Origin of the sequence: Pseudomonas sp. PHC1 (assembly GCF_046487845.1) — a bacterium.
Taxonomy (GTDB): domain Bacteria; phylum Pseudomonadota; class Gammaproteobacteria; order Pseudomonadales; family Pseudomonadaceae; genus Aquipseudomonas; species Aquipseudomonas sputi.
This window is the reverse complement of record NZ_JBJXHJ010000002.1, coordinates 449538-505712: the sequence shown is the minus strand read 5'-3', so window position 1 is coordinate 505712 and position 56175 is coordinate 449538. Positions and strand designations below refer to the sequence as shown.

The following is a 56175-nucleotide window of genomic DNA, read 5'->3' as shown; positions in this document are numbered from 1 at the left end:
ATCTTGAAGATTCCGCCGCCGAGACCGACCTCAACGTGGTGATGACCAGCACCGGTGGCTTCATCGAAGTGCAGGGCACCGCCGAAGGCGCGCCGTTCCAGCCTGAAGAGCTGAACGCGATGCTGGAGCTGGCGAAGAAAGGCATGAACGAAATCTTCGAACTGCAAAAGGCTGCACTGGCCGACTGAGCAGGTTCGTAACCCGCAAGGAGGACGCGATGAGTGATGAGCAAGAGCTGCTGCCCAAGCCGAGCCAGGAGGTTCGCCAATGGGCGATGTTTTGTCACTTGTCCGCCTTGCTGGGGATCTGGATTCCGTTCGGTACGCTGATCGGGCCGCTGGTCCTGTGGCAGATGAAGCGCGAGACCGATCCGTTCATCGACGCTCAGGGTAAGGAAGCGTTGAATTTCCAGATCACCGTGGCGATCGCTTCGATGATCTGCTTCGTGCTGATGCTGTTGCTTATCGGGTTCGTGCTGTTTGGCCTGCTGGCCATTGCGGCGCTGGTGCTGACGATCATCGGTGGGGTGAAAGCCAACGAAGGTTTCCCGTACCGCTATCCGTTCACCTGGCGGTTGATCAAATAACGAACGATCGCCCACAAAAAAACCGACAGTGATGTCGGTTTTTTTGTGTCTGCGAAAGGCCGCTTAGATGGTCAGCGTCCAGTCGTAGTCGACGATCAGCGGCGCGTGCTGCGAGAACCGAGGCTGACGTGGCAGGCGTGCGCTGCGCACGAAGCGCCGCAGCCCTGGAGTCAGGATCTGGTAGTCGAAGCGCCAGCCCAGATTCAGCATCTCGGCCTGTTCGTTGTCCGGCCACCAGCTGTACTGGTCGCCTTCACGGCTGACTTCGCGCAGGGCGTCTACGTAGCCCATGTTGCCGACAATCTCGTCCATCCAGGCGCGTTCCGGCGCCAGGAAACCCGGGGATTGCTGGCTGTCGCGCCAGTTCTTGATGTCGAGCTTCTGCTGCGCGACGTACAGCGAGCCACAATAAATGTACTCGCGACGTTTGCGCCGCTGTTTGTCCAGGTACTTGCCGAAGTCGTCCATGAGCTTGAACTTCTGGTTCAAGTCCTCATCGCCGTTCATCCCCGAAGGAAGCAGCAAGGTGGCAATACTGACTTTGTCGAAATCTGCTTGCAGGTAGCGCCCGTAGCGGTCGGCCGTCTCGAAACCGAGACCGCTGATGACAGCCTTCGGTTGCAACCGCGAATACAAAGCCACGCCGCCTTGGGCAGGGACTTCAGCATCGCAGGCATAAAGGAAGTAGCCATCCAGTTGGAAGGCTGGGTCGTCCAGTTCAAAGGCGGAGGCACGGGTGTCCTGCAGGCAGATGACGTCGGCATTCTGAGCCTGCAGCCAACTGAGCAAACCGCGCTCGACTGCAGCCTGAATACCATTGACGTTCACACTGATGATCCGCATAAATGGCCCCAAAAATCGCGTGCGTGTATGATACACGGCGTCAAGCTAATTAGCTAAATCCGTGGTATTTGGGGTTTTTTTCATGCAAGCGTATCAGCGCGATTTCATTCGTTTTGCCATCGATCGCGGGGTTTTGCGCTTCGGTGAGTTCACCCTGAAGTCCGGGCGCACCAGTCCTTACTTCTTCAATGCCGGCCTGTTCAACTCGGGTTCCGCGCTGGCGCAACTGGGGCGTTTCTACGCCGCGGCCATCGCCGAGAGTGGCATTCCGTTCGACGTGCTGTTCGGCCCGGCCTACAAAGGCATCCCGCTGGCGGCAACCACTGCCGTGGCACTGGCCGAACACCATAACCGTGATTTGCCATGGTGCTTCAACCGCAAGGAAGCCAAGGCCCACGGCGAGGGCGGCAGCCTGGTCGGCGCACCGCTGACCGGTGATGTGCTGATCATCGACGACGTGATCACCGCCGGCACCGCGATCCGTGAAGTGATGCAGATCATCGCTTCCCAGGACGGCGCCAAGGCTGCCGGCGTGCTGATCGCCCTGAACCGTCAGGAGCGCGGCAACGGCGAGCTGTCGGCCATCCAGGAAGTCGAGCGTGATTTCGGCATCCCGGTCATCAGCATCGTGTCGCTGAACCAGGTGCTGGAATTCCTGGCTGACGACCCGCAGCTCAAGCAGCACCTGCCAGCCGTTGAAGCCTACCGCGCCCAGTTTGGCGTCTGATCGTAGCTTCAGGCAAAAAAAGACCCCGCTCAGCCAGGCTGAGCGGGGTCTTTTTGTTTGCGCTACCGCTTAAGGACGCTTGCGATTGCTGATCAGTGTACCCACACCGGTGTCGGTGAAGATTTCCAGCAAGATCGCGTTCGGTACACGGCCGTCGATGATCAGCGAGCTGCCCACGCCGCCCTGAACTGCTTCCAGTGCGCAGCGGATCTTCGGCAGCATGCCGCCGTAGATGGTGCCGTCGGCGATCAGGTCGTCGACCTGCTGGGTGCTAAGGCCGGTCAGCACGGTGCCCGACTTGTCCATCAGGCCGGCGATGTTGGTCAGCAGCATCAGCTTTTCGGCTTTCAGTGCTTCGGCAACCTTGCCGGCCACCAGGTCAGCGTTGATGTTGTACGACTCGCCGTTTTCACCCACGCCAATCGGCGCGATCACCGGGATGAAGTTGCCTTTGACCAGCAGGTTCAGCAGTTCGGTGTTGATCCCGACCACTTCGCCCACATGGCCGATGTCGATGATTTCCGGCTGGGTCATCTCCGGGGTCTGACGGGTGACAGTGAGCTTCTTCGCGCGAATCAACCCGGCGTCTTTACCGGTCAGACCGATGGCGCTGCCGCCGTGGCGGTTGATCAGGTTGACGATGCTCTTGTTGACCTGACCGCCGAGGACCATTTCCACCACGTCCATGGTCGCGGCGTCTGTGACGCGCATCCCGTCGACGAAGTGGCTTTCGATCGACAGGCGCTTGAGCAGATCACCGATCTGCGGGCCGCCACCGTGAACGACCACCGGGTTGATGCCTACGGCCTTCATCAGCACGATGTCGCGGGCGAAGCCGGTTTTCAGCTCCTCGCTTTCCATCGCGTTGCCGCCGTATTTGATCACCAGGGTCTTGCCGACGTATCGGCGGATGTAAGGCAGCGCTTCGGACAGGACCTTGGCAGTGTTGGCGGCGGCATCGCGTTCGAGGGTCATTCAGGGCTCCGGGTGAATCAGCAATCAGAACGGTAGTTGGAGATCAGGTGCAACGCGTTTCAGTTGGGCATGGAACACAGCCTGGATGCGCTGCAGTTCCGCCTCGTCATCGGCCTCGAAGCGCAGCACCAGCACCGGTGTGGTGTTGGACGCGCGCACCAGGCCCCAGCCTTTGGCATAGTCGACCCGCACGCCGTCAATGGTGGTCAGGTCGGCGCCTGGACCCCACTGCGCATCGTGCAGTGCATCAATGATGCTGAATTTGCTCTCTTCGGTCACATGGATATTGATTTCCGGTGTGGAAATATCGTTCGGGAAGGTCGCGAACAGCGTTTCCGCGTCGGATTTTTCCTTGCTGAGGATTTCCAGCAGCCGTGCGGCGCTGTAAATACCGTCGTCGAAACCAAACCAGCGTTCCTTGAAGAAAATGTGCCCGCTCATTTCGCCGGCCAACAGTGCGCCGGACTGTTTCATTTTCTTTTTGATCAACGAGTGACCGGTCTTCCACATTAGCGGCCGGCCGCCATATTCCTTGATCAGCGGGACGAGGCGGCGGGTGCATTTGACGTCGAAGATGATCTCCGCGTCCGGGTTGCGCGCCACCACGTCACGGGCAAACAGCATCAGCAGGCGATCCGGGAACACGATGGTGCCGGTGTTGGTCACCACGCCGACGCGGTCACCGTCGCCGTCGAAAGCCAGGCCGATGTCGGCATTGGTTTCCTTGACCTTGGCGATCAGGTCGACGAGGTTTTCCGGTTTGCCTGGATCCGGGTGATGATTCGGGAAGTTGCCGTCGACTTCGCAGTACAGCGGGATGACTTCGCAGTTCAGCGCTTCGATCAGCTGCGGGGCGATCACGCCGGCCGCGCCGTTGCCGCAATCGACCACGACTTTCAGGCGCCGAGCCAGTTTGATGTCCTGGACGATTTCGGTGGTGTAGCGGTCGAGGATCTCGACCTGAGTCACGCTGCCCGTGCCGCTGCTCAGGTTGCCGGTCTTGAGGCGCTCGTGCAGGGCCTGGATCTGTTCGTTGGCGAGGGTGTCGCCGGCGATCACGATCTTGAAGCCGTTGTAGTTCGACGGGTTGTGGCTACCGGTGAGCATCACCCCGGATTTGCCAGCCAGCACGTTGGCGGCGTAGTACAGCGCAGGCGTCGGCACCAGGCCGACGTCGCTGACGTGGCAGCCGCTTTCGGCGATGCCGCGGATCAGTTCGGCCACCAGCTCCGGGCCGGACAAACGGCCGTCACGGCCGACGGACACGTTCGGTTCGCCCTGGGCCAGGCTCTGGGAGCCGATGGCGCGACCGATCCAGTAGGCGGTTTCGCCATTGAGGAATTCCGGCACGGTGCCGCGAATGTCGTAGGCGCGGAAGATGCTGTCGGGAAGCTTCGGGGCGACTTGGGCGGGGGTGCTCATCTGCGAAAATGCTCCATCTCGAAAGTGGCTGGACACACCGACGACTCATTCGACGGCAGGTTCAAACTGAAGGGTATGACGGCGGTTTTCACAGAGAGTTCGTGGTGTGAAAGGGCCATGACGCCTTGTGCGGCGTGGCTTTGGCCTGCCAATGCCTTGATTTTCAGCGGTAAAGCTTCCAGATGAATCTGCGTATTTTTATGGCGAAGGAGCAGGCTCCCTCGCCACAAAACCAATCACTTGGTGCCGGAATGGCCGAAACCACCTGTGCCGCGCTCGGTCTCGACAAACTCTTCAACCATTTCGAAGTGCGCCTGCACTACCGGCACCAGTACCAGCTGCGCCAGGCGTTCGCCGACCGGCATGGTGAATTCAGTCTGGCCGCGGTTCCAGCAGGACACCATCAGCGGGCCCTGGTAGTCGGAGTCGATCAGGCCGACGAGGTTGCCCAGCACGATCCCGTGCTTATGGCCCATGCCCGAGCGTGGCAGGATCAGCGCGGCAAGGTTCGGGTCGCCGATGTAGACCGACAGACCGGTCGGGATCAGCACGGTTTCACCCGGTTTGATCACGATGTCCTCTTGCAGCATGGCGCGCAGGTCGAGGCCGGCGGAACCCGGTGTGGCGTATTGCGGCAGCGGGAATTCGGTACCGATGCGTGGGTCGAGGATCTTGGCTTGCAAAGCGTGCATGTAAATTAAACCTGGTTCAGACGTTCGGCGATAAAAGTGACCAGTTGGCGAGCGATCTTGCTCTTGCTGGTCTGGGCGAAAACCGTGGCGTGCAGCGCACGGTCGATGACGCTGCAGGCGTTTTCTTCGCTGTTGAAACCGATGCTCGGGTTGGCGACGTCGTTGGCGACGATCAGATCGAGATTCTTGTCCTTCAGCTTGCGTGCAGCGTAGTCGAGCAGGTGTTCGGTCTCGGCGGCGAAGCCGACACTGAACGGACGGTCGGGACGGGTCGCGATGGTGGCCAGGATGTCCGGGTTGCGCACCATTTGCAGGACGAAGCCGTCACCGCTTGTAGGGTCTTTCTTCAATTTTTGCGGGGCGACGACTTCCGGACGGTAGTCTGCGACCGCCGCCGAGGCGATGAAGATGTCGCAGGGGATCGCGGCTTCACACGCGGCGAGCATGTCGCGGGCGCTGACCACGTCGATGCGGGTGACGCGATCCGGCGTCGGCAGGTGCACCGGGCCGCTGATCAGCGTCACGCGGGCGCCGGCTTCTACTGCCGCTTCAGCCAGCGCGAAGCCCATTTTGCCGGAGCTGTGGTTGGTGATGTAGCGCACCGGGTCGATGTTTTCCTGGGTCGGGCCGGCGGTGATGACCACGTGCCTGCCGGTCAGCGCCTGACGCTGGAAGCAGTCCGCCGCGAGCTGAGCCAGGTCGGTGGCTTCCATCATGCGGCCCATGCCGACGTCGCCGCAGGCCTGGCTGCCGGAGGCCGGGCCGAAAGTCTTGAGGCCACGGCTTTCAAGCAGTTGCAGGTTGGCCTGGGTCGCCGGATCGCGCCACATGGCCTGGTTCATGGCCGGAGCGACCGCCACGATGGCGTCGGTGGCCAGCACCAGCGTGGTCAGCAGATCATTGGCGATGCCTTGGGCCAGCCGGGCGAGCAGGTCGGCGGTGGCCGGGGCGATCAGCACCAGATCGGCCCATTTGGCCAGTTCGATGTGGCCCATCGCCGCTTCGGCGGCCGGGTCGAGCAGGTCCAGGTGAACCGGGTGGCCGGACAGCGCCTGCATGGTCAGCGGGGTGATGAATTCGCTGCCGCCACGGGTCATGACCACGCGCACTTCGGCGCCCTGATCGATCAGGCGGCGCACAAGATCCGCGCTCTTGTAGGCAGCAATGCCGCCGCCGACGCCCAGAACGATGCGTTTCCGATACAGCCGCTGCATAGGTCTGCCTTTCATTTCGTTGGTGACATACGTGGCGAAACCCCCTCCCCAGGGTGAATTCGCCCGCAAAAAAGATGGGCTACGATATCACAGCGACCGCTACGGAACAGCGGCGCCCACAGACAAGGAATGTGTATGAGTATTCGCGATTGGCCGGCGGCGGAGAGGCCGCGGGAGAAACTGTTGGAACAGGGCTCGGGAAGTCTTTCCGATGCCGAATTGCTGGCGATTTTTCTACGCACCGGCGTAGCAGGAAAGAGTGCGGTGGATCTGGCGCGGCACTTGTTGAATCAGTTTGGCAGCCTGCGTGCTTTGCTGGAGGCTGATCTCGGAGCGTTCAGCGAGCAATTGGGCTTGGGGCCGGCGAAATTTGCTCAATTGCAGGCCGTGCTGGAAATGGCCCGGCGGCATCTGGCCGAGCGCATGCGTCAGAAGCCGACCCTGGAAAATCCACAGGTCGTACGCGACTACCTCAAAGCCATGCTGCGCCACGAGCCGCATGAGGTGTTCGGCTGTCTGTTTCTGGACTCAAAACACCAAGTGCTGACCTTTGAGCCTTTGTTTCGGGGCTCCATCGACAACACTGCGGTCCATCCCCGGGAAGTGGTGAAGCGTGCGCTGGCGAACAACGCGGCGGCGCTCATCCTGTGCCACAACCACCCGTCGGGAAACACCGATCCCAGTCAGGCTGATCGATTATTGACCAAGCGCTTGCAGAAGGCCCTGGAGTTGATCGACGTTCGGGTGCTGGATCACTTCATCGTCGGTGATGGTGAGCCGTTGTCGATGGCGGAGTGCGGTTGGATGTAAATCTCAAGGAACTGAAAACCCTGTGGGAGCTGGCAAGTCAGCTCCCACAGGTTATGTGTTTTGGCGGGTTATTTGAGGGTGACCTTGGAGTAGTCCTGCCGCCCGAACGGGCTCACCGAGTAACCCTGCACGTCTTTGCGCGTCAGTGCATACGCCGTCGGATGCGCCAGCGGCAGCCACAGCGCCTGCTGCTGGATCTGCGTTTGTGCCTGTTCGTAGAGCTTGGTGCGCACACCTTGCTCGCTGGTGGTCTTGCCGGCGCTGATCAGCTTGTCCAGGTCGGCGTTGCAGTAACGGGCGAAGTTGGTGCCGGACTTCACCGCCGCACAGGAAAACTGCGGGGTGAGGAAGTTGTCCGGATCGCCGTTGTCGCCGGCCCAGCCCATGAACAGCAAGTCATGCTCGCCCGCCTTGGCGCGACGGATCAGTTCGCCCCATTCGATCACGCGGATTTCCGCCTGAATGCCGATTTCCGCGAGATCCGATTGCAGCAGTTGTGCACCCAGGCTCGGGTTCGGGTTGAGCAGACTGCCGGACGGACGCGTCCAGATAGTGGTCTGGAAGCCATCCTTCAATCCGGCCTTGGCCAGCAATGCCTTGGCCTTGTCCACGTCGTGGGCGTAGCCCGGCAGGTTCTTCGCGTAGCTCCAGGTGTTCGGCGGATACGGGCCGTTGGCAGCTTCGGCGGTGTCTTCAAACACAGCTTTGAGGTAGTTGGCCTTGTCGAAGGCGAGGTTGATCGCCTGACGCACTTCCGGTTTGTCCAGTGGCGGATGCTGGCTGTTGATGCCGACGAATGCGGTCATGAATGCGTCAGTCTTTTCGACTTTCAGCGTCGGTTCCTGTTTTGCCGCCTGCACGTCCAGCGGTTTTGGCGACAGGGCAATCTGGCACTCGTTGCGCCGCAATTTTTGCAGGCGCACGTTGGCGTCCGGGGTGATGGCGAAGATCAGCGGATCCACCGCCGGTTTGCCGCGGAAGTAGGCCGGGTTGGCCTTGTAGCGGATCGAAGCGTCTTTCTGGAAGCGGTTGAACACGAACGGGCCGGTGCCGATCGGTTGGCTGTTGAGCTTGTCGGTCGCGCCGGCCTTCAGGAGTTTGTCGGCGTATTCAGCAGAATAAATGGAGGCAAAACCCATGCTCAGGGTCGCGAGGAACGTCGAGTCCGGGTGATCGAGGGTGAAGCGCACGGTCAGCGGATCCAGCGCGTCGATCTTTTTGATCAGGCTCGGCAACTGCATCGACTGGGCATGGGGAAAGCCGCTCTGGGCGACCTTGTGCCATGGGTTGGCCGGGTCGAGCATGCGGTCGAAGCTGAACTTGACGTCTTCGGCGGTCAGCTCGCGGGTCGGCTTGAAGTAGTCGGTGGTGTGGAATTTCACCTGCGGGTGCAGCTTGAAGACGTAAGTCAGGCCATCGGTGCTGACTTCCCAGCTGTCGGCCAGGCTCGGGACGACCTTGCCACTGGCGGTGTCGAAGTCCACCAGCCGATTCATCAGCACGTCGGCCGAGGCGTTGGTAGTGGTCAGCGAGTTGTACTGCACCACGTCGAAGCCCTCAGGGCTGGCCTCGGTGCAGACGCTCAGGGCGGCGGCCTGGGCCAGTGGACTCAGTAACAGCGGGGCGAAGAGCAGGGGGAGGGCAGCGAGGCGCATGGTCGGCTTCCTTTACAGATCGAAGGCCCATCTGCAAGTGCAGTCTGGAAAAGGCCTACCCTAGTGGTCGCGATTGCAAATGACTATCCCCTTTTTGCATTTTCGAGGCTGCATGGCTGAGGATTTGTCGGAAGAGGCGGCAGGAAAAGTCTCGATAGCGGGTATGATCGATTTTCTTCGACGAATGGTAAAAATTGCCGGCAGCCCTAGCCCAAGGCGCTTGCGGCCGTCGAAAGCGGCTTTTTAGCCATTCTTTGTTCACGGAAAGTTGTTGCTCCGTGGTCTTTCTGGTATAAAGCAGCGCTCTTTTCTAGGGGCCCGGTTCCTTCGCTTGTAGGTGTAGCCGGTAAGACCTCTAAAGAATCGCGGCGCCTGGCGCCACAATGACTAGAGATTAAGCGGCCAACCCATGCCGGGTTGGGCATGTGGTTTTAGAGGGCTGAGGCATGTCTAGAGTATGTCAAGTTACCGGTAAGGGTCCGGTGACTGGGAACAACATTTCCCACGCAAACAACAAAACCCGTCGTCGTTTCCTGCCGAACCTGCAGCATCACCGCTTCTGGGTTGAAGAAGAGAAACGTTTCGTACGCCTGCGCGTTTCCGCCAAAGGCATGCGTATCATCGACAAGCGTGGCATCAGCGTTGTGCTGGCCGAGCTGCGTCGCGACGGCAAGGTTTAAGGGAGCTAATCATGCGTGAATTGATTCGTTTGATTTCGAGCGCCGGTACTGGTCACTTCTACACTACCGACAAGAACAAGCGTACTACCCCGGACAAAATCGAGATCAAGAAATATGATCCGGTTGTTCGCAAGCACGTGATCTACAAGGAAGGCAAAATCAAGTAATTGATTTTTCCCGACTTACGAAAAAGGCCCGTATCTCACGATACGGGCCTTTTTTGTGGCCTGGTGAAGGGCCTCAAGCCTTCTGTTCGAAGATCACATAGACCTTGCGGCAAGCCTCCAGCACTTCCCATGTGCCACGGAAACCGGCCGGGATCACGAAGCGGTCACCCACACGCAGGGTCTTGGCGTTGCCTTCGCTGTCGCGCAGTACCGAAACGCCCTGGAGGATTTCGCAGTATTCGTGTTCGGTGTAATTCACCGTCCACTGACCGACTGCCCCTTCCCACACGCCGACGCCCATTTGCCCACAAGGGCTGTCGTATTGATTGAACACCGCCTGCTCGGGATCCCCCTTCAGCACTTTGGCCGGGTCCGGGCGATAGCGTTCGGCTTCGCGGGTGGTCAGGCTGATGTCGACGACGTTCTGGATGTTCATTGTTGTTTTCTCCCGTGGTGACGGCGCGGTGGCTTGAAAGGGCCAAAGTCTATGTTGATTAAATTGAACGCCGCAAGGCGCTATGGCCGTCTTGTGTCAAATATATTGAAACAACCCCGGCCGCTGGTTTAGGGTGGCGGATGCCTTGGGCCGAAAAGCAGGCTGGCCGGGCAGTATTCCTGAGGACGACCGCGACGATCGCGGCGCTCGTATTGAACAAGAGGAGGACACTCGAATGACCACCCTGACTCGTGCCGACTGGGAACAACGCGCCCGCGACCTGAAAATTGAAGGCCGCGCCTTCCTCAATGGCGAGTACACCGATGCCGTCTCCGGCGAGACCTTCGAGTGCATCAGCCCGGTCGATGGCCGTCTGCTGGGCAAAATTGCCAGCTGTGACGCCGCCGACGCCCAGCGCGCCGTGGAAAACGCCCGCGCTACCTTCAATTCCGGCGTCTGGTCGCGCCTGGCGCCGACCAAGCGCAAAGCCACCATGATCCGTTTCGCCGGCCTGCTCAAGCAGCATGCCGAAGAACTGGCCCTGCTCGAAACCCTCGACATGGGCAAACCGATCAGCGACTCGCTGTACATCGACGTGCCGGGTGCCGCACAAGCGCTGAGCTGGAGCGGTGAGGCGATCGACAAGATCTATGACGAAGTCGCCGCTACCCCGCACGATCAACTGGGTCTGGTAACCCGGGAGCCGGTCGGTGTGGTCGGGGCCATCGTGCCGTGGAACTTTCCGCTGATGATGGCCTGCTGGAAGCTCGGCCCGGCCCTGTCGACCGGTAACTCGGTGATCCTCAAACCGTCTGAAAAATCCCCGCTGACCGCCATCCGCATCGCCGAACTGGCAGTCGAGGCCGGCATCCCGAAAGGCGTGCTGAACGTGCTGCCGGGTTACGGCCACACCGTCGGCAAGGCGCTCGCGCTGCACAATGACGTCGACACCCTGGTGTTCACCGGATCGACCAAGATCGCCAAGCAACTGATGATCTATTCCGGCGAATCGAACATGAAGCGCGTCTGGCTGGAAGCCGGCGGCAAGAGCCCGAACATCGTGTTTGCCGATGCACCGGATCTGCAAGCCGCGGCCGAATCCGCCGCCAGCGCCATTGCCTTCAACCAGGGCGAAGTCTGCACCGCCGGTTCGCGCCTGCTGGTCGAGCGTTCGATCAAGGACAAATTCCTGCCGATGGTGATCGAGGCCCTCAAGGCCTGGAAACCGGGCAACCCGCTGGATCCGGCCACCAACGTTGGCGCGCTGGTGGATACCCAGCAGATGAATACCGTGCTGTCCTACATCGAGTCGGGCCACACCGACGGTGCCAAACTGGTGGCCGGTGGCAAGCGCATTCTTCAGGAAACCGGTGGCACCTACGTCGAGCCAACGATTTTCGACGGCGTGAGCAACGCGATGAAAATTGCCCAGGAAGAGATCTTCGGCCCGGTGCTGTCGGTCATCGCTTTCGACACCGCCGAGGAAGCGATCAACATCGCCAACGACACGCCTTACGGTCTGGCGGCGGCGGTCTGGACTCAGGACATCTCCAAGGCGCACCTGACCGCCAGGGCACTGCGTGCCGGCAGCGTGTGGGTCAATCAGTACGATGGCGGCGACATGACCGCACCGTTTGGCGGCTTCAAGCAGTCGGGCAACGGCCGTGACAAGTCGCTGCATGCGTTCGACAAATACACCGAGCTGAAGGCGACCTGGATCAAGCTGTAAACCGTTAAGGGAGCCCCGAGTCGGGCTCCCGAACGATACAAGGATCCCTGTGGGAGCGAGCTTGCTCGCGAAAGCGGTGTATCAGTCAGCAAATCTGCTGAATGTGAAACCGTTTTCGCGAGCGAGCTCGCTCCCACAGTGGTTTTGTGGTGCACATAAAAATATCCACAGGAGCGTGGACCATGCGTTGGGCGACGTATTTCGCCGTTTTGGCATCTGTCTTGAGTGTTGGTCTGGCCCTCGGTGTCAGCATGCCGCTGGTGTCGCTGCGCCTGGAGGGTTGGGGCTACGGCTCATTCGCCATCGGTGTGATGGCGGCGATGCCGGCCATCGGCGTGTTGCTGGGGGCAAAGATTTCCAGTCATCTGGCGGCGCGCTTCGGCACAGCCAATCTGATGCGTCTTTGTCTGTGGGGCGGGGCACTGTCCATCGGCCTGCTGGCACTGCTGCCGAGTTACCCGATCTGGCTGGTGTTGCGGCTGATGATCGGGGTGATCCTGACCATCGTGTTCATCCTCGGCGAGAGCTGGATCAATCAACTGGTGGTCGAGCACTGGCGCGGGCGACTGGTTGCTCTGTATGGCAGCAGCTATGCATTGAGCCAGCTGTCTGGTCCGTTGCTGCTGGGTGCGCTCGGCACTGAGCATGATTATGGTTTTTGGGTTGGAGTCGCCCTGCTGATGGCCTCACCCTTGTTGTTGCTGGGCCGCAGCGGCGCCCCAAGCAGCGAGGCCAGCAGCGTGACGTTCGGCGATTTGTGGGGCTTTGCTCGCGAACTGCCGGCAATTGCCTGGGCGGTGTCGTTGTTCGCTGCATTCGAGGCGATGATCCTGACGCTGTTGCCGGTGTATTGCCTGCAACAGGGTTTTACGGCGCAAATTGCGCTGGCGATGGTCAGCACCGTCGTGGTGGGCGATGCGCTGCTGCAATTGCCCATTGGTGCGCTGGCCGACTACCTGTCGCGGCGGACCTTGTTCACCGGTTGCGCCGTGGTGCTGATGCTGTCGAGCCTGGCGATCCCGATGCTGCTCGACACCTTGCTGATCTGGCCGCTGTGGGTGTTGTTCGGCGCCAGTGCCGGTGGCCTGTTCACCCTGTCGCTGATCCTGATCGGTGAGCGCTACCGCGATGATGCACTGGTGCGAGCCAATGCCCATGTTGCGCAACTGTGGGGTGTTGGTTGTCTGCTCGGACCTTTGATGGCGGGAGCGGGCAGTCAGTGGATCAGTGGACACGCGTTGCCGTGGCTGATGGCGGCCGGAGCGTTCGGGCTGGTGCTTCTGCTGTCGCGGCAAGGCGCATTCGGCAAGGTGCCGGAGCCCGCTTGATGAGGCTGGTGGAGCGGGCTGCTACAGCATCCGCTCCAGTCCAACCGTGGTGCTGAACCACGCATTGAACCGTCGCCACCAACTGCCGGGTTCCTTGGTCAGCGTGTGCATCTGGCCGTTGTCTTCGGTAACCCAGACGACTTTTCCATCCTGCAGTTTCGCCTCGTAACTCAGCGCCGGTGCCATGCCCTGCAAGGCCAGCTCGCGCACGTGCGCTGCCAGTTCGGGACTGTCCACCAGCACCCCGACTTCGGTGTTCCACAGCACCGAGCGCGGGTCGAAATTGAACGAGCCAATGAACGATTTTTTGCCGTCGAAGATCATCGCTTTGCTGTGCAGGCTCGAATCCGAGCCGCGATAGGACTTGCTGTAAAACAGGTGCGGGCCGCTGCCGTAATTATCTCCAGGCTGGCGCCGCAGTTCGAAGAGCTTCACGCCGTGTTCCAGCAACGCCTTGCGATACGGCGCGTAACCGCCATGCACGGCTGGCACGTCAGTGGCTTCCAGCGAATTGGTCAGCAGACTCACCGCTACGCCGGCATCGGCACGGCCGGTCAGGTAGACCAACCCCGGCTGCCCCGGTACGAAGTAGGCAGAAATCATCACCAGTTCGTTGCTGACACCGGTGAGCTCCGGCGCCAGTTGGGTCGTCAGCAGCAGGTGCGGATCGGGTTCGCCCTTGGCCAGCACCTTGCTCGGCGCATCCCACAGCGCCTGGTTCCAGGCCCAGATCAGTTCCCGGCGCCAGACGTCCATGCGCGGAGCGGTGCGGTAAGTCATCAACTGCTGATACAGCGCGTGATTCTGTTTGCGGGTGTCTTCCAGCGACTCTTCCAGTCGCGTGCGGGTGTTTTGCAAGTCTTTGGGGGTGGGTTTGCTGGAAAGAAACTCTTCGATCGGCCTGCTCAGCGCGCTGTTCCAGTACTGGTCGAAACTGTGTCCGAGTTGTTCGGCGACCGGCCCGACACTGAGCATGTCGATATCGGTGAAGTTTAGATTGGGTTCGGCATCGAAGTACTCGTCGCCCAGATTGCGCCCGCCGACGATCGCCGCGCTGTTGTCCGCCAGCCACAACTTGTTGTGCATCCGCCGGTGCTGCAGCGACAGGTTGAACAGCCGGCCTGCGGCGCGGGTCACGCCGGTGCTGCGTCCCAGGTGCAATGGATTGAACAGACGGATCTGGATATTCGGATGCGCCGCCAGCGTGGCGATGATCAGGTCGAGGCCGTCGCTGGTGGTGTCGTCCAGCAGGATCCGCACCCGCACGCCACGATCAGCGGCCTTCAGCACTTCTTCCACCAGCATTCGCGTGCTGATGCCGTCATGGACGATGTAGTACTGCAGGTCGAGGCTGCTTTGGGCGTTGCGGATCAGTTCGGCGCGGGCAGTGAAGGCTTCGGTGCTGTTGGACAGCAGGCGAAAACCGGACTGGCCCTTGTAGGGCGCTGCCTGCGCCTGAATTGAACGGCCGAATGCCGATTCGTTCGCCGGCAAGGCCTGACTTGGTTCCCTGGGAACATCCAGCGAAGCGCAACCGCCGAGCAACAGGACGAACAACAGGGCAAACGGCAGAGTGTGTCTGGAGCTCAAGTCGGATCGTTCCGGGTGAGTGGCGAGATCAGGAGTATGGCACGACAGGCACCGGGTGTTGCCCCAGCGTGTCTGGTCAATCCGACTCACGGCGCAGAGCGGCGTGTAGCCCGGGGCTGTCGGCAGGGTGAGCATGTTTAAACAGATCGGCGATTTTTCCGGCTCACATCAGCTACGCCCGCCAGCGATTTTTCCAGTGCGAATCGCGCTTTCGCCTTACATCGCTGCCGGGAGGCAATTGGAATAATGACAACGCTGATTTTGAAACAGGAATTTTCCTGTCTTTCAGTAGAAGACGCGTAGCTGGCTGTCATCTTTCGATTCTTATGGAGTGAGAATTTTCATGCGCAAGACCTTTCGTGCAATTGCTGTCGCAAGCACCTTGTTACCGGCAGGGGTCATGGCCGATAGCGCGGATCTGACGATCACGGGCTCGATTATTCCGACCTCGTGTACACCGGCCTTCACCGGCGGCAATACGGTCGACCTGGGAGACATTCCCGCCGGTTCTCTGAACCGGGATCGGCAGACCGAACTGCAAAACCGCAACATAACCCTGAGCATCAGTTGCTCCGCAGCCGCCCCCATGGCGATCAAGGTGCATGACAACCAGACTCATACACGACTGCCCGGGATTGTCGTCGATGGTTCCGACTGGGCCATGTACATCTACGGGATCGGTGAAGTCGCCGGGGCGAAGATCGGTGGCTACGGTCTGCGATTCGGCACACCCTCCGTCGACGGTCAGCCGTCGATGATCCTGTACAAGCAAGGAGACATGGCCAACTGGGACACTCCCGATACGGCAACGCTGGTCGGGAAATACACCGAAGGCGGCAACCTTCGGTACTCGTGGGGGGCGTCGTTGTCGGCAGGCCCGACACCTGGCACCGTGCATACGTTTCCCATGACGCTGGTCCCGGTCATCGGCCCGTCGTCGAGCCTGCCGATTACCTCCGAGTTCGCACTGAACGGGTCGGCTACGTTCGAGTTGCTTTACCTCTGAAGGGGCGCGTGACGGTGCCGGACCTGAGACACACCAAGGCTTTGCAGTAACTCTCGACAGGCGTGGCCTGTCATTTCCAATCAACCTGATCGGCTGGCTCGTGGCCCGGCATTGCCGCCGGCTGCGCGCTCGCCTGTGGAAAACGACATGAACGCGTTCGCACGCAACGCCATCACCCGTGTACTGCTGGTGTTCTTGCTGGGGCCCGGATCGATCCGGGCGGCGGGGATGGTTCCCGAAACGCCGGTGCTGGTGCTCGATGAAGGACTGGGTGAGGCGGGGATCAATGTGTTCAACAGCGAGCCTCATCCGGCGCTGCTGCATACTTCTGTCGAGGATGTGCCGCAAGACACCGAGCCGTTGCTTCTTCTGACGCCGCCGGTGGCCCGGGTCGAGCCCGGAGCCATCCAGCGTGTGCGATTCATTCTGCGCAGCGCTGAACCGCTGAAGACCGAGCGTCTCAAGCGTGTGGTGTTCGAAGGGATCGCGCCGCAGGATGCGACGGGCAAGGCGCAGGTCAGCCTGAGTGTGCGCCAGAACATCCCGGCGATCCTGCGGCCGGCAAAGCTGCCGGTCGACCGTGAGCCCTGGAAACATCTGGTCTGGTCACGTCAGGGCACTGAGGTCAAGGTGCGCAATCCCAGCCCGTATGTCGTGCGACTGGGCCATTCGGTGACGTTGTTGCCGGGTGGCAAGGAGATGGATCTGGGGCGCACCTATGTGTTGCCCGGCGAACAGCTGACCTTGAGCGGGGTGGCCGAGCCGAGCCATTTACAGCGTCAGGTACGGCTGTTTCCAGTGACCACTTACGGTTTCGCCATTGCGCACTTCGACGCTCCGTTGGTGACGGATTGATGCATCGAATGTGTCGCGCCGGCGCGGCGCTGATGATCGTTTTTGGCGCCGCTCCTGTCGTCAATAGCGCCGAGCATGTGTCCGTGCAGTTCAATCAGGCTGTACTGAAATCCCGCGGGCTGGATCCGCGCCTGGCCGAGTACTTCAGCCAGGCGCCGCGCTTTCGCGAGGGCGTGCAGGCCGTCACCCTGTCGGTCAACGGCGTTCCCAAGGGACGGGTGCAGGTTACGTTCGATGCCGAAGGCGAATTGTGTTTCACGCCGTCACTGCTGGAGCGCGGCGATATCAGGGCAGTGGATCATGTTGAGTCGGCGGGTGGATCGGGGTGTGAACTGTTCGCTCGGTACTTTCCTGACGCTGTGGTGCAAGCCGATCCGTCGCAGGAACACATCGCCCTGCTGTTGCCCTCCGCTGTGCTGTTGCCCGAACGTCCGGCCCGTCGCAGCTTCCTGAACGGTGGTACGGCAGGCCTGTTCAACTACGATGCCTTATTGCTTGGCAACCGTTTCGCCGGCCAGTCATCGCAGTACCGGAACTTGAACGCTGAGCTGGGCCTGAATGCGGCGGACTGGTCGTTTCGCAGTCGTCAGGTGTACAGCGAGTTCGCCGGTCAGGATCGCCTCGAGCACCTGTATGCCTATGCCTCGCACACCTCGGAGCGCTATCAGGCCAACCTGCAACTGGGTCAGTTGAACATGGTTTCCCCGTTGTTTTCCGGCGAGGCTTTTAACGGCTTTCAGGTGCAGCCGGAACTTGCCTTGATGGCGCTGGACGATGACAGCTCCGGTGCGCGGGTTGAAGGCATTGCCTATTCCGCCGCGCGGATCGAAGTCACACAGAACGGTGCGCTGATCTACACCACGGTGGTGCCCGGTGGCCCGTTCACTCTGGTCGGTTTGCCGTTGCTCAGTCAGAGCGTGGATCTGGAAGTGACGGTGCATGAAGGAGACGGGCAGCAGCGGCGCTTCATTGTGCCGGCGACGCAGTTACGTGGCGGGATGACGGGACGGGCGGCCGGTTATGGGCTGGCGGTCGGCCAAGTGCGACGCTACGCCGGTGACGATCGAGATTCGCCGTCCTTTGCCGCTGCCAGCAAGGACTGGCGGCTGGGGGCGCGCGGGCAGGTTACGGCCGGCGCCATGCTCGGCACAGGCTATGAGTCGGTGGGCTGGGCGATGCAGGGCAGCATCGGCGATCGGCTGGTACTCGGTGGCCGACAGGTGATTTCCCGGGCGCAGGAACAGGCAGTGTCCGGCGCGCAGTTGCAGTGGACGGCCAGCGGTCTGTTGAGCGAGAGGTTGTCGGCGAGTATTGCGCTGACCCAACAGACCCAGGGTTTCCGCACGCTGTCGGATACCACCTGGGACTCGCACAATGATCAGCCGTTTCAGCGGGTACGCAATCAACTGACGGCCAATCTCAGCACCAGCAGTCCGATGTACGGCGGCCTCTCCGCCAGCTACTCGCGGTACTCCTTGCTTGACGGGACGGCCACTTCAAGAGCCGCCCTGGCCTGGTCGCAGAGCATTCGGCGGGCCAATGTGACATTGTCGGTTGAACGCGATGTTGCCGGGGCGCCGGACGATGCGCGTGGCACCGCGGCTTATCTGAGTGTCAGCCTGCCGTTGGGTGTGCGGCAGACGTTGCGCGGCTATGTGCGCAACGACGATGTGGGCGGCACCCGCAGCGGCCTGAGATTCAATGAACAGCTCAGCGACACACTGGCCTACAGCATCGGCGCCGAACGGCCGGATAACGGTAGCGCCGGGTTCAACGGGCGGGTCAATCTGTTGCCCCACTACAGTCAGATGGACATGGGCTATTCCCGCAGCGGTGCCGGTAACCAGAACTATGACATCGGCTTTCGCGGCGGTGCGCTGATCCATGGTGAGGGCGTGACCCTGTCGCCCTATCCACTGCGCGAAACCTTCGCCTTGCTCAAGGCCGGCGACAGTGCCGGCGTCAAGCTGAACACCCCGCGCGGCCCGGTCTGGACCGACTATTCCGGGCGCGCCGTGGCGGCGAGTCTGCCGGCGTACAGCACAGGCCGGGTCGAACTCGACACGGCCAGCCTGGGGCGCAATGTCGATGTGCACAACGCTTACCTGGAAGTCGAAGCCGGGCGTGGTGCGGTAGCGACGCTTGCATTCGACATGGTCACCGCGCGGCGCCTGCTGTTACAGGCGCGTTCCGCCGACAACGTTCTTCTGCGCAAGGGTGGAGCCGTTTTCGACGCGCAGGGGCAGTACATCACCAACGTACTGGAAGCCGGCACGATCTTTTTGCCCGATGTCCGGCCGGACACGATTTTGCACGTGGTGCTGCCCGATGGCAGTCGCTGTCGGCTGTCCTACGACCTCGGCGAACAACCCGACACGCACGCGCTGTACGAAACGGCGCAAGCCACCTGCCACGCGGTTTAAGGAGTCAGTCACCATGCATCGTTTGAATACCGGCACGATCGGTCTGGCATTGCTCGGTACCGTGTTTGTCGCCGATCAGTCGCAGGCGCAGTCGGACTGTGCCGTCAGGCTGGGGCAGCCTTCAGTCGATTTTGGAGCGATGACGCGCGGTCAGTTGCTGCAACAGCCACTGGAAAATGACCAGTTGAGTTTCGGGCGCCGGCGGGTGCAGATCACCGTTCAGTGTGACCGGGCAGGACCGCTGCGACTTGACCTGGCGGCGCCTGCGGCGGGTGCCGTGGACTATCGGTTTGGCGCCGGGGCGTTGAGGGTTCAGGTGGTGGCTGTGCGGGTGGATGGCAAGGCTGTGCAGTGGCTTGGATTTGAACCGGGTGTCGCATCCGGTGCAGTCTGGCCCGCCGGGCAAAGCCTGATTCCTGCGCGGGCGGGCGTCGCCCTGGAAGGGCAGCGCATGGACGTCGACGTAGAGTTTGAAGGGCGGGTCGGGTCAGCGCAGACCCGGGTTGCCGATCTGACCCGGTTCGAGATCGATGCGCGCTTTCAAGCAAACTGAAACATTTGGCTACGGCAGCGTAGGACCCCACTACCGAGCACAAATTACCTATTAATCCAGTCGTGATTTCGCTGTTTGAGCGCCACTATTTCCTACAGATTTATCTCTCATAAGCCGCAATCATCAGCCCGCTTACTTACATACCAGGTTTGTAGGGACTGAACTGTCAATCAAATGGAAGATTACGGCTTATGAAAAAGACATCCCGTCTTGCGGTACTGGCGGCAGCGTTGCTGCCAACGTTGGCGATGGCAGAAAGCGTTGACCTGAATGTCATCGGTACCATTATTCCGACCTCGTGCATTCCGGCCTTTGCCGGGGGCAGCACGGTGGATCTGCGCAAGATTTCGGCGGCGACGCTGAATCCAACCACCCAGACACTGTTGGCCGGTCGCGACGTGTCGCTGCACATCAATTGCGATGCACCGGCTCCGGTGGAAGTGTCGGTGCGCGACAACCGTGCCGGCACCAAGCTGCCGGGTATCAGTGATGGTGCCGGGCAAAGCGATCCGGCGCTGTTTTACGGTTTGGGTGAAATCAACGGTACGCGTATTGGCGGTTTCGCCTTGCGTCACGGCATTCCGGAGACCGACGGCAATGCCCAGACACTGCTGACCCGGACGCTGGCGGCCCCGGCATGGCGTGTGCCGACCAGTACGCTGGTCAGCAATGCGCCGCAGTTGTACTCGTGGGGCGCCAGCGCTGCGACCGGTCCCGTTGCCGCTCGTCACCACGGTTTCCCGATGCACCTGCTGCCGATCATCGGCCCAAGCAACGCCCTGCCGATTGCCAACGAAATCCCGCTGGACGGCTCCGTGACGTTCGACATGTTCTACCTCTGACGGATGCGTCCCGGTACCTCTCAGGCACCGGGACGGACTGGCTCATGCGAGCGCGGTCCGGCACCTGCCGGATCGCATCCAGGATTTCACGGATTATCCCGATGCTCATTTCTTTCAAGTCTGTTTTCAAGACGGCACCGCTGTGCCTGTCCGCATGGTTTTCAGTGCCTCTGGTCCACGCCGCCGGAATGGTTCCACAGACGCCGGTGCTGTTGGTGGAGGAGGGCATGGGTGAAGCGGTGATGAATGTGCGCAATACCGATACGCACCCTGCATTGCTGCACACCACCGTTGAGGACATCGAAGACAGCGACGACGTACTGCTGATCTTCACCCCACCCATTGCCCGGGTCGAACCCGACGGCATTCAGCAAGTGCGATTCATTCTGCAAAACCGGCAACCGTTGAAGGTGGAACGTCTGAAACGGGTGATCTTCGAGGGAATCAGCCCGGCCAGTGACGCCGCCGGAGCGCGGGTTACTCTCGGTGTACGCCAGAACTTGCCGGTGATTTTGCGTCCTGCCGGGTTGCCGGTCGAACGTGAACCCTGGAAGCGACTGACCTGGTCAATGGATGCCGCAGGTGTGCAGGTCGTCAATCCGAGCCCCTATGTTGTGCGGCTGGCGAAAACCATTGTGCCTCTGCCGGGCACCCGCTCGGTGAATCTCCCAAAGACCTACATCTTGCCCGGCGAGCGCCTGCACGCTGATCTACCCTTGCACGCCTCGGCACAGACGATGGCGGTGAGGATTTTTCCGGCCACGACCTACGGCTTTGCTGTCGATCATTACGATGCGCCGGTTACTCGCTGATGAGAGTCTGCGTTCGTTGGGGCGTGTGGCTGCTCGCGGTCAACGGTACCGCGCTGGCGACCGAGTCACTGGAGTTCGACGCTCAAGTGTTGAGAGACCGTGGCATCGATCCTGCGCTGGCGGCGTACTTTCGTGAGGCGCCGCGCTTCACCCAAGGCGAGCATTCCGTGGCGCTTGAGGTCAACGGACAAGCCCGAGGCCGTGTGCGGGTGTCGTTCAACGAGCGCGGCGAATTGTGCCTGCACCCCCAGTGGCTGAACGCCGCCGGCGTGCGTCCGCCACCCTCGATGGACAAGCTGCGACCGGCGCAGTGCATGACGCTGGCACAGGGATTTCCCGAAGCGGTCGTGCAGCTGGACCCGGGACGCGAACTGATTGACCTGCGGGTACCCACCGACAGTCTGATGTTGCCGGAGCGCGCGCCAAACAACTTCGCCCATGGTGGTACGGCCGGCGTCTTCAACTATGACGCGTTGATGGTCGGCAGCCAGCATGAAGGCCGGCACGACAGGTTTCAAAGCCTGGGGTCGGAGCTTGGTCTGAATGCCGGGGACTGGGTGTTGCGCAGCCGGCAGTCCTACACATCGACCTCCGGTCACTCGCGGTTCGAGCACCTGTATGCCTACGGTGCGCGAACCCTGGAGGACGCCGAAGCCAGTCTGCAGGTCGGGCAATTGAATCTCGCGTCGACCTTGTTTGCCGGTGAGTCATTCACCGGTGTGCAGATCCTGCCGGAAGCGGCATTCACGCAATTACGAACAGCGCAGGACGGCGCGCGCGGGCAGGTGGAGGGAGTCGCATATTCGCCGGCTCGGATCGAAGTCCGGCAGAACGGCGTGATGATCTACACCACTATGGTGCCGAGTGGGCCGTTCACGCTGCGAGCGCTGCCGTTGCTGAGCAACCGGATTGATCTGGAAGTGACTGTCCACGAACAGGATGGACAGGCGCGGCGCTTGCGGGTGCCGGCAGCCAGCCTCCACGAAGCGCAATGGGCCGGACCGAGCGGGTTCAACTTTGCGCTGGGCACGGTGCGACGGCTGGGCTCGGACGACCGACAGACGCCTTCTTTCACCGCCTTCAGCAAGGACTGGGATTGGGGACAGGCCACGCGGCTTACTGCCGGCGTGCTCGCGGCAACCGACTATCTGTCAACAGGCTGGGGCCTGCAGCGGCAGTGGGCCGGCGGCTACGCACTGGGCGTGAAGCAGGTGCTGTCCGATGAACGCTCCCGTGGCGTGGGGGGCAGCCAGACGCAACTGACGCTCAGTGCGCCGCTGTCCGAGCACCTGTCGACGAGCCTGGTTGCCGTGCGCCAGAGTCGGAATTTTCGCACGCTGTCAGACACAGGTTGGGATCAGAACCTTCACCGGGCCGAATCCCCCGGTCGCGATCATCTGGTTTTTTCTGTCACAGGCTCGGTGGATCAATGGGGCGCATTCGGGGCGACCTGGTCGCGATATTCGACCCAGGGTGAACCGTCGCAGTCGCGTCTTGGCCTGTCGTGGTCGCGCACATTGCCTGAGCGCATCAGCCTGTCATTAAACCTGGAGCGTGCTATCGGCGACACGGCGCCCGATCGTCTGGGCAACTCCGCTTACCTGACGCTGGGAATGGCGCTGGGTGGCCAGCGAAGACTGCGCGGCTATTTGCGCCGTGATGATCGATCCGGCGTGCGCCGGGGCGTGGCTGTCAGCGATGTACTGAGTGAAAACCTGGCCTACAACGCCAACGCCGAATACCGCGATGAGACGGCGGCCAGTTACGGAGTACGTTTCACTGCGCTGCCGCGCTACACCAGCCTGGACGTTGGCGTCGGCCAGCGATCCGGCGCGACCGATTACGACGTGGGGCTGCGCGGTGGTGTGGCGTTGCATCGCAATGGCGCAACGTTGTCACCCTATCCCCTGCGCGACACCTTCGGCGTACTCAAGGCCGGTGATCGATCGGGCGTGAAACTGAACACGCCTCAAGGACCGGTCTGGACCGATGGCTCGGGCCGGGCAGTCGCGGCGAGCCTGCCGGCCTGGTCGACGGCGCGGCTGGAAGTCGACCCGCTCAGCCTGTCGCGCAACGTTGAAGTACTCGACGGGGTGAAGGAAGTGCAGCCGGCACGAGGCTCGGTGCAGCATCTGGACTTCTCCCTCGTGACCGTCCGGCGATTGTTGCTCAACGCGATGACCGTCGACCGGCAATGGCTGGCCAAGGGGCTGAGCGTTCACGACGAACAGGGCCGTTACCTGACAACGGTCCAGGACGGCGGAGCGATTTTTCTGCCTGACGCAAAAGCGGGTCAACGGCTACATGTGCAGCTTCCTGACAACACGCGGTGCGAGTTGCGTTTCCCGCTTTCCGAATTTCCTGAAGACAGCGCGCTCATCGAGCGGGTCGATGCCACCTGCGCCCCGGCCGAGCTGTCCTGAACGAGTACATCTGATGAAATTTCTGCCGGTTCTGATCGTCTTGCTGTGCCTGTTATTTCAACCGGTGTGGGGCGCTGAAACATGTCAGTCGAGCCTGTCGCCCGCCAGCGTGAACCTGGGGAGCGCGACGCGCGCCGAGCTGCTGCAACGTGCGGCGCTTGATGGCCGGGGACCGGGTTTTGGCCTGCGTAGCGTGCACCTGCGGGTGCAGTGTCCCGATGTGCGCTTGATGCGCTGGGCATTTGTCGCGCCCCCCGCCGATCCGCAGCGTTTCCGTTGGGCGGCGGGCACGCTGCAATTACGCATAGTGGCCGTGCGTCTGGACGGTGTGGCGGTGCACTGGCGCCTGGACAGCGGCCAGTCGGTCGAAGGCGATTTCCTGCGCCCGGGCATCCACGTCGTCCCATGGCGGGCGGATGCCGGTGCCCGGGGCAGCCGGCTGGAGGTGGAGCTCGAGCTCGATGCGCGAGTCGATGACGCCTCAAGCCGCCCCGTCGATCCGGTGCGGTTTGAAGGGCAGGGCGCTTTTACGGTGGATTAATCGGTCTCGGCCAACAGCTTGATCGCGGCCGCGCCGACCTTGCGCACCGCCTCTTCGATCAGCGCTGTCGGTTTGGCCGCGTAGTTCATGCGCAGGCAATTGCGGTACTTGCCCGAGGCGGAAAAGATGCTGCCGACGGCAATCTGTACGCCTTGATCGTGCAGCGCACGATTGAGTTTCAGCGTATCGAAACCTTCCGGCAGTTCGACCCAGAGCATGAAACTGCCTTGCGGACGGCTGGCGCGGGTGCCGGCCGGGAAGTATCGCGTGACCCAGTCGATCATCACGTCGCGATTACGCTGGTATTGCGTGCGCATCCGCCGCAAATGCGGTTCGAAGTGCCCGGCCTTGAGAAATTCGGCGATGGCGATCTGCGGTTGCGGTGCTGTGGAGCCAGTGCTGATGTATTTCATGTGCAGCACGCGCTCGAGATAGCGACCCGGCGCGACCCAGCCGATGCGCAGTCCTGGCGCGAGGGTCTTGGAAAACGAACTGCACAGCAGCACGCGGCCGTCTTCGTCGAAGGATTTGATCGTGCGCGGACGTGGGTAGGTGTAGGCCAGTTCGCCATACACATCGTCCTCGATGATCGCCACGTCGAAGCGCTGGGCCAGGTTGAGCAGGGCGCGTTTGCGCGACTCCGGCATGATGTAGCCGAGCGGGTTGTTGCAGTTGGGCGTGAGCTGGATGACCTTGATCGGCCATTGCTCCAGCGCCAGTTCCAGCGCTTCGAGGCTGATGCCGGTGAGCGGATCGGTGGGGATTTCCAGGGCTTTCATGCCCAGCCCCTTGAGGGTCTGCATGGCGCCGTGAAAGCTTGGCGAATCCACCGCGACGATGTCACCGGGCTCGCAGATCGCGTGGATGCTGGTGGACAGCGCTTCGTGGCAACCGGTGGTGACTACCAGATCGCTGGCGCTCAACTGGCATCCGGAATCGAGCATCAGCCGGGCGATCTGCTCGCGCAGTTCGAGGGTGCCGTGGATGTTGTCGTAATGCAGACCGGGCATGTCCTGACGGCGGCTGATACGGGCCAACCCGCGCAGCAGCGGTTTCATCGTCGGCGAGCTGATGTCCGGCATGCCGCGACCGAGTTGCACCACGTCCTTGCGCGGCACGGCGCGAATCAGTTCCAGCACCTGATCCCACTGGGAAATCTCCACCGGGCGTTGCGCCGGACGCCCGATCGCCGGTAGCTCCGGCAACTCACGACCGACCGGCACGAAGTACCCGGACTTCGGTTTCGGCGTAGCCAGACCGCTGTCTTCCAGCATCCGATAGGCCTGCTGCACCGTGCTCAGACTGACTCCGTGTTCGACACTCAGGGCACGTACCGACGGCAGTCGGTCGCCGGGACGGTAGAAGCCTTGTTCGATGCGCGTGCCGAGCAGCTCGGCGAGGTTCACATACAGGGTCATGACGCTGCCTCGGTGCAGGTGATTCGGTAAACCGGTACAGATGCGAGAAAAATCGACAATTCAGAGCTTCAGATGGTCAATCTGTATGGAAGTAATACAGATGTGTTGAATCTGTAATGCTTTTGCTCGCCCGCGCATCATGGAATCTCTGGCTACCCAAGTAAACAGGAGCAATGAAAATGAACGGCTTGAGCGATGTGCGGCTGACGTTACACAGTCAGGAACTGGAGGCAGGGCAACAGGACAATGCGCGCAACGAGAGCATGCGCAACGCACCGTCCGGCCTGAGTCGCTGGAACCTGTTCTGGCATCGTCTGCACACGCGCAAGGCGTTGCTGCGTCTGACGCCGGAGCAGCTCAAGGACATCGGGCTGACCCGCGAGCAGGCGCTGGAGGAGGGGTTGAAGCCGTTCTGGCGGATCTAGAAAGGATCGTTCCCATGCCCTGCGTGGGAACGATGTCAGACCAACTCTTTCAATCGATGCCACAACATCCCCAACGCCAGCAGCGGCGAGCGCAGATGCTTGCCGCCGGGGAAGGTGATGTGTGGCACTTTGGCGAACAGGTCGAAGCCGCCGCCGTGCTGACCGCTGATGGCCTCGGCCAGCAGCTTGCCCGCCAGGTGCGTGGCATTCACGCCATGGCCGGAATAGGCCTGGGCGTAATACACGTTCGGTTGCTCGGCGAGCCGGCCAATCTGCGGCAGACGGTTGGCACCGATGCCGATCATTCCGCCCCACTGATAATCAATCTTCACCGAAGCCAGTTGCGGAAACACTTCCAGCATCTTTGGCCGCATATAGGCGCCGATGTCCTTCGGATCACGCCCCGAGTAGTGACAAGCGCCGCCGAACAACAGGCGCCGGTCTGCCGAGAGCCGGTAATAATCCAGCGCCACCCGCTGGTCGCAGACCGCCATGTTCTGTGGCAGCAGGTTGTGGGCCTGTTCTTTGCTCAGCGGTTCGGTGGCGATGATGTAGCTGCCCGCCGGCAACACCTTGCCGCTGAGTTGCGAATTGAGGTCGTTGAGATAGGCATTGCAGCCGAGCACCAGGGTTTTCGCCCGCACCGAACCTTGTGCCGTGTGCACCCGGACTTCAGGGCCGTATTCGATGCGGGTAACCGCCGATCGCTCGAACAGCTTCACCCCCAGTTGCTGCGCTGCTGCGGCTTCGCCGAGTGCCAGGTTCAGTGGGTGCAGATGTCCCGAGCCCATGTCGATCAGGCCACCGACGTAGCGTCTGGAGCCGACCACGGTGTGCATTTCGTTCGCTTGCAGCAGACGGGTTTCGTAGCGATAACCGAGGCCGCGCAGCTCTTCGGCGTCTTCGGCAAAGCCTTCCAGGTCGGAAGGTTTGTTGGCGAGGTCGCAGTAACCCCAGGTCAGGTCGCAGGGGATCTGAAATTTTTCGACGCGCTGGCGGACGATTTCCACCGCCTCCAGGCCCATGAGTTTCATTTGACGTACGCCGTCGGTGCCGATCACGTTGGCGAACTGATCAAGGCCGTGACCGACCCCGCGAATCAATTGCCCGCCGTTGCGACCGCTGGCGCCCCAGCCGATCCGGTGCGCCTCGAGCAACACCACGCTCATGCCGCGTTCAGCCAATTCCAGCGCGGTGTTCAGCCCGGAGAAACCGCCGCCGACCACGCACGCGTCGGCGATCAGTTCACCTTGCAACACCGGATGGTCGGGTTGCGGCAGGCTGCTGGCGGCGTAATAAGAGGCAACGTGGGGTTGGCTCGCGGAGGCGTGGGCGCGGGCATTCATGGGCGTCATCCTGAGCGGGTGTCGAGAAAATTTGACGGAGCATAAGCCGCAGGCCCGAGGCCGGGCAACATTGGTCGGGCGGTGGTGTCTGGATCACGGCTTTTGCGGCACAATTGCCGCCTATTTCGCTCCGGTTACCGCTGCTATGAGCTGCAACAGCCAGAAAATCCGCGCCCTGCGTCAGCAGATTCCCACGTTCGAGTGCGTGCCTGGCTGTCATGACTGCTGCGGGCCGGTCACCACGTCGCCCGAGGAAATGGCCCGCCTGCCGCGCAAGACCCGCGCCGAACAGGACGCGGCCATGGAAGAGCTCAACTGTGTGCACCTGGGGCCGAATGGCTGCACGGTGTATGACGAACGGCCGCTGATCTGCCGGTTGTTCGGAACGACGCAGACCTTGCCGTGCCCCAACGGCCGGCGCCCGGTGGAGCTGATTCACCCGCGGGTCGAGAAGCAGGTGTTCGAGTACATGGCCGAAAACCGGCAAGTGCTGGTCTGACTCTGGTCGTTCCCTCGCTCTGCGTGGGAACGATCCAGTGGGCAGGTGCTGGTGTGAGCGATCAATCCGGAATCGGCAGGCTCAGGCTCTCTTTCACTTCTTCCATCACGATGTAGCTCTTGGATTCGCGCACGTGCGGCAACTTGAGCAGGATGTCGCCCAGCAGCTTGCGGTACGAGGCCATCTCGGAAATCCGCGCCTTCACCAGATAGTCGAAATCCCCTGACACCAGATGGCATTCGAGTACGTGGGGCAATTTCAGCACCGCACGTCGGAACTCTTCGAAAGTATCGCCGGATTTGTAGTCGAGGCTGATCTCGACGAACACCAGCAGACTACCCTTCAAGTGCTGCGGATTCAGGCGGGCGTTGTAGCCCATGATGATCCCCTCGCGCTCCAGGCGCCGCACCCGCTCCGTACACGGTGTGGTGGAGAGCCCGACCTTCTCGCCCAGTTCGGTGAATGAAATCCGCCCGTCCGCCTGCAGGATACGCAAGATGTTGCGGTCGATCTTGTCCAGCTCACGTTTGGTCTGAGTGTTGGTTCGCATAGGGGATGCGCCTCCGTGAAAAGGGTTTTTGCCGAGAATTGTCGCCAAATATAGGCGCATATACAGTGAAAAGCACTGGCAAATCTTTTTTACACTGCGCGCATCATTGCTCTGACAACACACATGCGCGGCACGCCGCGATGAGGGATACAAAAATGCGCGTTATGGTCTTGGGTAGCGGCGTCATCGGTACCGCCAGTGCTTACTATCTGGCCCGTGCCGGGTTTGAAGTGGTGGTGGTCGACCGGCAGCCCGCCGCGGCCATGGAGACCAGTTTCGCCAACGCCGGCCAGGTCTCGCCGGGCTACGCCTCGCCGTGGGCTGCGCCGGGCGTGCCGCTCAAGGCCATCAAATGGCTGCTGCAACGCCACGCGCCGCTGGCGATCAAGGCCACCGCCGACATCGACCAGTACCTGTGGATGGCGCAGATGCTGCGCAACTGCACCGCCAACCGTTACGCGGTGAACAAGGAGCGCATGGTGCGTCTGTCCGAGTACAGCCGCGACTGCCTCGACGAACTGCGCGCTGAAACCGGCATCGCCTACGAAGGCCGCAGCCTCGGTACGACCCAGCTGTTCCGCACCCAGGCGCAACTGGATAACGCCGCCAAGGACATCGCTGTATTGAAAGAATCCGGTGTGCCGTTTGAAGTGCTCGACCGCGCTGGCATTGCCCGCGTCGAACCGGCGCTGGCGGGTGTCACCGATATCCTCGCCGGTGCCCTGCGCCTGCCGAACGACCAGACCGGCGACTGCCAGATCTTCACCACCCGCCTCGCCGAAATGGCCACCAAACTGGGTGTGGAATTCCGCTTCGGCCAGGACATCCAGCGCCTCGACTTCGCCGGTGACCGCATCAATGGCGTGTGGATCGACGGCAAGCTGGAAACCGCCGACCGCTACGTGCTGGCCCTCGGCAGCTACTCGCCGCAACTGCTCAAGCCGCTGGGCATCAAGGCCCCGGTGTATCCGTTGAAGGGCTACTCGCTGACCGTGCCGATCACCAACCCGGCGATGGCCCCGACGTCGACCATTCTCGACGAGACCTACAAGGTTGCGATCACCCGTTTCGACAACCGCATCCGCGTCGGCGGCATGGCGGAGATCGCCGGTTTTGACCTGTCGCTGAACCCGCGTCGGCGCGAAACCCTGGAGATGATCGTCAACGACCTTTATCCTCAGGGCGGCAACCTGGCCGAAGCGAGCTTCTGGACCGGCCTGCGTCCAACCACCCCGGACGGCACGCCGATCGTCGGTGCCACCCCGTTCAAGAACCTGTTCCTGAACACCGGTCACGGCACCCTCGGCTGGACCATGGCGTGCGGCTCCGGGCGCTTGCTGGCCGATCTGATGGCGAAGAAAAAACCGCAGATCAGCGCCGAAGGCCTCGACATTTCCCGTTATGGCAACACCACCCAGGAGTCCGCAAAGCATGGCAATCCAGCGCCAGCTCACCAATGAGCGCATGAGTCAGATCGTCAGCCACAACGGTACGGTGTATCTGTCCGGGCAGGTCGGCGATGACTTCAACGCCGGTGTCGAACAGCAGACCCGCGACGTCCTCGCCAACATCGAGCGCCTGCTTGATCTGGCCGGCACCGACAAACAGCATCTGCTGTCGGCGACGATCTACCTGAACGACATCGAGGCGCACTTTGCCGGCATGAATTCGGTATGGGATCAGTGGCTGCCCAAAGGCGCCGCCCCGGCCCGCGCCACGGTCGAAGCGAAGATGGCCAAGCCAAGCATCCTGGTCGAGATTTCCATCGTCGCCGCGTTGCCGTAACCCGTTGTAAAGATCCCTCTCCCGGTGCTGTTGGCGGTTCACGCCGCCAGCCAGCGCCGGTTTTTATTCCCATGACCGCCAAGAAGTCTGCTGCCATGCGTCCTGCCCGTGCCCTGATCGACCTTCAAGCCCTGCGTCACAACTACCGTATCGCCCGTGAAGTCACCGGTGCCAAGGCACTGGCGGTGATCAAGGCCGATGCCTATGGCCACGGCGCGGTGCGTTGCGCCCAGGCGCTGGAGGCTGAGGCGGACGGCTTTGCAGTGGCGTGCATCGAAGAAGCCCTGGAACTGCGTGCCGCCGGGATTCGCGCGCCGGTGCTGTTGCTCGAAGGCTTTTTCGAGGCCGAGGAACTGGCGCTGATCGTCGAGCACGATTTCTGGTGCGTGGTGCATTCGCTGTGGCAGCTCGAGGCAATCGAGCAGGCGGCGTTGAGCAAACCGATCACCGTGTGGCTGAAGCTCGATTCGGGCATGCATCGGGTGGGCCTGCATCCGAAGGACTACCTGTCGGCTTATCAGCGTTTGCTGGCCAGCGGCAAAGTGGCAAAAGTCGTGCTGATGAGCCACTTCGCCCGGGCCGATGAACTGCACGAGCAGAGCAGCGCCGAGCAGGTCGCGGTATTCGACGCGGCGCGTCAGGGCCTGGCGGCCGAAGTCAGCCTGCGCAACTCGCCGGCCGTGCTGGGCTGGCCGCAGATTCACAGCGACTGGGTGCGTCCGGGCATCATGCTTTACGGCGCCACCCCGTTCGAAGAAGCCAACGCTGTGGCCGATCGCCTGCAACCGGTGATGACGCTGGAATCGAAAGTCATCAGCGTACGCGAACTGCCGGCCGGCGAGCCGGTGGGTTACGGTGCGAAATTCATCACCGACAAACCGATGCGCATCGGTGTGGTTGCCATGGGTTATGCCGACGGTTATCCGCGTCAGGCACCGACCGGCACCCCGGTGCTGGTGGCCGGTCAACGCAGCCGCATTCTTGGCCGGGTCTCGATGGACATGCTGTGCATCGACCTGACTGACGTGCCACAGGCCGGCCTCGGTTCGACCGTCGAGTTGTGGGGCAAGAACATCCTCGCCAGCGACGTGGCGAAGTGGGCGGACACCATTCCGTACCAGATCTTCTGCAACCTGCGCCGGGTGCCAAGGCTCTATTCCGAGGGTTGAAGCGCAAGCGGGGCCCAAGTGTTGTAAATACTGAACGCTGTCGCCATGATAACGCTCAATATTTCTACAACATCTGGAGGCTCCAGCCTTGGACGTCGGTGAACGACTGCAATCGATCCGCAAGCTCAAAGGGCTTTCCCAGCGTGAACTCGCCAAGCGCGCGGGCGTCACCAACAGCACCATTTCGATGATCGAAAAGAACAGCGTCAGCCCTTCGATCAGTTCGCTGAGGAAGGTTCTGGGCGGGATTCCCATGTCCATGGTCGAGTTCTTTTCCGAAGAGATCCTGCAGGAAAAACCGACCCAGATCGTCTACAAGGCCAACGAGCTGATCGACATTTCCGACGGCGCCGTGACCATGAAACTGGTCGGCCGCGCGCACCCGAGTCGGGCCATCGCGTTCCTCAATGAAATCTACCCGCCGGGCGCCGACACCGGCGAAGAAATGCTCACCCACGAAGGCGAAGAAACCGGGATTCTGGTGGAAGGGCGCCTGGAACTGGTGGTGGGCCTTGAAACTTTTATCCTCGAAGCCGGCGACAGCTACTACTTTGAAAGTACCAAGCCGCATCGTTTCCGCAATCCGTTCGATGCACCGGCGCGACTAATCAGCGCAGCCACGCCGGCGAATTTTTAAACCAAGAGGCGCCAGGCCATACGGCGAAGGCGCCCGAAACGTTTTTCCACAGCGCGATATAACCCCTTCGACTTTGGGGTTGTTTCAGTGAAGCGGGCTAACCGCTATACTTGCGCCCGCCTGCGAACCGTGGCCGCAGGCGTGAATAGCCACCATTGAGGGTGAACGCGTGAATCTAATTATGAAAATGCTGGCTGCACCAGCAACCGTACTGGCCCTCTGGGCTGTCAGCGCTCAAGCTGCGACGAATGACGACATTGCCAAACGCCTCGAGCCGGTCGGCCAGGTGTGTGTTCAAGGGCAAGAGTGCAAGGGGATGGAAGTCGCTGCTTCGGCAGGCGGCGGTGGCGGCGCCAAGACGCCGGACGAAGTGATTGCCAAGCATTGCAACGCTTGCCACGGCTCCGGCCTGTTGGGCGCACCGAAAATCGGTGACACCGCGGCCTGGAAAGAGCGCGCCGATCACCAGGGCGGCCTCGACGGCATCCTGGCCAAGGCCATCACCGGCATCAACGCCATGCCGCCAAAAGGCACCTGCGCCGACTGCACCGATGAAGAGCTCAAGGGCGCCATCCAGAAGATGTCCGGCCTGAAATAAGCCGCGCTTCTGACGAAAAAAACCGTCTCCGGACGGTTTTTTTGTGTCCGCGATTCAGGCCTGAGGCTGTTCTTTGCAGCAAACAACCGGCAATCTCGGTCGTACCTCTATTCACGGAACGGGCAGGAGGCTTCAGATGGTGCAGTTGTGTTCGATCGAACAGGCGGTGGACGATGTGCTGGCGCGGTTGCCGGCGCACATCCACATGGGCCTGCCGTTGGGGCTGGGCAAACCCAATCCCTTCGTCAACGCGCTGTACCGGCGGGTGGCCGGATTGCCCGAACGTCAGCTGACGATCTACACCGCCCTGTGCCTTGGCCGTCCTGCCTTGGGCGACGGTTTGCAGAAACGCTTCATCGAACCTTTCGTCGAGCGGGTATTTGGCGATTACCCGGAGCTGGAATTCCTCGCCGACCTGCACCGCGACAGCCTGCCGGCCAACATCCGCATCGAGCAATTCTTCATGCAACCCGGCAGTTTGCTCAACTGTGCACCGGCCCAGCAGGACTACGTCAGCAGCAACTACAGCCACGCCGCCCGCGACATCAACGCCGCCGGGCTGAATCTGGTGGCGCAGTTGCTCGCCAGCAGCAGCGAACATCCCGATCGCCTGAGCCTGAGCTGCAACCCGGACATCACCCTCGATCTGTTCCCGATGATCGCCAAACGCCGGGCGGCGGGAGAGACCATTCTGCTGGTTGGTCAGGTACACACCGGGTTGCCGTACATGCCGGGCGATGCCGAAGTCGACATCGATACCTTTGACCTGCTGATTGACGAGAAGGACAGCAGCACGCTGTTCTCCACGCCGAACATGCCCGTGGGTTTTCAGGATCACTTCATTGGTTTGCACGCCAGTACGCTGGTGCGCGACGGCGGGACTTTGCAGATCGGCATCGGTTCGATGGGCGATGCGCTGACCGCTGCGTTGCTGGCGCGTCAGGCCGACAATGCCGAATACCAGGACTTGCTGGCCGATGTGAACCTCAGCCAATGGGCGCAGTTGATCGAACGCGAGGGTGGTATCGAACCGTTCGCCAAGGGCCTGTACGGTTGCAGCGAAATGTTCGTCAACGGCCTGCTGGTGCTGGCCGAAGCCGGGATCATCCGGCGCAAGGTCTACCCGGATGTGCAGACCCAGCAGCAGGCTAACGCCGGGACCCTCGACGAGACGGCGCAAACCGATGGCATCTCGATCCATGGCGGTTTCTTCCTCGGACCGCGCAGTTTCTATGAACGCTTGCGTGAATTGCCGCTGAGCAAACGCCTCGAATTCAACATGACCCGCATCAGCTACATCAACGAGCTGTACGGTCAGGAAGAGCTCAAGCGCCTGCAACGTCTGGATGCGCGGTTCATCAACACGGTGTTCACCATGACCCTGTTGGGCGCGGGGGTGGCGGACCAGCTGGAAGACGGGCGGGTGCTCAGTGGCGTCGGCGGCCAGTACAACTTCGTTGCCCAGGGCCATGCGCTGCACGATGCGCGCTCGATTCTGCTGCTGCGCAGCTGGCGCGAGTCCGGCGGCGATGTCAGTTCGAACATTGTCTGGGAGTACGGCCACTGCACGATTCCACGGCACCTGCGCGACATCGTGGTCACCGAGTACGGCATCGCCGATTTGCGCGGCAAGTCGGATGCGGTGGTGATCGAGGCGCTGTTGAACATCAGCGACTCGCGCTTCCAGCAGGGCCTGATCGAACAGGCGCAGAAGGTCGGCAAGCTGCCAAAGGATTTCCGTCTCGATCCGCGCTTTACCGACAACACCCCACAACGCTTGCAGGCGATTGCCGCACGGCATCCGAACCTGTTTCCGGAGTATCCGCTGGGCTGCGATTTCACGGAGGTCGAAAAGGATTTGTTGCGGGCGCTGAACTGGCTCAAGAGCAAGTTCAAGCTGACTGAGATTCTGGAGTTGGGCAAGGCGGCGCTGGACGCGCCTCAGGCTTCGCTGTATCCGGAGCATCTTGAGCGGATGCAACTCACAAACCCGGAAGGTCTGAAAGAAGACCTGTTTCAGCGGTTGTTGCTCACTGGTCTGAAGGCCAGCGCGCCATAACTGTCCACCCCAAAACACCGGTGGGAGCCAGCAAACTGGCTCCCACATAAGTCCTGCGGTGTTGCGGGTTACTCGATGAAAGTCACCACGCCATCCTTCAGCGACTTCACGCGAGCCAGCGACTCGACGCGGTAACCCTGCGAATCCAGTTCTGCACGGCCGCCCTGGAACGACTTCTCGATCACGATGCCCAGGCCTGCGACAGTGGCGCCGGCCTGCTTGATGATCGAGATCAGCGCCTGGGATGCCTTACCGTTGGCCAGGAAGTCGTCGATGATCAGCACGCGGTCGCTGCTGGTCAGGTGACGCGGGGAGATGGCCACGGTGCTTTCGGTCTTTTTGGTGAACGAGTAAACGGTCGCCGACAGCAGGTTTTCAGTCAGGGTCAGGGACTGTTGCTTGCGGGCGAAAATCACCGGCACGCCGAGGTTCAGACCGGTCATGATCGCCGGAGCGATGCCCGAGGCTTCGATGGTGACGATCTTGGTGATGCCCGAATCCTTGAACAGTGTGGCGAATTCGTCGCCGATCAGCTTCATCAGGGCCGGGTCGATCTGGTGGTTCAGGAAGGCGTCGACCTTCAGGACCTGGTCGGAAAGCACAATGCCTTGTTCGCGGATTTTCTGGTGCAGGGCTTCCATGAAGCTGTCCTCTGTTGGCGCCTTGTGCGCCCTAAGGTTTTAAAAAAGTGGTCAATTCTAGCGCTTTAACATCGCGCGTATATCGGCCAGTGCGCTATTGCCCCGCACGGCTTTGACTTCGGTCGGTGTGTCGTCGTTGCCTTCCCAGGCCAGATCGTCCGGCGGCAGCTCATCGAGGAAGCGGCTTGGCGCGCAGTCGATGATCTCGCCGTACTGTTTGCGCTTGGCGGCGAAGGTAAACGCCAGGGTCTGGCGCGCGCGGGTGATGCCCACGTAGGCCAGGCGGCGTTCTTCTTCGATGGTGTCGGCTTCGATGCTGGAGCGGTGCGGGAGGATTTCCTCTTCCATGCCCATGATGAACACGTAAGGGAATTCCAGGCCCTTGGACGCATGCAGGGTCATCATCTGCACGCCTTCGGCGCCTTCTTCCTCTTCCTGCTGACGTTCCAGCATGTCACGCAGGACCAGTTTGCCGATGGCGTCCTCGACGGTCATTTCGCCGTCTTCGTCTTTTTCCAGGGTGTTCTTCAAGGCTTCGATCAGGAACCAGACGTTGCTCATCCGGTAGTCCGCGGCCTTGTCGCTGGAGCTGTTGGTGCGCAGCCAGTTCTCGTAGTCGATGTCCATGACCATGCTGCGCAGGGCGGAGATCGGGTCTTCGCCGGCGCACTGCTCGCGCACCTTGTCCATAAAGCGCTTGAAGCGCGACAGGCGATCGGTGAAGCGGCTGTCCAGATGTTCGCCCAGGCCGAGTTCGTCGGTGGCGGCGTACATCGAAATCTTGCGTTCGGTGGCGTAGTTGCCGAGTTTTTCCAGGGTCGTCGAGCCGATCTCGCGGCGCGGCACGTTGATCACCCGCAGGAAGGCGTTGTCGTCGTCCGGGTTCACGATCAGGCGGAAGTAGGCCATCAGGTCTTTCACTTCCTGACGCCCGAAGAAGCTGTTGCCGCCGCTCAGACGGTACGGCACCTGATGGTGCTGCAGTTTCAGCTCGATCAGCTTGGCCTGGTAGTTGCCGCGATAGAGGATCGCGAAATCGCTGTACGGGCGGTCGGTGCGCAAGTGCAGGCTGAGGATTTCCATGGCCACGCGCTCGGCTTCGGCGTCTTCGTTGCGGCAGCGGATCACGCGGATCTCGTCGCCGTGGCCCATCTCACTCCATAGCTGCTTTTCGAATTCGTGGGGGTTGTTCGAGATCAGCACGTTGGCGCAGCGCAGGATGCGGCTGGTGGAGCGGTAGTTCTGCTCCAGCATCACCACTTTCAGGGACGGATAGTCGTCCTTGAGCAGCATCAGGTTTTCCGGCCGCGCGCCGCGCCAGGCGTAGATCGACTGGTCGTCGTCGCCCACCACGGTGAACTGGTTGCGTTTGCCGATGAGCATTTTCACCAGCAGGTATTGGCTGGCGTTGGTGTCCTGGTATTCGTCGACCAGCAGGTAACGCACCTTGTTCTGCCACTTTTCGAGGATGTCGGCGTGCTCTTCGAAGAGTTTTACCGGCAGCAGGATCAGGTCGTCGAAGTCCACCGCATTGAACGCCTTGAGCGTGCGCTGGTAATGGGTGTAGACGATGGCGGCGGTCTGTTCCTTGGGGTTGCGGGCGTTTTCCAGGGCCTGGGCTGGCAGGATCAGGTCGTTTTTCCAGGCGCCGATCATGTTCTTGATCTCGTCGACGCCGTCGTCGCCTGCGTATTCCTTCTGCATGATGTCGGTCATCAGCGACTTGACGTCGGTTTCGTCGAAGATCGAGAAACCGGGTTTGTAGCCCAGCCGTTCATGTTCCTTGCGGATGATGTTCAGGCCCAGGTTGTGGAAGGTGCAGACCGTCAGTCCGCGGCCTTCACCTGGACGCAGCAGGGTGCCGACCCGCTCCTTCATCTCGCGCGCGGCCTTGTTGGTGAAGGTCATGGCGACGATGTACTGGGCGCGGATGCCGCAGTTCTGGATCAGGTGCGCAATCTTGCGCGTGATCACACTGGTCTTGCCGGAGCCAGCACCGGCGAGCACCAATAGAGGGCCGCCGACGTAGTTCACGGCTTCTTGCTGCCGGGGATTGAGTCGGGACATACGAAAATTCGGGAGTCGTTGACGAAATGGGCCGGCATTTTAACAGGCTCAGCGATTTGTGCTGCTCTCTCCGACTTGTGACGCAGCACGCGATTCAAATTTGCCGGTTTTGTTACTTTCACGCAGGATGCGCGGTGATTTTGCGGCTAATGTTCTCATTCGTGACACAAAATAACGGTTTGATAACCGTTGTCGTTTGGTCATTGGTTGCCGCAACGGCATAATGCCCGCCGCCCACATCATTGCAGAGTCTAGGGAGTCAGCTTGACTACGCCTGTCGAACCCTTGCGTTTGCTGCTACTGGCCGAAGAGCCAGCGTGGACAGCGTTATTGCGCGAGTGTCTGGCTCCGTTGGGGAGTGCGGCGGTGCTGATCAGCGCGCCGAACTGGGAGTCGGTCAGCAGCCTGTTCGAAGACAACCGCCACGCGGTGTTGTTGACCGTTCCCGCGTTGCAGCCGGCGCCCGGCCGCTGCAGCCTGCCGACGGTGTTGCTGCTGGAGCACGAACCGGCGACCGCGCCCGACGGCGTCAGCGACTGGCTGGTATTCGATGCCCTCGATCCCGGCATGCTCCGGCGTTCCCTGCGCCATGTGCGCGAACGCGGCGTGCTGGAAAACACCCTGCAACGCCTGGCCGAGCAGGATCCGCTGACCGGCATCGCCAACCGCCAGGGCTTCCAGACCCTGCTCACGGCCCGTCTGGCCGAAAACGATGGCCGCGGCCTGGCCCTCGGGCACCTCGATCTCGACAACTTCCGCCACGCCAATGACGCCCTCGGCCACCAGGCCGGCGACCGCCTGATCCTGCAAGTCGTCGCACGGCTGAAAAGCCAACTGGAAGTCGGCGATCAACTGGCGCGCCTGGGCAGCGACGAATTCGCCCTGCTGATCGACACCCGCCGCGCCCCGCAACGGGCCGAATGGATGGCCGAACGCATCACCGAAGCCTTGGCCGAACCTTATTGGGTCGATGGCGAAAGCCTGTTGATCGGTTCCAGCCTGGGCATCGCCCATGCCCGCGCCCAGGGCGGCGCCGATCCGCTGATGTGGCATGCGCACATCGCCATGCAGCAGGCCAAGAGCACCCAGGGCTGCACCTTTCACATCTTCAACGAGCGGATCAACCGCAACGCGCGAAGCATGGCCGACCTCGAAAGCGAGCTTCGCCGGGCCTTGCGCCGTGACGAGCTGGAGCTGCATTACCAGCCGCGCCTGAACCTGCAGGACGGCCAGATCGTCGGCCTCGAAGCGCTGGTGCGCTGGCGCCACAGCGAGCGCGGCCTGCTACCGCCGAGCGAATTCGTGCCGCTGGCCGAGCAGAGCGGTCTGATCGTGCCGCTGGGTTACTGGGTGATTTCCCGGGCCCTGCGCGACATGCAGGCCCTGCGCGAGCGCGGTCTGCCGGCGCTGCACATGGCGATCAACCTGTCGTTCCGCCAGTTCCAGGACAGTCAGTTGTTACCGACGCTCAGCCGACTGATCGCCGAGCGCGGTGTCGAGGCGCAGTGGCTGGAATTCGAACTCACCGAAACCGCCGTGATGCGCCGCAGTGACCTGGTCAAGCAGACCATGGACGCTCTGGGTCGCCTCGGCGTGCGTTTTTCGCTGGATGACTTCGGCACCGGGTTCTCGTCGTTCGTGCACCTCAACAGCCTGCCGATCACTTTGCTGAAGATCGACAAGAGCTTCGTCGGCGGCATGGAGCAACGCGAAGAGAACCGCAAATTGGTGCACGCGATGATCAATCTCGCGCACAACCTGCACCTGGAAGTGGTGGCCGAAGGGGTGGAAACCCGGGAGCAGCTGGATTTGCTGCGTGGGTTCGGCTGCGATCAGGTGCAGGGCTATCTGATCAGCAAGCCGTTGCCGTTGGCGGAGCTGGTTGAGTACCTGATGGCTGATGCCAGTCAGCCGCCGCTGGGGATCGTGGTTTAGCCTCAAATCCCTGTGGGAGCAAGCTCGCTCCACAGGGAAACTCACTCGGCCTGGGCGATCTTGAAGCCTTGAGCATGCGGCTCGAGCCGAATCATCCGCTTCATCTTCCATTCGAACGCCAGCGTCAGGCTCACCGCCGCACAGGCCAGCCCCAGCGCCAGCCCCCACCAGACGCCGGTCGGCCCCCAGTGCAGATGGAACGCCATCAGCCACGCCGCCGGCGCACCGATCAGCCAGTAGCAGCCGAGCCCGACCAGAAACGTGGTCTTGGCATCCTTGAGTCCACGGATGCAGCCCATGGCAATCGTCTGGGTGCCGTCGAACAGCTCGAACCACGCCGCCACGGCCAGCAGGCTCACCGCCAGATGAATCACCTCGGCAAACGCCGGGTCGTCATGGTCGAGGAACAAACCGACCAACTGATTCGGCAGCAGCCAGAACACCATGGCGAAGCACAGCATCGCCACTGCGCCGAACGTAATGCCGACCCGTCCCGACATCCGCGCATCCATCAATTGCCCGGCGCCGTAATGCTGGCCGACGCGCATGGTGATCGCATACGACATGCCCGCCGGGACCATGAACGCCACCGAGACGATTTGCAGGGCAATCTGGTGTGCCGCCAGTTGCGTGCTGCCCATGGTACCCATGCACAGCGCCGCGAAGGCGAACAGGCCGACTTCCACCGCATAGGTGCCGCCAATCGGCAGGCCCAGGCGCCAGAGCTCTTTCAGGTACTGCCGGTTCGGCCGCGACAGGCCTTCGCGCAGCGGGTAGGCGTCATAGGCCGGATGCCGGCGAATGTGCCAGGCCAGTGCCAGTGCCATGCAGTTGGCAACAATCGCCGTGACCAGACCGATACCGGTCAGTCCGAGTTTCGGCAGGCCGAACATGCCGGTGATCAGTGCGTAATTGAGCAGGAAGTTGGCCACCGTTCCGGCGAGACTGATGACCATCACCGGTGTCGCCCGGCCGATAGCGCTGGTGAAACCGCGCAGGGCCATGAAGCTCAGGTAGCCGGGCAGGGCGAAGGGCAGGGCGATCAGAAATTGCCCGGCGGCGTTGACGTTGGTTTCGGTCTGGCCGAACAGCAACAGCACCGGTTTCAGGTTCCACAACAGCAGCCCGGCACCGAGCGCCATCAACCACGCCAGCCACAGTCCGGCCTGGGTCAGCCGGGCAGCGCCGATGATGTCGCCGGCGCCCTGACGAATCGCCACCAGGGTGCCGACCGCCGCGATCACGCCAATGCAGAAGATCGACACGAACGAATAACTCGCCGCGCCCAGGCCGCCGCCGGCCAGCGCTTCGGGACTGAGGCGCGCCATCATCAGGGTGTCGGTCAGCACCATCAGCATGTGCGCCAACTGCGAAGCAATCAACGGCCCCGCCAGCCGCAGGATGGCCCAGAGTTCGGTGCGCACAGGTTGTTGCATGAGGTGGGTGCCTGTTGATCGATTTGTAGGAAAAGTCCGTCGATTCTCGGCGCTCGTACCGCTTTGCACAAAGGGATAAAAAGGATGGGTGGCATGATTAAAACTCATCCTGCGGCGATTCTGCTAAGTTGGCTCAATCCCGCCATAGGAGCGCTTTGCATGTCCCGTCGTCTTCCCCCCTTGTATGCCCTGCGCGCATTCGAAGCGGCGGCCCGCCACAGTTCGTTCACTCGGGCTGCCGAAGAACTGTCGATCACTCAGAGTGCAGTGAGCCGGCACATCCGCACGCTCGAAGAGCATTTCGCCTGCCGGTTGTTCCACCGCAGCGGGCGCAACCTGCAATTGACCGAGTCGGCGCGGCTGCTGCTGCCAGGCATCCGCGAGGGGTTCGCTGCACTTGAGCGGGCCTGCAATACCTTGCGTGCCGAAGATGACATCCTGCGCATGAAAGCCCCGTCGACCCTGACCATGCGCTGGTTGCTGGCGCGGCTCAGTCGCTTCCGGCATCTGCAGCCAGGCAATGAGGTGCAACTGACCAGCGCGTGGATGGACGTGGATTCGGTGGACTTCAACAATGAGCCCTTCGATTGCGCGGTGCTGCTCAGTGACGGACATTTCCCGCCGGACTGGGAAGCCAGCCTGCTGTTTCCGGAGGAGCTGATTCCGGTCGGCGCGCCGAACCTGCTTAACGATCAGCCCTGGGACGTGGCGCGGCTGGCCAGCGCCGAATTGCTGCACCCGACGCCGGATCGTCGGGACTGGCGCAGTTGGCTGGAGTACATGGGGCTGTCGGATCAGGTGTCGCTCAAGGGCGGGCAGGTGTTCGATACCCTCGAACTGGGCATGATCGCGGCGGCTCGGGGCTATGGGGTGTCGATGGGCGATCTGCTGATGGTGGCGGAGGATGTCGCGCAAGGACGACTGAGCCTGCCGTGGCCGACGGCGGTCGCCAGCGGACTGAATTATTATCTGGTGTGGCCGAAGACCCGTCCGGGAGGTGAACGTTTGCGCCGCCTCAGCGACTTCCTGCAAGGGGAAGTCCGGGCCATGGCGCTGCCGGCGGTCACGCGCTTGAGCTGAAACGTTCTAGCCTGCACAATGCCGGCCTTTGGCCATAACCCTGCTGTTCGCTCAAGTATTCGGTTTTACCGCCGAATACGTGCATGTGGAACCGTCGTGCCGGTCTCCACGATTCACCCCACTATTAGAAAATTTCCGAGTCAGGATCAAGGAGGATCCCGAGGCTCGGCCAGGAGCTGTCCATGTCTCAACCTCGCGCTCGGATCGCCTCGCAGCTGGGCCTCGCGCTCGCCGTGATACTGGCGATAGTCATCAGCGGCAGTACGGTGTTCGCCCTGCGTTCGCTGGACACCGCCAACCTCGCCACTCGTGAGGAGCACCTCGCCAGTGAAGCGCGTCTGCTCGCCGACCAATTGAGCACCTTCCACGGCACGCTGCGCGAAAGCACCCAGCGCCTGAGCGGGTTGTTCGAGAAACGCTTCAGCTCCGGCCTGAGCATTCACCCGAGCGAGCCGGTCAATGTCGCTGGCACCCAGACGCCGGGCCTGCACCTGGGCAGCGAAGTGTTGAACAACAACTTCAAGGAAGTCGACGACTTCAAACAGATGACAGCGGGTGTCGCCACGCTGTTCGTGCGCAGCGGCGAAGACTTTGTGCGGGTCAGCACCTCCCTGACCAAACAGGATGGCACCCGCGCCATTGGCACCTTGCTCGACCACGCCCATCCAGCCTATGCGAAGTTGATGGCGGGGCAAGGGTACGTCGGCCGCGCCTTGCTGTTCGACCGTTCCTACATGACCCAATACACCCCGGTGCGTGACAGCAGCGGCAAGGTGATTGCGGTGTTGTTCGTCGGCTTCGATTACACCGACGCGCAAAACGCCCAGTTCGACAACCTCAAGCGCTTCCGCATCGGCCAGACCGGCTCGCTGGCATTGCTGGACGAGAAAAACCAATGGCTGGTGGCCCCGGCGGGCGTGCAGGCGCTGGATCAGGCGATTCCTGTGGTCAACGATTTGGCGAAAGCACCGGGTAAAGGCCGGTTCTGGAGCGACAAATCCGAAGATTTCTACAGCATCGCCGTGCCGTTCGAGGGTGGGCCGTGGTCGGTGGTGGCGAGCATGCCGAAGGCCGAGATCCGCGCAGTGACCTGGAGCGTCGGTACCCAACTGGCCATCGGCAGCCTGCTGGCGATGTTGCTGGCGGTCGGCTCCGTGGTCTGGTTGCTGCGCAGCAAGCTGGCGCCTTTGGGTGATCTGGTACGTCAGGCCGAAGCCTTGGGCGCCGGTGATCTGAGCGTGCGTCTGAGCGTGTCGAGCAACGACGAGATTGGCCAGTTGGCCCGCGCCTTCAATCAGATGAGCCAGGCCCTGTCGACCATGGTCGAGCACATCCGCCGCGCATCGGAAGAGGTCAACCGTCGGGCTCAAGCCCTGTCCGGCCTGTCCGGTGGTGCCTACGAAGGCATGGAGCAGCAGTCCGGCGAGATCACCAGCATGGCCGGCGCGGTAGAGGAGTTCTCCGCCACCTCGCTGAACATTGCCGACAACATGGGCAACACCCAGCGTCTGGCCCAGGAAAACGCCCAGCAGACCCAGATCGGTCGCACGTCGATGGAAGAAGCGTCTTCCTCGCTGGAGCAGATTGCCGGCGCACTGAACACCACCGCGACCGTGATCAACACGCTCGGTCAGCGCTCTCAGGAAATCGGCGGCATCGTCAGTGTGATCACCTCGATTGCCGAACAGACCAACTTGCTGGCACTCAACGCGGCCATCGAAGCGGCCCGTGCCGGTGAACAAGGTCGCGGCTTTGCCGTGGTGGCCGACGAGGTGCGCAGTCTGGCCTCGCGTACCCGTCAGGCGACGGATGAAATTTCCAGCATGATTCACAGCATTCAGCAGGAAACCGGCAACGCCATCAGCAACATGGAGCAAGGCAACCTGCTGATGCAGGAAGGCCTGTCGCGTAACGCCAATGTCGCCTCGGCGCTGGCGCGGATCGATGAGCAGAGCCGTTCGGCCGGACAACAGTTTGCGGCGATCACCACCGCGACCCAGGAACAGAGCAGCACCGCGACGCTGTTGAGCAGCAATCTGCAGAGCATCGCGATGGCCAACAGCGAGCAGCGCGAGGTGGTGTCGAACCTGGCCATCACCGCGAAGGAACTGGAAGGCCTAGCGGCCGACCTGCGCCAGGAAGTCGACCGCTTCCGGTGAGGCGTCTCTGAAATAGCTATCGCGAGCAGGCTCGCTCCCACAGGGTTTTTGTTGGACCTGTGAGAGCGAGCCTGCTTGCGTTTGGGCCCGCCACGACCTCGACACTTACTGAGTCGCCGGCCGATACTGCAACGCTTCGGCCAGATGCTCGCGACTGATATCTGCGCACTTTTCGAGATCCGCCAACGTCCGCGCGACCTTGAGCAGCCGGTGCGCCGAGCGCAGCGACAAGGTCAATCTTTCGCACGCGGTCTCCAGCCAGGTTTCATCGGCTGTGGATAACTTGCAGTGCTCCTTCAGCCCCGGCAAATCGAGAAACGCATTGGCGCAGCCCTGGCGTTTTTGCTGACGCTCGCGGGCTTCGGCGACCCGCGTGGCCGCGCTGGCGCTGTCCTCACCCGGTTTCACCGCCGGGTTCAGCGCTGTCGCCTCCCGCGCCACCGTCAGGTGCAAATCGATCCGGTCCAGCAATGGTCCCGACAATTTGTTGCGGTAGCGCTGGACCATGTCTGGCGTGCATGAGCACTTGCCGCTCGGTTCGCCAAGATATCCACAGGGACAGGGATTCATCGCCGCTACCAACTGGAATCTTGCGGGAAACCGCACGCGCTCTTTGGCCCGTGCGATCACGATGCAGCCCGACTCCAGCGGTTCGCGCAGAACCTCGAGCACCTTGCGATCAAACTCGGGCAGCTCATCGAGAAACAGCACGCCGTGATGAGCGAGGGTGATTTCGCCGGGTTGCGGTTTTGAGCTGCCTGTAGGCTCTTTTGCTAAATGAGAAAAATCACTGCTTTACATCGCTCACTGCGACTGGCGCATTCACGCTCGTCACCTAATCCTCAGGTTTCGAGCATCCGGAGTATCTTTACTGATCGGTGATGCTGATGGTGCATAGCTTGTTTCGCCCATTGGCGGAGGTTTAGCACCCTAAATGGGGCCGAATTGGTTCCAATCCGCTCACGGACGATAGGTAGCATTTTGGGCAAATAGTCCAGCAGGTACTCTATGTCCACTATCACCCACCATGGTCTGCTAGATCGTCACGCCATCAAGCATTCTGGCCCAGTTCGAGACGTAAGCCGCTCTTCCCGCGGAGTCACCGGAATAGTCGCCGGGATGGGGGCATATGAGTCCACACTTGAGCGGGACATGATGGAGCTGATCCGGTTTGATCGAACTGTCCGACATTTTACACCTCAACCGCTCACCATCAGCTACATCACCCCAGATGGCGCTCAGCGACGCTACACACCAGATGGCCTCATCCACTACAGAAACGCGACCACTCACGAGCCCTCCATCCTTTACGAGGTGAAATTCAGGGACGATTTCCGTAACGACTGGAAAACCTACCTTCCGAAATTCCGTGCAGCGAAAGCGTATTGCCAAGAGCAAGGCTGGGTTTTCCGGGTCTTTACCGAGGTCGAAATCCGCACGAACTATCTCACGAACGCGCGCTTCCTGTGGCCCTACCTTTCACGAAAGATCGATCCAGCCCTTCGGGATCATGTGCTGACAGTGCTTTGGGATCTGGGTGAAGCAGACCCCGACTTCCTACTTCACGCCCTGAGCTCTCTACCCAATGGGCGAGCGCATTTAATTCCTGTGCTATGGCACATGGTCGCCATTGGAGAAATTGGCTGCGATCTGGACCAGAGGCTGACGATGGCATCTCGTATCTGGCCCATGAAGGAGGCCCAGCCATGAACGCGATTCGCCCAGGAGCGCTTACCTACTGGCGCAATCAAGCTTCTGTTGTTCTTGAACTCAAGGGTTTAACCGAGGCCGTGATCAGAACCACGGCCGACAATACTACCCACGTAGTTCGCGCAACAGAGCTGTCGACGACCCCTGTCTCAAACGTGGGGCTCACAGCGAAGCATGTTTTTGCCAAGGATCTTGTATGGGACCTTGCAGCGGAACGCTACGAGATTATCCGACCACTCCTGCAGAAGGCAGGCTACTCAAAGACGGATGTGAAGGAGGTGGCCGCAGCGAATGAAAAATCCCCCGCGACGATCTATCGATGGATAAGTCGGTTTAAGGAGACTGGACTGGTTTCGTCTCTCTTGCGTACTAAGCGTTCAGATGCAGGTCACTTACGCTTGAGTGAGGAGGTAGAGTTCGTTATCGAGAAGAATATTAACGAGCACTACTTGTGCCTTGAGAGAAAGAAAATTTCAAAGGTTCACAGCCTCATTAGAACAGAATGCAGAAAACTTGGGCTGGATGCACCGCATCCGAACACCACCTATCAACGTTGCTACTCTATTGATGAGAAAGAACGTCAGCGGCGTAGATTCGGACCACGGGTGGCCAAGCAGAATTTAAGTCCGGTCCGCGGCTCCTATCCGGATCCCGAGTTTCCTAACGCTGTGGTTCAGATAGATCACACCCCTGTCGATGTAATTCTAGTTAGTGAAGGACTAAGAATACCAATAGGCAGGCCGTATCTTACGATGAGTATTGACGTGGAAACCCGTATGATCGGGGGCTTCTGCCTAACTCTTGATCCTCCAAGCACCACATCGGCTGCCTTGTGTATTGCGCACGCTGTTGCAAAGAAAGATTACTGGCTAGCGAAGCGAGATATTCCTGCTGAGTGGCCAATTTACGGCTTGATGCAAAAAATACACGTCGACAATGCCGCTGAATTTGTTGGCAAATCAATGAGGCGTGGCGCCAACGAGTACGGCCTAATAATAGAGCGGCGCCCTAGAGGTCAGCCAAATTACGGTCCGCACATTGAGCGTGCCTTCCGTACGTTCATGTCTGAAACGCATTCAATCTCAGGGACTACGTTTTCTAACATTCAGGAGAAGCTGAATTATAATTCGGAAGGTAAAGCTTGTTTCACTCTCTCGGAATTGGAGCTCTGGCTAACAATATTTATTGTTTATATTTATCACAATAGCCCCCATGAAGGGATCTGCGATGATTCACCAATAAATCGATACGCTGAACTTGTGCATGGCACTAAGGATAGGCCTGGTATTGGATTGCCAGAGGCTATTGAGAGTGAAGAGAAACTGCGTCTCGACTTTCTCCCTTATGAGTTGATAACAGTGCAAAGAAAAGGGGTGGTCTGGGATAACGTTCATTACTATGCGCCAATTCTAAGGAAGCGGATTGGTGAGAAAGGTGAGGGCGACAAGGGTCGTAAGTTTACGTTTGTTAGGGATCCGCGAGATATAAGCATTATTTATTTTCTGGATCCAGATGATCAAACCTACTACCCAGTTCCGTACTTTAATGCAAATCGTCCTCCAATGAGCGTTTGGGAGCTTAGAGCGGTTAAGCGTCAACTCAAGGATTCCCAGCTTCCTGTTAACGAAGATAGAATTTTCGAAGGTTACGCAAAAATGCTAGAGATCGAGGAAAAGGCATTGGAGGCAACTCGGCTGGCCAAGAATGCTCGAGCTACGGAGAAACGACACAGAAGAAATTCCGAGCGGAGATTAGGTTGGAAAGGCGTTCATTCCAAACCTGCAACTGATAACAATATCTCCGTGGTGCCAGACGAGGCTGAAGATCTGGAAGTCCAACCATTTGAAATTGAATTAGGTTGATGCCATGAGTGACTTCGAGCACCTCATACCGGCAATGGCAGACAAGTCCCGTAGCATGAGCGATCAGGAGCGAAAGGCCTGGCTGGACACTCCCCGTTGGCTTACCTATACACGGGCGAAGGAAATTGATACGAAGCTTGAGTGGCTGTATGGACATCCGCGGGTAACACGAATGCCCAACATGCTCCTTATCGGCCGGACGAATAACGGCAAGACCGATCTCATTACTCGCTTTGCCTCTCGCCACCCGCCTTGTGACAACGCCGGTGGCGAGCATATCAATGTGCCCGTCTTGGTCGTACAGACGCCTCCAAAGCCGACCGAAGCTGGTTTCTATATGGAGCTGGTGCGTCCGTTGTTGAGGCGTTTACCAAACGGCTCAGCAGACACCAAACGTGCTTTCGTGATGGGCCTGCTCAAGGGCATTCAGCTGAAGGTCTTGGTGATCGATGAAATGCACAACATGCTTTCAGGAACTTCGCAGAGTCAGCATTTGTTTTTGAATGTCATCAAGTACCTAACCAATGACCTGCAGATTTCGATCATCGGTGTGGGGGACCAGACGTTGATCAACGCTTTCAGCGTCGATGAGCAACTGCAGAACCGTTTTGAGCCTGAGATTCTACCTCGTTGGGACCGAGGCAAAGAGTTTAACAGGCTGCTATCCTCCTTTGAGTTGATCTTGCCGCTGCGCCACCCTTCGCACCTGGTTGATCCCCTGCTGTCCATGAAAATTCTCTCGATCTGCGAGGGCACCATTGGCGAGCTTTCGAAGCTCCTGAATTCGGCTGCACGGTATGCCATTGACTCTGGGATCGAGCAGATCAATGACGTGGTGCTGACCAAGTGCGGATACAGGCCCCCATCTGAACGCAAGAAAGCGGTACTCGAGGTTTGACATGCTCCCGATGCATCCGCAGCCATTGCAGGACGAACTGTTCTCGTCCTGGTTGGTGCGGCTGGCATTCTCCAACTATTTCCCGCTCCACTCGTTCTATTCCGGTCTTCTCGGGTTCAAGGGGCCTATCTGGAACCGAGACATTGATCGCTATCAGCCCAATAAGTTACTGACGCTGCTCTCCCAAGCAACTGGGCAGCCTCTTCAGGTTCTGCAGGGTATGTCTCTGGCTAGGTACGAGGGCACACTCTATGAGGAGCTCACTAGTCATGGGTCTATAGCGTGGCTACTTCCGCTGGGAATATTTCATCGGACCCATAAGCTCGCAGGATTACTGTACTGCCCGCTATGTTTAAGGAGCGACCCGCTTCCCTTCTACCGTCAATCCTGGCGGGTGGCGCTCGCCGTTGCCTGCAAGTATCACGGCTGTGTGTTGGAAGAGGTTTGTCCGAGGTGCCTGGCACCGGTCATTTTCCATCGTCACGGCGTAGGACGAGACAAATGCCCTCACGTCTCGTTGCTTCGAAAGTGCCATGCGTGTGGAGTGGATCTAGGGCTCACCACCCCCCAGTATCCATCGTGGCCAGATGAGCAGACGGTAGAGCTTTCGATGGCACTGGCCACTGATTTTGAGGCATGCCCTTGGAGGCAGATTGTCCAGGGGGTACCCTGTGCGGCGCCCTTCTTTGTAGGTCTACACAAGATCATCTCTCTTCTGAACGGCAAGTATGGGGACCGGCTGCAACGCACGTTCTGCCCAGATCTAGGCGTCGAAGTGTTGCCTCCCTCCAAGGCCCACTTCGAACGTCAACGGATTGAGCGACGGCTAAAGTTGGTTCTTCGCGCATGCTGGTTACTGCAGGAGTGGCCTGACCGGTTTGTGTTCTGCTGTCGAGCAATGGGTATGTCTAGGAGCCGGACGACAGAGCTCCCAGGGTTGCTGCCCTACTGGCTGGAGACGGTGCTCTCGAACCACTTGGATCTGCGGGTCTACTTCGTTTCGGAGCAGGAGGTCTGCGAAGCGGCCAATTATCTGGTCGCACATGGCCAAGTGGTGACACTAGAAACGTTGCAGCCACTTTTGGGGCAGCAGCGCGATGCTACAAGGAGGCTTTTTAAGAAATGGGCGCATCAGCGAATTTGATACGCCAGGCAACTCATCGCGGGCCGTCTATACCTTGAGCGGGGCGATGCACTGGAGATCGTTGCTCAGCTTGAGGCCATGGGACTCTGCAATATTGGCAATCTGCAATCCGATGGACTTCCTGAGCGCTGCCAGAGCCTCGCTGAAGCGCATCCACTCAGGATCGTTTGCATTGCAGCGCAGTGTTCTCAGATCGGATGACTCTACAGTATTGAAGAACTTCAGAATGGTCTTGGTCAGCGCAAACAGAATGCCATCCAGAGAGCTTCCCTCCAGTAGCTCGCCGCGGATAGTTGCGAGGCGCGATCGGAGCTCGTCTAACGACTGTCGTACGCGGTCGGGAAATTCGGCATCGAAGGTCACCCACAGAGAACGGCGATCCTCCATACTTGCGATGATTTTCTTCGCAATTTGAGGCTCTGTGCGACCTGCCTGGAGTAATGCAAGACTGCGCGAATATCCTGCGCTGCGCACCTCAGAAACCATGGTCTCGTGGTTTGTCTTCCACTCCCTCAGTTGTACGTCAGGATAACCGGAAGTATCTGCGTCGACCAAGACGCCACATTCTCTACACAGCCAAATGCCATTCTCAATGGAGCGACGCTCTTCGGGGGTTTGTGAGGCCTTATAGCGGGGGCCACCCGGAGCGGCAGCGTGAATGTGTGCCGCATGGCCCGACATTAGTGCCTGAGTCGCTACCGAGGACGGACCGACGGTAAGCTTGAGGCAGTATGGGTTCGAGCAAAAATGCGCAGCCCGGCGAGCAAGTGCAGTTTTCGTTTTTGCTCTGAATTCGTCTCTAGTTGACATTACACTGGCTCCTTGTGCGTTTGACCAACGCGATTGTGCCAATTGGTAGATTTCCACACTCCATAAAATATGGACACCTACCAACGACGATCAAAAAATAGTCAATCAATTTGTTCAGAAGAATGTGATTTTCGGCGGTACACCGACGTGCTAGGTTCCGTATCTATGGTGCTGTGCTGGCTACGAAAGGTGTGCTGTAGGAGAAAAATTCCACCTGCTCGGTCCGATGGACATTCCATTTTTTTTCATAACCCTCTGGTCTTTCTCGAACTGCAGCATGCGTGAGTACCAAACGCCTCTTGGCACGAGAAACTCCTACAAAAAATGCACAGCGGTTCGCGTCGTGATCACCGAAGAAAATTTCGTTATCGACGGCCATGATGATGACTGAATCGAATTCCAACCCTTTGCTTTTATGTATGGTTAGGATTCTGACTGCTTGATCGTCCGAGAAGCGCACCAGTGCTTTGGGAAGGTCAGGCTCAAGCTTAAGCAAATCTTCAATACGGGCTCGTGTGTCGCGCAATACCTCCCTTAACCTATCCTGTGATTCATAGTCGGGGGAGAGCGCAGTCAGCGTCTCTAGGCTGATGTGCTTGAGAAAAGCTTTAGCTGCTTCCCACCATCCCTCGAATGACTCACCAATTAAGTCAGCTATCGCGACGTTTTTACGCTGTGCTTTGATGAACCGCCCTAGGTCCTGTCGTACATTGGCCTGTAACTCGTCATCGGCGTACGGAATCAACTGGTCCATCATTCTGATCCAGGCCTTGGGCTCGCGTTGGCCATAAATGCACAATAGGTAGTCCACAACCAAACGTGCAGCGGGCTCGACGGTGATGTCTTGCATTTGCTGTTCATTTCGGTAAGGGATGCCCCGAGCCTCCAGCGCGCTCATCAATTGAAGGGCGTACTGGTCAAGAAGTTTGGACACCAGAATGGCGATTTCCGAAATAGGTACAGACTCCTTACGGACCCATTCAGAAATCAGATCTGCCAGGCTTTCAGCTTCTATCTGGCTATTCTCATACCGATAGGCAAACACCTCTCCTTCCTCACCCTCAAGCTGGTCGTCAGTCATGACCGAAGCTGGGTCCAGCACTCGGATAATCTCGTTCTGCATCCGCAATAAGCGGGGTTTAGAGCGAAAGTTACGATACATATTGAGGGGGATTGCGTTGAAGTCCTCGGCAAACGTCTTAAAAATGCCATCGAGCGCGCCTGCCCAACCCATGATTTTCTGCTTGGTATCTCCAACTGCCGTCAGTCGAATGGACGTGCCCTTGAATGCAGTCCTAATCAGCCGATACTGCTGATCAGTGCAATCCTGAAATTCATCCAGAAAGACATCGCTATAAGTTTGCCGAATCGCATTTCGAGCGATGGCGGATTTCTCGAGTATTTGAATAGCCAAGGGAACGAGGTCACCGAACTCGATCTGCTTACGGCTAATTTTTCTGTCACCGATTTTGTAGCCTGGATCGAGACTGTCGTTACCCGTAAGCACAAGCCGAAATCTATCGATGATGCGTTTTGCAAAGGCGTGGAACGTGTGGCTATCGAATCGTGACGAAAGATCGGTGCCGCAGCGCCGCTGAACACGCTCCTTGAGATTTTTACTTGCATCTACCTTGAAGGAGATTGCCAAAATCCGCTTCGGATACCGGCAGGTGCCAGTTCTTAATAGGAAGTCTGCGCGCTGGGCGAGCATTTCTGTCTTGCCCGCTCCAGGGCCAGCGGTAAGAGCCAAGCAGCGCTTTTGTTCACGCGCCGCTAGGGACGCGTTGGGTTCGAGCGTTAGTCCGTCTGCTGGTTGCCATGCTTCAATGGAGATCACTCAGGAATCTCCTCAAGCATAGCGATGACAGTATCGGCCAGATCATTGAGCGACTTAGGCATTCCAATAAGCAGTTGCTCATCGGTTAGCTTGGCCAGCGCCTCAAGGTGTGCTGCGGGCTTGCTGCCTAGCTTGAAGCTTCGATGATAGGTGCCAAATAACTTCAGCTCATCAGGGGTGTATTGAGCCGAGTTGTGATGGCTCTTACCCAAGACAGCAGTGATGGTCTCGGCATCAGGATCTTCTTTTACCACTTGGTAGGCGTCTGGGTACGCAAGGAGCATTGCAAAATCCAGATCCATTGGGGAAGAGAAGAAAACACCGCGTTCTTTTAGAGCTACAAAAACATCCTTTTTTTCATCCTTGTTGACTTCAAAATAGTGATGGGTACGTAGCGGTACAGCGTCATCTTTCCAATGCGAGATTCGCCATTCTTTAGGGAGCACTTTGGCTGGTTCGTATTGAGCAAGCTGATCGTTTACATACTTTATTCGCCCCCATCCGGCCGCATAACGAGCAACATCCAGATCCAAGAGAGTCACGTACGGGATTTGCAGCTCTGATAGCAGGCGCCAGAAGTGATTCACGTGCCTGCCACCCAGTGGGGCAATCGTGATCGCTGATTCATCCACTGGTGTGCTTTTGGCACGCAGCAGCCGGGGTAAAACGATTTCCTCACTATCTCCTTCACCCAAGACGACCAACCGGGAAAAATAGACTTCCGGAAATGCTTGGACGGCCTCACGCACATACTTGTGAGCATCATCAGTCTTCTCAGGAAGCTTGATACACGAGACTCGCGTTTGCCGGGCTTCCGTTAGGCGGAGGTAGCGGATGTGTTCCGGCTCCACTCTGCGCAGCATGGATGGCGCATGTGTTGCTATCAACGCCTGAGCATCGGGTTGCTTCACCATCGAGTTCAAAGCGTTGACGATACGGCCCAGGTAATGGGGAGAAAGACTGTTCTCAGGCTCCTCAACGGCTATGAGGGTAAAAACAGGTGGCCGTAGTCTGTCAGGGTCGAACGAGGTATTTTCTCCAGACAAGACTGCCCGGCCTATGGCCTGGGATGACAGGACCAGCGACAGATAGAGCATCGACTTCTGGCCATCGCTCAGGCGGGCAAAGTCGACAAGGTTGTCGTCGTGTCCCGGAGAAAAGGAGACGGACAAGTGCCGAAGAAGGGACTCAATTTCAGAAGCTACGAACGTAATTTTTGGATCAGTGAAAAAGCGACCTTTATGCAGCTCGCCCCAAACAGCTCTAAGGCTGGTGCTGAACGCATCAATGCAAGGGTTGGTGGATAAGCTTTCACTGATCTGATCAGTAAGTCCCTTTATGGTGGATCGCTCACTGTCCCACTGCACTGATCGCAAAATGCGCCCGAGTAATGCATTGGCGCCATAGGCGATATGATCAGCAGGATCGCGTCTGGCTGGGAGGTAGTGCACGTGGATGTGATTGCGTTCTGGACGTGCCACCTGCGCCGTGTTGAGCGGAGCTCCATCAGCATCTGCATCGAGTACATACACCAAGCTTTCTTCAATATCGCCATCTATGCCCATAGTTGCTTCGAGGCGATAGCGCACACGAGGGATACCCTCTAGCTCATCAAGTCGCATGTGCCCGAAATGGGGAGCAACGGTGCTGTTGTCTTCGTCTTTGGTCAGCTCGGGAAAAAGGAAATCGGCTTCAATCCAGAGTTTTCGCTCTTCTGGTACTTCAGCTTCAATGTGGGGGACATGGAAGTCAGAGCGTTGGATGCGACGCAGTGAAGGATCAAAAGCGAATAGTCGGCAGAGAGCCTGTAGAGCAGCCGTTTTACCGGAGCCATTCGGACCAATCAGATAGGTGATTTTGTCAAAACTCAGCTCGGTAGGTTCCAACCCATAAGATTGAAAGTTCGACAGGCGTATAGATTGTAATTTCATAGCTCGACTGGACCATCCCTTCCATATTCACCATGGGTTCGCTTCGATTGAACCCGAGCCGCTTAATCTCCCATAGTGGTTATCAAAGTGCCATATCGACAAGTGAATCGCGGCCAAGTCAAGTTGGGTATCAATGGGGTTGGCGATGGCTACAGCTTGTGCGGCCTCTGACTGCCTTTCTTAGCCCTCAGAAGGTGTCTCGGCGCGCTCGCCTAATCGATCCAGTAAAAGTACCATGATGGCTAACTAATATTGTGTTCCAAGGAGAGGAAATGCCGTCCCAGTACCCCAGTCATCCCCCCTACATTCCTATCATCAAATGGCAGAAGGCCGAACAGAAAGCGCTTTCAGCTATCGGGGAGGAGCTAATCGAGCACGTATGGCCATGCATTGAGGTGCGAGGTGTCACGTATCATGAGTTGCTGATGTCTGAGGTTTATCACTACTGGAAAGGCACGGCTCTAGTCGACTATGCCAATCCTTCCGGTCGATTGGATGGCCGGCGAATGAAGGAATTTGAATCTTTCTTGACCGTCGCCGGCGACAAGACCTATCCCATCATTCCAGTCATCGATTCCCGCGATGCTTTAGAGCTCAACGATAAAATGCAACAACTGCTCTCGACATTCGAGACAGTAGTTGTTCGTTTGAGAGCAGAAGGCTTGACGTTGTCGCAGGTGCATTTTGATCAAGCAGGAAGCGCCTTCTCGATGTTGAGCGGACTTAATGTGTCGCCGTTGCTGATGGTAGATCTCGGTGAAAGTCCTACGTCATGGACGCCTGAGGTACTGCAGTCGTTCGCGGGGGGTCTGCAGAAGCTTAAGGCCTTCGGGTACACGACCGTGCACCTAACCTCCGGTGCCTATCCACAAAGTCTGGTCGATGTAGCAACAATGGCGGAATATGATCGAAATGATTGGAAGCTTTGGAAGGAACTGAATGCCGTCGCTCCTGAGCTCACCTTGGGGTATTCCGATTACGGCATCCTGTCACCGAAGTGGACCGAGGACATACTGAAGAAGATCGCCAAGAAGGTGGCCATCAGATACACCAGGGCGAAGGACTGGCTGATCCTAAAGGCCACCGGAAAACGCAAGCAAGACTCGATCAACCTGTCCGTCATTTTGGTCAATACATACGCTGATGACTTCATGGGGCCGCAGTTCTCTCTGGGCGATCGTCAGATGGCAATCCGAGCAGATGAGAGCGTGCCAGACCGAAACAAGAAGTCAGGTGCGTCCTCGCACCTCACCGAGGCCTGGATTCATCACATCGCCTACGTCGTCAAAGAGCAGTACTGAACAAGTCGTAAGGCTCCGTTTCAACAGGAGCCTCTCCACGCCTCATGAGGAAGCTGCGAACTGTTTCCCTGAGCTCGTCCAGCGTGAGCAGTTCCGCAACGCGTTCTTGAAGCATGTACAGGCTCTTGCCTCGCCACCCACGAATAGATCCACGTTGCTCCAGGATAGACATGCAATCTTCGCGCTTAAGCAACGTCGCGAGAACTTCAGGCTCATGCCCCTTATTGGGCTTGGCGACTCGCACCTGTTTGAATTGGGCATCTTCATTCTCTGGGACGAGAAGAATTCCCCACCATTTGGGAAGCATGGGCATTGCTTTTTTCAGGTGACGCTCGGTGGTGACCAGAGTGACGTGGTCAAATACCCGCGCATAACGGCCGCCCTGGCCGAGCAGCCGCTTAAGAGAGTCGCCTTCGCTTTTGATCTCGTAACAGTGCATGTCATGCACATCGACAACATCCGCTCGGATCTCGCCTCCGCTAAGCTGCAGCTCCTCAAGAATCATGCTCGACACGCTGTCACGAACACAGTCCAAGTGGTGCGCTAATGCTCGCTTGATCTCTGCCTCA

At 59.7% G+C, this 56175-nt stretch carries 49 protein-coding genes and 4 pseudogenes (2 of these 53 running past the window's edge); 34 read left to right on the top strand and 19 right to left on the bottom strand.

Annotated features, from left to right (window positions below; genetic code table 11):
- Window positions 1-188: the final stretch of a ribonuclease PH gene (rph, locus tag ACKJSM_RS04940; protein WP_003229494.1), read on the top strand. Its footprint begins 535 nt before the window's first position; 188 of the gene's 723 nt are visible here — the last part of the coding sequence; its start codon lies off the left edge, out of view; the stop codon is at window positions 186-188.
- A 29-nt stretch (window positions 189-217) separates the two neighbouring features.
- Entirely contained in the window at window positions 218-586 is a 369-nt protein-coding gene (locus ACKJSM_RS04935; RefSeq protein ID WP_007954441.1) for a DUF4870 domain-containing protein, read from the top strand.
- Between the two features lie 63 nt (window positions 587-649).
- On the opposite strand, the gene ACKJSM_RS04930 is transcribed toward ACKJSM_RS04935, so the two are convergent.
- On the bottom strand, window positions 650-1429 hold the full coding sequence (locus tag ACKJSM_RS04930; RefSeq protein ID WP_007920349.1) for an exodeoxyribonuclease III: 780 nt from the start codon (window positions 1427-1429) through the stop codon (window positions 650-652).
- Window positions 1430-1511: 82 nt separating this feature from the next.
- Between ACKJSM_RS04930 and pyrE the strand changes: the two genes are divergently transcribed.
- Complete coding sequence (gene pyrE, locus ACKJSM_RS04925) at window positions 1512-2156, top strand: orotate phosphoribosyltransferase (protein ID WP_011336558.1); 645 nt, start codon at window positions 1512-1514, stop codon at window positions 2154-2156.
- 69 nt (window positions 2157-2225) lie between these two features.
- Here pyrE and argB read toward each other — a convergent pair whose 3' ends face one another.
- The 4 genes and pseudogenes from argB to coaBC form a co-directional block, all read right to left on the bottom strand.
- Complete coding sequence (gene argB / locus ACKJSM_RS04920; RefSeq protein ID WP_007954443.1) at window positions 2226-3131, bottom strand: acetylglutamate kinase; 906 nt, start codon at window positions 3129-3131, stop codon at window positions 2226-2228.
- Between the two features lie 24 nt (window positions 3132-3155).
- Window positions 3156-4532 (bottom strand): annotated as a pseudogene (locus tag ACKJSM_RS04915) (phosphomannomutase/phosphoglucomutase); the annotation flags it as partial.
- 257 nt (window positions 4533-4789) lie between these two features.
- Complete coding sequence (dut, locus tag ACKJSM_RS04910) at window positions 4790-5245, bottom strand: dUTP diphosphatase (RefSeq protein WP_011336556.1); 456 nt, start codon at window positions 5243-5245, stop codon at window positions 4790-4792.
- 5 nt (window positions 5246-5250) lie between these two features.
- The gene (coaBC, locus tag ACKJSM_RS04905; RefSeq protein WP_236182304.1) at window positions 5251-6459 is read right to left on the bottom strand and encodes a bifunctional phosphopantothenoylcysteine decarboxylase/phosphopantothenate--cysteine ligase CoaBC; all 1209 of its coding nucleotides are present in this window, start codon (window positions 6457-6459) and stop codon (window positions 5251-5253) included.
- Window positions 6460-6594: 135 nt separating this feature from the next.
- On the opposite strand from coaBC, the gene radC reads away from it, so the two are divergent.
- The gene (gene radC, locus ACKJSM_RS04900; RefSeq protein WP_236182303.1) at window positions 6595-7269 is read left to right on the top strand and encodes a RadC family protein; all 675 of its coding nucleotides are present in this window, start codon (window positions 6595-6597) and stop codon (window positions 7267-7269) included.
- A 68-nt stretch (window positions 7270-7337) separates the two neighbouring features.
- Here the strand turns inward: radC and ACKJSM_RS04895 are convergent, their stop codons facing one another.
- Entirely contained in the window at window positions 7338-8924 is a 1587-nt protein-coding gene (locus ACKJSM_RS04895; protein ID WP_236182302.1) for an ABC transporter substrate-binding protein, read from the bottom strand.
- A 446-nt stretch (window positions 8925-9370) separates the two neighbouring features.
- Here ACKJSM_RS04895 and rpmB point away from each other — a divergent pair, with 446 nt between their 5' ends.
- Together rpmB and rpmG are read left to right on the top strand one after the other, a co-directional pair.
- Window positions 9371-9604 (top strand): 50S ribosomal protein L28, encoded by a 234-nt coding sequence (gene rpmB, locus ACKJSM_RS04890; protein ID WP_003177273.1) that lies wholly within the window; start codon window positions 9371-9373, stop codon window positions 9602-9604.
- 11 nt (window positions 9605-9615) lie between these two features.
- Complete coding sequence (rpmG, locus tag ACKJSM_RS04885; protein WP_003177274.1) at window positions 9616-9771, top strand: 50S ribosomal protein L33; 156 nt, start codon at window positions 9616-9618, stop codon at window positions 9769-9771.
- A 73-nt stretch (window positions 9772-9844) separates the two neighbouring features.
- Here rpmG and ACKJSM_RS04880 read toward each other — a convergent pair whose 3' ends face one another.
- Window positions 9845-10207, bottom strand: a complete 363-nt coding sequence (locus ACKJSM_RS04880; RefSeq protein ID WP_236182301.1) for a cupin domain-containing protein — start codon at window positions 10205-10207, stop codon at window positions 9845-9847.
- Between the two features lie 235 nt (window positions 10208-10442).
- On the opposite strand from ACKJSM_RS04880, the gene ACKJSM_RS04875 reads away from it, so the two are divergent.
- Together ACKJSM_RS04875 and ACKJSM_RS04870 are read left to right on the top strand one after the other, a co-directional pair.
- Entirely contained in the window at window positions 10443-11936 is a 1494-nt protein-coding gene (locus tag ACKJSM_RS04875) for an aldehyde dehydrogenase (protein ID WP_236182300.1), read from the top strand.
- A gap of 182 nt (window positions 11937-12118) precedes the next feature.
- A complete protein-coding gene (locus ACKJSM_RS04870; protein ID WP_410236791.1) occupies window positions 12119-13264 on the top strand; it encodes an MFS transporter in 1146 nt (381 codons plus the stop codon).
- Window positions 13265-13285: 21 nt separating this feature from the next.
- Here the strand turns inward: ACKJSM_RS04870 and ACKJSM_RS04865 are convergent, their stop codons facing one another.
- Window positions 13286-14854, bottom strand: a complete 1569-nt coding sequence (locus ACKJSM_RS04865) for a phospholipase D-like domain-containing protein (protein WP_410236790.1) — start codon at window positions 14852-14854, stop codon at window positions 13286-13288.
- 400 nt (window positions 14855-15254) lie between these two features.
- Here ACKJSM_RS04865 and ACKJSM_RS04860 point away from each other — a divergent pair, with 400 nt between their 5' ends.
- From ACKJSM_RS04860 to ACKJSM_RS04825, 8 genes are all read left to right on the top strand, one after another.
- The gene (locus tag ACKJSM_RS04860) at window positions 15255-15860 is read left to right on the top strand and encodes a DUF1120 domain-containing protein (protein ID WP_236182297.1); all 606 of its coding nucleotides are present in this window, start codon (window positions 15255-15257) and stop codon (window positions 15858-15860) included.
- Window positions 15861-16007: 147 nt separating this feature from the next.
- A complete protein-coding gene (locus ACKJSM_RS04855; RefSeq protein ID WP_410236789.1) occupies window positions 16008-16715 on the top strand; it encodes a fimbria/pilus chaperone family protein in 708 nt (235 codons plus the stop codon).
- Window positions 16715-19138: a fimbria/pilus outer membrane usher protein gene (locus ACKJSM_RS04850; RefSeq protein ID WP_410236787.1), complete on the top strand. Its 2424-nt coding sequence runs from the start codon at window positions 16715-16717 to the stop codon at window positions 19136-19138. The genes ACKJSM_RS04855 and ACKJSM_RS04850 overlap by 1 nt, the downstream gene beginning before the upstream one ends.
- Before the next feature lie 13 nt (window positions 19139-19151).
- A complete protein-coding gene (locus tag ACKJSM_RS04845; protein ID WP_236182294.1) occupies window positions 19152-19691 on the top strand; it encodes a hypothetical protein in 540 nt (179 codons plus the stop codon).
- 191 nt (window positions 19692-19882) lie between these two features.
- A complete protein-coding gene (locus tag ACKJSM_RS04840) occupies window positions 19883-20533 on the top strand; it encodes a DUF1120 domain-containing protein (RefSeq protein WP_236182293.1) in 651 nt (216 codons plus the stop codon).
- Between the two features lie 101 nt (window positions 20534-20634).
- Window positions 20635-21345 (top strand): fimbria/pilus chaperone family protein, encoded by a 711-nt coding sequence (locus tag ACKJSM_RS04835; RefSeq protein ID WP_410236786.1) that lies wholly within the window; start codon window positions 20635-20637, stop codon window positions 21343-21345.
- Entirely contained in the window at window positions 21345-23768 is a 2424-nt protein-coding gene (locus ACKJSM_RS04830) for a fimbria/pilus outer membrane usher protein (RefSeq protein WP_410236784.1), read from the top strand. Before ACKJSM_RS04835 ends, ACKJSM_RS04830 begins: the two co-directional genes overlap by 1 nt.
- A gap of 13 nt (window positions 23769-23781) precedes the next feature.
- Window positions 23782-24309 (top strand): hypothetical protein, encoded by a 528-nt coding sequence (locus tag ACKJSM_RS04825; RefSeq protein ID WP_236182290.1) that lies wholly within the window; start codon window positions 23782-23784, stop codon window positions 24307-24309.
- Here ACKJSM_RS04825 and ACKJSM_RS04820 read toward each other — a convergent pair.
- Window positions 24306-25727, bottom strand: a complete 1422-nt coding sequence (locus ACKJSM_RS04820) for a PLP-dependent aminotransferase family protein (protein ID WP_236182289.1) — start codon at window positions 25725-25727, stop codon at window positions 24306-24308. The two genes, ACKJSM_RS04825 and ACKJSM_RS04820, sit on opposite strands and share 4 nt — an antisense overlap.
- 179 nt (window positions 25728-25906) lie before the next feature.
- Between ACKJSM_RS04820 and ACKJSM_RS04815 the strand changes: the two genes are divergently transcribed.
- Window positions 25907-26152: a DUF1127 domain-containing protein gene (locus tag ACKJSM_RS04815; protein WP_236182288.1), complete on the top strand. Its 246-nt coding sequence runs from the start codon at window positions 25907-25909 to the stop codon at window positions 26150-26152.
- 35 nt (window positions 26153-26187) lie between these two features.
- Here the strand turns inward: ACKJSM_RS04815 and ACKJSM_RS04810 are convergent, their stop codons facing one another.
- On the bottom strand, window positions 26188-27498 hold the full coding sequence (locus tag ACKJSM_RS04810) for an NAD(P)/FAD-dependent oxidoreductase (RefSeq protein ID WP_410236782.1): 1311 nt from the start codon (window positions 27496-27498) through the stop codon (window positions 26188-26190).
- A gap of 145 nt (window positions 27499-27643) precedes the next feature.
- Here ACKJSM_RS04810 and ACKJSM_RS04805 point away from each other — a divergent pair, with 145 nt between their 5' ends.
- Window positions 27644-27997 (top strand): YkgJ family cysteine cluster protein, encoded by a 354-nt coding sequence (locus ACKJSM_RS04805; RefSeq protein ID WP_236182286.1) that lies wholly within the window; start codon window positions 27644-27646, stop codon window positions 27995-27997.
- 61 nt (window positions 27998-28058) lie between these two features.
- On the opposite strand, the gene ACKJSM_RS04800 is transcribed toward ACKJSM_RS04805, so the two are convergent.
- Window positions 28059-28547: an Lrp/AsnC ligand binding domain-containing protein gene (locus tag ACKJSM_RS04800; protein ID WP_003177284.1), complete on the bottom strand. Its 489-nt coding sequence runs from the start codon at window positions 28545-28547 to the stop codon at window positions 28059-28061.
- Between the two features lie 155 nt (window positions 28548-28702).
- On the opposite strand from ACKJSM_RS04800, the gene dadA reads away from it, so the two are divergent.
- The 6 genes from dadA to ACKJSM_RS04770 all read left to right on the top strand — a co-directional run bounded on the left by dadA (window position 28703) and on the right by ACKJSM_RS04770 (window position 34795).
- Window positions 28703-30007: a D-amino acid dehydrogenase gene (gene dadA, locus ACKJSM_RS04795; RefSeq protein ID WP_007954487.1), complete on the top strand. Its 1305-nt coding sequence runs from the start codon at window positions 28703-28705 to the stop codon at window positions 30005-30007.
- On the top strand, window positions 29979-30332 hold the full coding sequence (locus ACKJSM_RS04790; protein WP_039765240.1) for a RidA family protein: 354 nt from the start codon (window positions 29979-29981) through the stop codon (window positions 30330-30332). The genes dadA and ACKJSM_RS04790 overlap by 29 nt, the downstream gene beginning before the upstream one ends.
- A 95-nt stretch (window positions 30333-30427) precedes the next feature.
- Entirely contained in the window at window positions 30428-31501 is a 1074-nt protein-coding gene (gene alr / locus ACKJSM_RS04785) for an alanine racemase (protein WP_410236806.1), read from the top strand.
- Window positions 31502-31589: 88 nt separating this feature from the next.
- Entirely contained in the window at window positions 31590-32138 is a 549-nt protein-coding gene (locus ACKJSM_RS04780; protein ID WP_003229444.1) for a cupin domain-containing protein, read from the top strand.
- Between the two features lie 181 nt (window positions 32139-32319).
- Window positions 32320-32736, top strand: coding sequence for a c-type cytochrome (locus ACKJSM_RS04775; RefSeq protein WP_236182307.1), 417 nt, complete (start codon window positions 32320-32322; stop codon window positions 32734-32736).
- 136 nt (window positions 32737-32872) lie between these two features.
- Window positions 32873-34795: an acetyl-CoA hydrolase/transferase C-terminal domain-containing protein gene (locus ACKJSM_RS04770; protein WP_410236779.1), complete on the top strand. Its 1923-nt coding sequence runs from the start codon at window positions 32873-32875 to the stop codon at window positions 34793-34795.
- 68 nt (window positions 34796-34863) lie between these two features.
- Here the strand turns inward: ACKJSM_RS04770 and ACKJSM_RS04765 are convergent, their stop codons facing one another.
- Together ACKJSM_RS04765 and rep are read right to left on the bottom strand one after the other, a co-directional pair.
- Window positions 34864-35436, bottom strand: a complete 573-nt coding sequence (locus tag ACKJSM_RS04765; protein WP_003229440.1) for a xanthine phosphoribosyltransferase — start codon at window positions 35434-35436, stop codon at window positions 34864-34866.
- A gap of 57 nt (window positions 35437-35493) precedes the next feature.
- A complete protein-coding gene (gene rep / locus ACKJSM_RS04760) occupies window positions 35494-37503 on the bottom strand; it encodes a DNA helicase Rep (RefSeq protein WP_011336539.1) in 2010 nt (669 codons plus the stop codon).
- Between the two features lie 264 nt (window positions 37504-37767).
- Here rep and ACKJSM_RS04755 point away from each other — a divergent pair, with 264 nt between their 5' ends.
- Window positions 37768-39438 carry a putative bifunctional diguanylate cyclase/phosphodiesterase gene (locus ACKJSM_RS04755; protein WP_410236776.1) on the top strand — a complete coding sequence of 557 codons (1671 nt, stop codon included), beginning with the start codon at window positions 37768-37770 and terminating at the stop codon, window positions 39436-39438.
- Between the two features lie 41 nt (window positions 39439-39479).
- On the opposite strand, the gene ACKJSM_RS04750 is transcribed toward ACKJSM_RS04755, so the two are convergent.
- On the bottom strand, window positions 39480-40874 hold the full coding sequence (locus tag ACKJSM_RS04750) for a NorM family multidrug efflux MATE transporter (RefSeq protein WP_410236775.1): 1395 nt from the start codon (window positions 40872-40874) through the stop codon (window positions 39480-39482).
- A 159-nt stretch (window positions 40875-41033) separates the two neighbouring features.
- On the opposite strand from ACKJSM_RS04750, the gene ACKJSM_RS04745 reads away from it, so the two are divergent.
- The 3 genes and pseudogenes from ACKJSM_RS04745 to ACKJSM_RS04735 all read left to right on the top strand — a co-directional run bounded on the left by ACKJSM_RS04745 (window position 41034) and on the right by ACKJSM_RS04735 (window position 44113).
- Window positions 41034-41954 carry a LysR substrate-binding domain-containing protein gene (locus ACKJSM_RS04745; protein ID WP_410236774.1) on the top strand — a complete coding sequence of 307 codons (921 nt, stop codon included), beginning with the start codon at window positions 41034-41036 and terminating at the stop codon, window positions 41952-41954.
- A 182-nt stretch (window positions 41955-42136) separates the two neighbouring features.
- Window positions 42137-43258 (top strand): annotated as a pseudogene (locus ACKJSM_RS04740) (Cache 3/Cache 2 fusion domain-containing protein); the annotation flags it as partial.
- Complete coding sequence (locus ACKJSM_RS04735; RefSeq protein ID WP_409438524.1) at window positions 43253-44113, top strand: methyl-accepting chemotaxis protein; 861 nt, start codon at window positions 43253-43255, stop codon at window positions 44111-44113. The pseudogene ACKJSM_RS04740 and the gene ACKJSM_RS04735, both read left to right, overlap by 6 nt.
- Window positions 44114-44218: 105 nt before the next feature.
- Here the strand turns inward: ACKJSM_RS04735 and ACKJSM_RS04730 are convergent.
- Window positions 44219-44872, bottom strand: a pseudogene (locus tag ACKJSM_RS04730) (ATP-binding protein); the annotation flags it as partial.
- A gap of 393 nt (window positions 44873-45265) precedes the next feature.
- On the opposite strand from ACKJSM_RS04730, the gene ACKJSM_RS04725 reads away from it, so the two are divergent.
- The 5 genes and pseudogenes from ACKJSM_RS04725 (at window position 45266) to ACKJSM_RS04705 (ending at window position 49727) form a co-directional block, all read left to right on the top strand.
- On the top strand, window positions 45266-45823 hold the full coding sequence (locus ACKJSM_RS04725; RefSeq protein WP_410236773.1) for a TnsA endonuclease N-terminal domain-containing protein: 558 nt from the start codon (window positions 45266-45268) through the stop codon (window positions 45821-45823).
- Window positions 45820-47685, top strand: coding sequence for a Mu transposase C-terminal domain-containing protein (locus ACKJSM_RS04720; protein WP_410236772.1), 1866 nt, complete (start codon window positions 45820-45822; stop codon window positions 47683-47685). Before ACKJSM_RS04725 ends, ACKJSM_RS04720 begins: the two co-directional genes overlap by 4 nt.
- A 4-nt stretch (window positions 47686-47689) precedes the next feature.
- Window positions 47690-48583, top strand: coding sequence for a TniB family NTP-binding protein (locus ACKJSM_RS04715; RefSeq protein WP_410236770.1), 894 nt, complete (start codon window positions 47690-47692; stop codon window positions 48581-48583).
- A gap of 1 nt (window position 48584) precedes the next feature.
- Window positions 48585-49007 (top strand): annotated as a pseudogene (locus ACKJSM_RS04710) (TniQ family protein); the annotation flags it as partial.
- Between the two features lie 513 nt (window positions 49008-49520).
- Window positions 49521-49727 carry a hypothetical protein gene (locus tag ACKJSM_RS04705; RefSeq protein ID WP_410236808.1) on the top strand — a complete coding sequence of 69 codons (207 nt, stop codon included), beginning with the start codon at window positions 49521-49523 and terminating at the stop codon, window positions 49725-49727.
- Between the two features lie 27 nt (window positions 49728-49754).
- Here ACKJSM_RS04705 and ACKJSM_RS04700 read toward each other — a convergent pair whose 3' ends face one another.
- From ACKJSM_RS04700 to ACKJSM_RS04690, 3 genes are all read right to left on the bottom strand, one after another.
- Window positions 49755-50282 carry a hypothetical protein gene (locus tag ACKJSM_RS04700; protein ID WP_410236769.1) on the bottom strand — a complete coding sequence of 176 codons (528 nt, stop codon included), beginning with the start codon at window positions 50280-50282 and terminating at the stop codon, window positions 49755-49757.
- Window positions 50283-50700: 418 nt separating this feature from the next.
- A complete protein-coding gene (locus ACKJSM_RS04695; RefSeq protein WP_410236768.1) occupies window positions 50701-52374 on the bottom strand; it encodes a UvrD-helicase domain-containing protein in 1674 nt (557 codons plus the stop codon).
- A complete protein-coding gene (locus ACKJSM_RS04690; protein WP_410236767.1) occupies window positions 52371-54305 on the bottom strand; it encodes an ATP-dependent nuclease in 1935 nt (644 codons plus the stop codon). The genes ACKJSM_RS04695 and ACKJSM_RS04690 overlap by 4 nt, the downstream gene beginning before the upstream one ends.
- A 272-nt stretch (window positions 54306-54577) precedes the next feature.
- Here ACKJSM_RS04690 and ACKJSM_RS04685 point away from each other — a divergent pair, with 272 nt between their 5' ends.
- Window positions 54578-55606 (top strand): beta family protein, encoded by a 1029-nt coding sequence (locus tag ACKJSM_RS04685; protein WP_410236766.1) that lies wholly within the window; start codon window positions 54578-54580, stop codon window positions 55604-55606.
- On the opposite strand, the gene ACKJSM_RS04680 is transcribed toward ACKJSM_RS04685, so the two are convergent.
- A protein-coding gene (locus tag ACKJSM_RS04680) for a sce7726 family protein (RefSeq protein ID WP_410236764.1) crosses the window boundary here: on the bottom strand, window positions 55590-56175 show its 3' portion. 5 nt of this gene lie beyond the right edge of the window; only the last 586 of its 591 coding nucleotides appear in the window; the start codon falls outside the window, past its right edge; it ends in the stop codon at window positions 55590-55592. The genes ACKJSM_RS04685 and ACKJSM_RS04680 overlap by 17 nt on opposite strands.

What these genes read in the sequence shown, in the direction of transcription:
- ACKJSM_RS04935 (WP_007954441.1), top strand. Translation starts at nt 218, where the DNA reads ATGAGTGATGAGCAAGAGCTGCTGCCCAAGCCGAGCCAGGAGGTTCGC.
- ACKJSM_RS04930 (WP_007920349.1), bottom strand. Translation starts at nt 1,429, where the DNA reads ATGCGGATCATCAGTGTGAACGTCAATGGTATTCAGGCTGCAGTCGAG.
- pyrE (WP_011336558.1), top strand. Translation starts at nt 1,512, where the DNA reads ATGCAAGCGTATCAGCGCGATTTCATTCGTTTTGCCATCGATCGCGGG.
- argB (WP_007954443.1), bottom strand. Translation starts at nt 3,131, where the DNA reads ATGACCCTCGAACGCGATGCCGCCGCCAACACTGCCAAGGTCCTGTCC.
- dut (WP_011336556.1), bottom strand. Translation starts at nt 5,245, where the DNA reads ATGCACGCTTTGCAAGCCAAGATCCTCGACCCACGCATCGGTACCGAA.
- coaBC (WP_236182304.1), bottom strand. Translation starts at nt 6,459, where the DNA reads ATGCAGCGGCTGTATCGGAAACGCATCGTTCTGGGCGTCGGCGGCGGC.
- radC (WP_236182303.1), top strand. Translation starts at nt 6,595, where the DNA reads ATGAGTATTCGCGATTGGCCGGCGGCGGAGAGGCCGCGGGAGAAACTG.
- ACKJSM_RS04895 (WP_236182302.1), bottom strand. Translation starts at nt 8,924, where the DNA reads ATGCGCCTCGCTGCCCTCCCCCTGCTCTTCGCCCCGCTGTTACTGAGT.
- rpmB (WP_003177273.1), top strand. Translation starts at nt 9,371, where the DNA reads ATGTCTAGAGTATGTCAAGTTACCGGTAAGGGTCCGGTGACTGGGAAC.
- rpmG (WP_003177274.1), top strand. Translation starts at nt 9,616, where the DNA reads ATGCGTGAATTGATTCGTTTGATTTCGAGCGCCGGTACTGGTCACTTC.
- ACKJSM_RS04880 (WP_236182301.1), bottom strand. Translation starts at nt 10,207, where the DNA reads ATGAACATCCAGAACGTCGTCGACATCAGCCTGACCACCCGCGAAGCC.
- ACKJSM_RS04875 (WP_236182300.1), top strand. Translation starts at nt 10,443, where the DNA reads ATGACCACCCTGACTCGTGCCGACTGGGAACAACGCGCCCGCGACCTG.
- ACKJSM_RS04870 (WP_410236791.1), top strand. Translation starts at nt 12,119, where the DNA reads ATGCGTTGGGCGACGTATTTCGCCGTTTTGGCATCTGTCTTGAGTGTT.
- ACKJSM_RS04860 (WP_236182297.1), top strand. Translation starts at nt 15,255, where the DNA reads ATGGCCGATAGCGCGGATCTGACGATCACGGGCTCGATTATTCCGACC.
- ACKJSM_RS04855 (WP_410236789.1), top strand. Translation starts at nt 16,008, where the DNA reads ATGAACGCGTTCGCACGCAACGCCATCACCCGTGTACTGCTGGTGTTC.
- ACKJSM_RS04850 (WP_410236787.1), top strand. Translation starts at nt 16,715, where the DNA reads ATGCATCGAATGTGTCGCGCCGGCGCGGCGCTGATGATCGTTTTTGGC.
- ACKJSM_RS04845 (WP_236182294.1), top strand. Translation starts at nt 19,152, where the DNA reads ATGCATCGTTTGAATACCGGCACGATCGGTCTGGCATTGCTCGGTACC.
- ACKJSM_RS04840 (WP_236182293.1), top strand. Translation starts at nt 19,883, where the DNA reads ATGAAAAAGACATCCCGTCTTGCGGTACTGGCGGCAGCGTTGCTGCCA.
- ACKJSM_RS04835 (WP_410236786.1), top strand. Translation starts at nt 20,635, where the DNA reads ATGCTCATTTCTTTCAAGTCTGTTTTCAAGACGGCACCGCTGTGCCTG.
- ACKJSM_RS04830 (WP_410236784.1), top strand. Translation starts at nt 21,345, where the DNA reads ATGAGAGTCTGCGTTCGTTGGGGCGTGTGGCTGCTCGCGGTCAACGGT.
- ACKJSM_RS04825 (WP_236182290.1), top strand. Translation starts at nt 23,782, where the DNA reads ATGAAATTTCTGCCGGTTCTGATCGTCTTGCTGTGCCTGTTATTTCAA.
- ACKJSM_RS04820 (WP_236182289.1), bottom strand. Translation starts at nt 25,727, where the DNA reads ATGACCCTGTATGTGAACCTCGCCGAGCTGCTCGGCACGCGCATCGAA.
- ACKJSM_RS04815 (WP_236182288.1), top strand. Translation starts at nt 25,907, where the DNA reads ATGAACGGCTTGAGCGATGTGCGGCTGACGTTACACAGTCAGGAACTG.
- ACKJSM_RS04810 (WP_410236782.1), bottom strand. Translation starts at nt 27,498, where the DNA reads ATGAATGCCCGCGCCCACGCCTCCGCGAGCCAACCCCACGTTGCCTCT.
- ACKJSM_RS04805 (WP_236182286.1), top strand. Translation starts at nt 27,644, where the DNA reads ATGAGCTGCAACAGCCAGAAAATCCGCGCCCTGCGTCAGCAGATTCCC.
- ACKJSM_RS04800 (WP_003177284.1), bottom strand. Translation starts at nt 28,547, where the DNA reads ATGCGAACCAACACTCAGACCAAACGTGAGCTGGACAAGATCGACCGC.
- dadA (WP_007954487.1), top strand. Translation starts at nt 28,703, where the DNA reads ATGCGCGTTATGGTCTTGGGTAGCGGCGTCATCGGTACCGCCAGTGCT.
- ACKJSM_RS04790 (WP_039765240.1), top strand. Translation starts at nt 29,979, where the DNA reads ATGGCAATCCAGCGCCAGCTCACCAATGAGCGCATGAGTCAGATCGTC.
- alr (WP_410236806.1), top strand. Translation starts at nt 30,428, where the DNA reads ATGCGTCCTGCCCGTGCCCTGATCGACCTTCAAGCCCTGCGTCACAAC.
- ACKJSM_RS04775 (WP_236182307.1), top strand. Translation starts at nt 32,320, where the DNA reads ATGAAAATGCTGGCTGCACCAGCAACCGTACTGGCCCTCTGGGCTGTC.
- ACKJSM_RS04770 (WP_410236779.1), top strand. Translation starts at nt 32,873, where the DNA reads ATGGTGCAGTTGTGTTCGATCGAACAGGCGGTGGACGATGTGCTGGCG.
- ACKJSM_RS04765 (WP_003229440.1), bottom strand. Translation starts at nt 35,436, where the DNA reads ATGGAAGCCCTGCACCAGAAAATCCGCGAACAAGGCATTGTGCTTTCC.
- rep (WP_011336539.1), bottom strand. Translation starts at nt 37,503, where the DNA reads ATGTCCCGACTCAATCCCCGGCAGCAAGAAGCCGTGAACTACGTCGGC.
- ACKJSM_RS04750 (WP_410236775.1), bottom strand. Translation starts at nt 40,874, where the DNA reads ATGCAACAACCTGTGCGCACCGAACTCTGGGCCATCCTGCGGCTGGCG.
- ACKJSM_RS04745 (WP_410236774.1), top strand. Translation starts at nt 41,034, where the DNA reads ATGTCCCGTCGTCTTCCCCCCTTGTATGCCCTGCGCGCATTCGAAGCG.
- ACKJSM_RS04735 (WP_409438524.1), top strand. Translation starts at nt 43,253, where the DNA reads ATGAGCCAGGCCCTGTCGACCATGGTCGAGCACATCCGCCGCGCATCG.
- ACKJSM_RS04725 (WP_410236773.1), top strand. Translation starts at nt 45,266, where the DNA reads ATGATGGAGCTGATCCGGTTTGATCGAACTGTCCGACATTTTACACCT.
- ACKJSM_RS04720 (WP_410236772.1), top strand. Translation starts at nt 45,820, where the DNA reads ATGAACGCGATTCGCCCAGGAGCGCTTACCTACTGGCGCAATCAAGCT.
- ACKJSM_RS04715 (WP_410236770.1), top strand. Translation starts at nt 47,690, where the DNA reads ATGAGTGACTTCGAGCACCTCATACCGGCAATGGCAGACAAGTCCCGT.
- ACKJSM_RS04690 (WP_410236767.1), bottom strand. Translation starts at nt 54,305, where the DNA reads ATGAAATTACAATCTATACGCCTGTCGAACTTTCAATCTTATGGGTTG.
- ACKJSM_RS04685 (WP_410236766.1), top strand. Translation starts at nt 54,578, where the DNA reads ATGCCGTCCCAGTACCCCAGTCATCCCCCCTACATTCCTATCATCAAA.